At 46.0% G+C, this 57,671-nt stretch carries 60 protein-coding genes and 1 riboswitch (1 of these 61 running past the window's edge); of the genes, 22 read left to right on the forward strand and 38 right to left on the reverse strand.

Going from position 1 to position 57,671, the window contains the following annotated elements; all coding sequences use genetic code 11:
* Window positions 1-189: 189 nt before the first annotated feature.
* On the forward strand, window positions 190-426 hold the full coding sequence (locus MHI21_RS20635; RefSeq protein WP_103049988.1) for a helix-turn-helix domain-containing protein: 237 nt from the start codon (window positions 190-192) through the stop codon (window positions 424-426).
* A 667-nt stretch (window positions 427-1,093) separates the two neighbouring features.
* Here MHI21_RS20635 and MHI21_RS20640 read toward each other — a convergent pair.
* Complete coding sequence (locus tag MHI21_RS20640; RefSeq protein WP_341163176.1) at window positions 1,094-1,864, reverse strand: S-layer homology domain-containing protein; 771 nt, start codon at window positions 1,862-1,864, stop codon at window positions 1,094-1,096.
* A gap of 237 nt (window positions 1,865-2,101) precedes the next feature.
* The gene (locus MHI21_RS20645; RefSeq protein ID WP_013311832.1) at window positions 2,102-2,461 is read right to left on the reverse strand and encodes an iron-sulfur cluster assembly accessory protein; all 360 of its coding nucleotides are present in this window, start codon (window positions 2,459-2,461) and stop codon (window positions 2,102-2,104) included.
* Between the two features lie 372 nt (window positions 2,462-2,833).
* Between MHI21_RS20645 and mqnE the strand changes: the two genes are divergently transcribed.
* Window positions 2,834-3,940, forward strand: coding sequence for an aminofutalosine synthase MqnE (mqnE, locus tag MHI21_RS20650; RefSeq protein ID WP_023990177.1), 1,107 nt, complete (start codon window positions 2,834-2,836; stop codon window positions 3,938-3,940).
* Window positions 3,941-4,144: 204 nt separating this feature from the next.
* Entirely contained in the window at window positions 4,145-5,212 is a 1,068-nt protein-coding gene (locus tag MHI21_RS20655) for an NAD(P)/FAD-dependent oxidoreductase (RefSeq protein WP_342418831.1), read from the forward strand.
* Between the two features lie 116 nt (window positions 5,213-5,328).
* Here MHI21_RS20655 and MHI21_RS20660 read toward each other — a convergent pair whose 3' ends face one another.
* Window positions 5,329-5,586, reverse strand: a complete 258-nt coding sequence (locus tag MHI21_RS20660) for a YuzB family protein (protein WP_342418832.1) — start codon at window positions 5,584-5,586, stop codon at window positions 5,329-5,331.
* Between the two features lie 87 nt (window positions 5,587-5,673).
* On the opposite strand from MHI21_RS20660, the gene MHI21_RS20665 reads away from it, so the two are divergent.
* Window positions 5,674-5,919 carry a NifU family protein gene (locus MHI21_RS20665; RefSeq protein WP_013311836.1) on the forward strand — a complete coding sequence of 82 codons (246 nt, stop codon included), beginning with the start codon at window positions 5,674-5,676 and terminating at the stop codon, window positions 5,917-5,919.
* Between the two features lie 92 nt (window positions 5,920-6,011).
* On the opposite strand, the gene MHI21_RS20670 is transcribed toward MHI21_RS20665, so the two are convergent.
* From MHI21_RS20670 to MHI21_RS20705, 8 genes are all read right to left on the reverse strand, one after another.
* Window positions 6,012-6,776 (reverse strand): SDR family oxidoreductase, encoded by a 765-nt coding sequence (locus tag MHI21_RS20670; protein ID WP_342418833.1) that lies wholly within the window; start codon window positions 6,774-6,776, stop codon window positions 6,012-6,014.
* A 144-nt stretch (window positions 6,777-6,920) separates the two neighbouring features.
* A complete protein-coding gene (locus MHI21_RS20675) occupies window positions 6,921-7,763 on the reverse strand; it encodes a MetQ/NlpA family ABC transporter substrate-binding protein (RefSeq protein WP_342418834.1) in 843 nt (280 codons plus the stop codon).
* A gap of 75 nt (window positions 7,764-7,838) precedes the next feature.
* The gene (locus tag MHI21_RS20680; protein ID WP_023990182.1) at window positions 7,839-8,507 is read right to left on the reverse strand and encodes a methionine ABC transporter permease; all 669 of its coding nucleotides are present in this window, start codon (window positions 8,505-8,507) and stop codon (window positions 7,839-7,841) included.
* The gene (locus tag MHI21_RS20685) at window positions 8,504-9,526 is read right to left on the reverse strand and encodes an ATP-binding cassette domain-containing protein (protein WP_165148501.1); all 1,023 of its coding nucleotides are present in this window, start codon (window positions 9,524-9,526) and stop codon (window positions 8,504-8,506) included. The genes MHI21_RS20680 and MHI21_RS20685 overlap by 4 nt, the downstream gene beginning before the upstream one ends.
* Before the next feature lie 135 nt (window positions 9,527-9,661).
* A riboswitch (SAM riboswitch) is annotated at window positions 9,662-9,801 on the reverse strand.
* A 125-nt stretch (window positions 9,802-9,926) separates the two neighbouring features.
* Window positions 9,927-10,652, reverse strand: coding sequence for a Cthe_2314 family HEPN domain-containing protein (locus tag MHI21_RS20690; RefSeq protein WP_342418835.1), 726 nt, complete (start codon window positions 10,650-10,652; stop codon window positions 9,927-9,929).
* 51 nt (window positions 10,653-10,703) lie between these two features.
* The gene (locus tag MHI21_RS20695) at window positions 10,704-12,470 is read right to left on the reverse strand and encodes a UbiD family decarboxylase (protein ID WP_061829846.1); all 1,767 of its coding nucleotides are present in this window, start codon (window positions 12,468-12,470) and stop codon (window positions 10,704-10,706) included.
* Between the two features lie 129 nt (window positions 12,471-12,599).
* Entirely contained in the window at window positions 12,600-13,532 is a 933-nt protein-coding gene (locus MHI21_RS20700; protein ID WP_342418836.1) for a COX15/CtaA family protein, read from the reverse strand.
* A 219-nt stretch (window positions 13,533-13,751) separates the two neighbouring features.
* The gene (locus MHI21_RS20705) at window positions 13,752-14,096 is read right to left on the reverse strand and encodes a thioredoxin family protein (RefSeq protein ID WP_013311844.1); all 345 of its coding nucleotides are present in this window, start codon (window positions 14,094-14,096) and stop codon (window positions 13,752-13,754) included.
* Between the two features lie 236 nt (window positions 14,097-14,332).
* Here MHI21_RS20705 and MHI21_RS20710 point away from each other — a divergent pair, with 236 nt between their 5' ends.
* On the forward strand, window positions 14,333-15,622 hold the full coding sequence (locus tag MHI21_RS20710; protein ID WP_341163172.1) for a DUF2515 family protein: 1,290 nt from the start codon (window positions 14,333-14,335) through the stop codon (window positions 15,620-15,622).
* 17 nt (window positions 15,623-15,639) lie between these two features.
* Here the strand turns inward: MHI21_RS20710 and MHI21_RS20715 are convergent, their stop codons facing one another.
* From MHI21_RS20715 to MHI21_RS20745, 7 genes are all read right to left on the reverse strand, one after another.
* The gene (locus MHI21_RS20715) at window positions 15,640-17,274 is read right to left on the reverse strand and encodes a polysaccharide biosynthesis protein (protein WP_342418837.1); all 1,635 of its coding nucleotides are present in this window, start codon (window positions 17,272-17,274) and stop codon (window positions 15,640-15,642) included.
* 138 nt (window positions 17,275-17,412) lie between these two features.
* A complete protein-coding gene (locus MHI21_RS20720) occupies window positions 17,413-17,892 on the reverse strand; it encodes a DUF456 family protein (RefSeq protein WP_028541425.1) in 480 nt (159 codons plus the stop codon).
* A 51-nt stretch (window positions 17,893-17,943) separates the two neighbouring features.
* Window positions 17,944-18,693, reverse strand: a complete 750-nt coding sequence (locus tag MHI21_RS20725; RefSeq protein WP_250270231.1) for a Cof-type HAD-IIB family hydrolase — start codon at window positions 18,691-18,693, stop codon at window positions 17,944-17,946.
* Window positions 18,694-18,774: 81 nt separating this feature from the next.
* Window positions 18,775-20,853, reverse strand: a complete 2,079-nt coding sequence (locus MHI21_RS20730; protein WP_341163170.1) for a penicillin-binding transpeptidase domain-containing protein — start codon at window positions 20,851-20,853, stop codon at window positions 18,775-18,777.
* A gap of 178 nt (window positions 20,854-21,031) precedes the next feature.
* Window positions 21,032-23,113, reverse strand: coding sequence for a penicillin-binding transpeptidase domain-containing protein (locus tag MHI21_RS20735; RefSeq protein WP_342418838.1), 2,082 nt, complete (start codon window positions 23,111-23,113; stop codon window positions 21,032-21,034).
* Between the two features lie 20 nt (window positions 23,114-23,133).
* Window positions 23,134-24,285 (reverse strand): transglutaminase domain-containing protein, encoded by a 1,152-nt coding sequence (locus MHI21_RS20740; RefSeq protein ID WP_342418839.1) that lies wholly within the window; start codon window positions 24,283-24,285, stop codon window positions 23,134-23,136.
* Window positions 24,286-24,301: 16 nt separating this feature from the next.
* Window positions 24,302-24,784 carry a hypothetical protein gene (locus MHI21_RS20745; RefSeq protein WP_342418840.1) on the reverse strand — a complete coding sequence of 161 codons (483 nt, stop codon included), beginning with the start codon at window positions 24,782-24,784 and terminating at the stop codon, window positions 24,302-24,304.
* Window positions 24,785-25,007: 223 nt separating this feature from the next.
* Here MHI21_RS20745 and MHI21_RS20750 point away from each other — a divergent pair, with 223 nt between their 5' ends.
* The 3 genes from MHI21_RS20750 (at window position 25,008) to MHI21_RS20760 (ending at window position 26,942) form a co-directional block, all read left to right on the forward strand.
* Complete coding sequence (locus MHI21_RS20750; RefSeq protein WP_342418841.1) at window positions 25,008-26,180, forward strand: MFS transporter; 1,173 nt, start codon at window positions 25,008-25,010, stop codon at window positions 26,178-26,180.
* Window positions 26,181-26,321: 141 nt separating this feature from the next.
* Entirely contained in the window at window positions 26,322-26,432 is a 111-nt protein-coding gene (locus MHI21_RS20755; RefSeq protein ID WP_250240291.1) for a YjcZ family sporulation protein, read from the forward strand.
* A 165-nt stretch (window positions 26,433-26,597) separates the two neighbouring features.
* Entirely contained in the window at window positions 26,598-26,942 is a 345-nt protein-coding gene (locus MHI21_RS20760; RefSeq protein WP_029518206.1) for a toprim domain-containing protein, read from the forward strand.
* An 87-nt stretch (window positions 26,943-27,029) separates the two neighbouring features.
* Here MHI21_RS20760 and cyoE read toward each other — a convergent pair whose 3' ends face one another.
* Window positions 27,030-27,974, reverse strand: a complete 945-nt coding sequence (cyoE, locus tag MHI21_RS20765; protein ID WP_013311855.1) for a heme o synthase — start codon at window positions 27,972-27,974, stop codon at window positions 27,030-27,032.
* A 203-nt stretch (window positions 27,975-28,177) separates the two neighbouring features.
* Between cyoE and MHI21_RS20770 the strand changes: the two genes are divergently transcribed.
* Window positions 28,178-29,161, forward strand: coding sequence for a metal-dependent hydrolase (locus tag MHI21_RS20770; RefSeq protein ID WP_061829858.1), 984 nt, complete (start codon window positions 28,178-28,180; stop codon window positions 29,159-29,161).
* A gap of 255 nt (window positions 29,162-29,416) precedes the next feature.
* Here MHI21_RS20770 and MHI21_RS20775 read toward each other — a convergent pair whose 3' ends face one another.
* Window positions 29,417-29,638 (reverse strand): alpha/beta-type small acid-soluble spore protein, encoded by a 222-nt coding sequence (locus tag MHI21_RS20775; protein ID WP_013311857.1) that lies wholly within the window; start codon window positions 29,636-29,638, stop codon window positions 29,417-29,419.
* A 121-nt stretch (window positions 29,639-29,759) separates the two neighbouring features.
* Here MHI21_RS20775 and MHI21_RS20780 point away from each other — a divergent pair, with 121 nt between their 5' ends.
* Window positions 29,760-29,927 (forward strand): hypothetical protein, encoded by a 168-nt coding sequence (locus MHI21_RS20780; RefSeq protein ID WP_007431986.1) that lies wholly within the window; start codon window positions 29,760-29,762, stop codon window positions 29,925-29,927.
* A gap of 43 nt (window positions 29,928-29,970) precedes the next feature.
* On the opposite strand, the gene trpS is transcribed toward MHI21_RS20780, so the two are convergent.
* Complete coding sequence (trpS, locus tag MHI21_RS20785; RefSeq protein ID WP_061829859.1) at window positions 29,971-30,960, reverse strand: tryptophan--tRNA ligase; 990 nt, start codon at window positions 30,958-30,960, stop codon at window positions 29,971-29,973.
* Window positions 30,961-31,411: 451 nt separating this feature from the next.
* Between trpS and MHI21_RS20790 the strand changes: the two genes are divergently transcribed.
* A complete protein-coding gene (locus tag MHI21_RS20790; protein ID WP_342418842.1) occupies window positions 31,412-32,377 on the forward strand; it encodes an aldose 1-epimerase in 966 nt (321 codons plus the stop codon).
* Window positions 32,378-32,467: 90 nt separating this feature from the next.
* Entirely contained in the window at window positions 32,468-32,704 is a 237-nt protein-coding gene (locus tag MHI21_RS20795) for an alpha/beta-type small acid-soluble spore protein (RefSeq protein ID WP_013311861.1), read from the forward strand.
* A gap of 246 nt (window positions 32,705-32,950) precedes the next feature.
* On the opposite strand, the gene MHI21_RS20800 is transcribed toward MHI21_RS20795, so the two are convergent.
* Both MHI21_RS20800 and MHI21_RS20805 read right to left on the reverse strand, forming a co-directional pair.
* Complete coding sequence (locus MHI21_RS20800) at window positions 32,951-33,352, reverse strand: hypothetical protein (RefSeq protein ID WP_013311862.1); 402 nt, start codon at window positions 33,350-33,352, stop codon at window positions 32,951-32,953.
* A gap of 261 nt (window positions 33,353-33,613) precedes the next feature.
* On the reverse strand, window positions 33,614-35,401 hold the full coding sequence (locus MHI21_RS20805; RefSeq protein ID WP_190299624.1) for a M3 family oligoendopeptidase: 1,788 nt from the start codon (window positions 35,399-35,401) through the stop codon (window positions 33,614-33,616).
* 97 nt (window positions 35,402-35,498) lie between these two features.
* Between MHI21_RS20805 and MHI21_RS20810 the strand changes: the two genes are divergently transcribed.
* Complete coding sequence (locus MHI21_RS20810; protein WP_342418843.1) at window positions 35,499-35,669, forward strand: YycC family protein; 171 nt, start codon at window positions 35,499-35,501, stop codon at window positions 35,667-35,669.
* Window positions 35,666-35,902, forward strand: a complete 237-nt coding sequence (locus MHI21_RS20815; RefSeq protein WP_341163163.1) for a hypothetical protein — start codon at window positions 35,666-35,668, stop codon at window positions 35,900-35,902. The genes MHI21_RS20810 and MHI21_RS20815 overlap by 4 nt, the downstream gene beginning before the upstream one ends.
* A gap of 91 nt (window positions 35,903-35,993) precedes the next feature.
* Here the strand turns inward: MHI21_RS20815 and MHI21_RS20820 are convergent, their stop codons facing one another.
* The gene (locus MHI21_RS20820; protein WP_341163162.1) at window positions 35,994-36,704 is read right to left on the reverse strand and encodes a DUF2225 domain-containing protein; all 711 of its coding nucleotides are present in this window, start codon (window positions 36,702-36,704) and stop codon (window positions 35,994-35,996) included.
* Window positions 36,705-36,746: 42 nt separating this feature from the next.
* A complete protein-coding gene (locus MHI21_RS20825) occupies window positions 36,747-37,124 on the reverse strand; it encodes a globin (protein ID WP_023990208.1) in 378 nt (125 codons plus the stop codon).
* Between the two features lie 410 nt (window positions 37,125-37,534).
* Between MHI21_RS20825 and ylbJ the strand changes: the two genes are divergently transcribed.
* Both ylbJ and MHI21_RS20835 read left to right on the forward strand, forming a co-directional pair.
* Entirely contained in the window at window positions 37,535-38,833 is a 1,299-nt protein-coding gene (ylbJ, locus tag MHI21_RS20830; protein WP_342418844.1) for a sporulation integral membrane protein YlbJ, read from the forward strand.
* A gap of 66 nt (window positions 38,834-38,899) precedes the next feature.
* Complete coding sequence (locus MHI21_RS20835; RefSeq protein WP_013372943.1) at window positions 38,900-39,703, forward strand: NAD kinase; 804 nt, start codon at window positions 38,900-38,902, stop codon at window positions 39,701-39,703.
* 58 nt (window positions 39,704-39,761) lie between these two features.
* Here MHI21_RS20835 and MHI21_RS20840 read toward each other — a convergent pair whose 3' ends face one another.
* Together MHI21_RS20840 and lipA are read right to left on the reverse strand one after the other, a co-directional pair.
* Complete coding sequence (locus MHI21_RS20840; protein ID WP_342418845.1) at window positions 39,762-40,610, reverse strand: YutD-like domain-containing protein; 849 nt, start codon at window positions 40,608-40,610, stop codon at window positions 39,762-39,764.
* A 24-nt stretch (window positions 40,611-40,634) separates the two neighbouring features.
* On the reverse strand, window positions 40,635-41,537 hold the full coding sequence (lipA, locus tag MHI21_RS20845) for a lipoyl synthase (protein ID WP_342418846.1): 903 nt from the start codon (window positions 41,535-41,537) through the stop codon (window positions 40,635-40,637).
* A 247-nt stretch (window positions 41,538-41,784) separates the two neighbouring features.
* Here lipA and MHI21_RS20850 point away from each other — a divergent pair, with 247 nt between their 5' ends.
* From MHI21_RS20850 to MHI21_RS20875, 6 genes are all read left to right on the forward strand, one after another.
* Window positions 41,785-42,891 (forward strand): M23 family metallopeptidase, encoded by a 1,107-nt coding sequence (locus MHI21_RS20850; RefSeq protein WP_341163158.1) that lies wholly within the window; start codon window positions 41,785-41,787, stop codon window positions 42,889-42,891.
* 87 nt (window positions 42,892-42,978) lie between these two features.
* The gene (locus MHI21_RS20855) at window positions 42,979-43,548 is read left to right on the forward strand and encodes an IS3 family transposase (RefSeq protein WP_341163157.1); all 570 of its coding nucleotides are present in this window, start codon (window positions 42,979-42,981) and stop codon (window positions 43,546-43,548) included.
* A gap of 737 nt (window positions 43,549-44,285) precedes the next feature.
* Window positions 44,286-45,038 carry an SDR family oxidoreductase gene (locus tag MHI21_RS20860; protein ID WP_341163156.1) on the forward strand — a complete coding sequence of 251 codons (753 nt, stop codon included), beginning with the start codon at window positions 44,286-44,288 and terminating at the stop codon, window positions 45,036-45,038.
* Between the two features lie 138 nt (window positions 45,039-45,176).
* Window positions 45,177-45,797 carry a TetR/AcrR family transcriptional regulator gene (locus MHI21_RS20865; RefSeq protein WP_341163155.1) on the forward strand — a complete coding sequence of 207 codons (621 nt, stop codon included), beginning with the start codon at window positions 45,177-45,179 and terminating at the stop codon, window positions 45,795-45,797.
* Between the two features lie 141 nt (window positions 45,798-45,938).
* Window positions 45,939-46,262, forward strand: a complete 324-nt coding sequence (locus tag MHI21_RS20870; RefSeq protein WP_342418847.1) for a helix-turn-helix domain-containing protein — start codon at window positions 45,939-45,941, stop codon at window positions 46,260-46,262.
* On the forward strand, window positions 46,219-46,935 hold the full coding sequence (locus MHI21_RS20875; protein WP_342418848.1) for an IS3 family transposase: 717 nt from the start codon (window positions 46,219-46,221) through the stop codon (window positions 46,933-46,935). The genes MHI21_RS20870 and MHI21_RS20875 overlap by 44 nt, the downstream gene beginning before the upstream one ends.
* Window positions 46,936-47,075: 140 nt before the next feature.
* Here the strand turns inward: MHI21_RS20875 and yunB are convergent, their stop codons facing one another.
* The 11 genes from yunB to MHI21_RS20930 all read right to left on the reverse strand — a co-directional run.
* Window positions 47,076-47,825, reverse strand: coding sequence for a sporulation protein YunB (yunB, locus tag MHI21_RS20880; RefSeq protein WP_342420231.1), 750 nt, complete (start codon window positions 47,823-47,825; stop codon window positions 47,076-47,078).
* Between the two features lie 187 nt (window positions 47,826-48,012).
* Window positions 48,013-48,945: an aldo/keto reductase gene (locus MHI21_RS20885; protein WP_068941908.1), complete on the reverse strand. Its 933-nt coding sequence runs from the start codon at window positions 48,943-48,945 to the stop codon at window positions 48,013-48,015.
* An 89-nt stretch (window positions 48,946-49,034) separates the two neighbouring features.
* A complete protein-coding gene (locus MHI21_RS20890) occupies window positions 49,035-49,724 on the reverse strand; it encodes a DNA alkylation repair protein (protein WP_342418849.1) in 690 nt (229 codons plus the stop codon).
* Between the two features lie 19 nt (window positions 49,725-49,743).
* On the reverse strand, window positions 49,744-50,361 hold the full coding sequence (locus tag MHI21_RS20895) for a DNA-3-methyladenine glycosylase 2 family protein (RefSeq protein WP_342418850.1): 618 nt from the start codon (window positions 50,359-50,361) through the stop codon (window positions 49,744-49,746).
* Window positions 50,362-50,423: 62 nt separating this feature from the next.
* Complete coding sequence (locus MHI21_RS20900) at window positions 50,424-51,239, reverse strand: radical SAM protein (RefSeq protein ID WP_342418851.1); 816 nt, start codon at window positions 51,237-51,239, stop codon at window positions 50,424-50,426.
* On the reverse strand, window positions 51,229-51,771 hold the full coding sequence (locus tag MHI21_RS20905; protein WP_342418852.1) for a methylated-DNA--[protein]-cysteine S-methyltransferase: 543 nt from the start codon (window positions 51,769-51,771) through the stop codon (window positions 51,229-51,231). Before MHI21_RS20905 ends, MHI21_RS20900 begins: the two co-directional genes overlap by 11 nt.
* Window positions 51,752-52,357, reverse strand: a complete 606-nt coding sequence (locus MHI21_RS20910; RefSeq protein ID WP_341163149.1) for a bifunctional transcriptional activator/DNA repair enzyme AdaA — start codon at window positions 52,355-52,357, stop codon at window positions 51,752-51,754. Before MHI21_RS20910 ends, MHI21_RS20905 begins: the two co-directional genes overlap by 20 nt.
* A 187-nt stretch (window positions 52,358-52,544) precedes the next feature.
* Complete coding sequence (locus MHI21_RS20915; protein WP_341163148.1) at window positions 52,545-54,035, reverse strand: alanine/glycine:cation symporter family protein; 1,491 nt, start codon at window positions 54,033-54,035, stop codon at window positions 52,545-52,547.
* 220 nt (window positions 54,036-54,255) lie between these two features.
* Window positions 54,256-56,145, reverse strand: a complete 1,890-nt coding sequence (locus MHI21_RS20920; protein ID WP_209949699.1) for a beta-glucoside-specific PTS transporter subunit IIABC — start codon at window positions 56,143-56,145, stop codon at window positions 54,256-54,258.
* Between the two features lie 249 nt (window positions 56,146-56,394).
* On the reverse strand, window positions 56,395-57,225 hold the full coding sequence (locus MHI21_RS20925) for a PRD domain-containing protein (protein ID WP_342418853.1): 831 nt from the start codon (window positions 57,223-57,225) through the stop codon (window positions 56,395-56,397).
* 276 nt (window positions 57,226-57,501) lie between these two features.
* Window positions 57,502-57,671, reverse strand: the final stretch of a protein-coding gene (locus MHI21_RS20930) for a 6-phospho-beta-glucosidase (RefSeq protein ID WP_341163147.1). The gene runs 1,270 nt beyond the window's last position; only the last 170 of its 1,440 coding nucleotides appear in the window; the start codon falls outside the window, past its right edge; it ends in the stop codon at window positions 57,502-57,504.

Genomic DNA, 57,671 nt, shown 5'->3' on the forward strand with positions numbered 1-57,671 from the left:
ATTAATTTTTTTGTCAAATAAATAACAAAAATTATGTATATATGTATTTAATGTACGACTTCTTATACATATAATACACTTTCACATGTACATTTTCAACACTTATCGAATAAAATGTACGCATTATTGTAATTTAGGTTTGACTTCTCTAAGATTTAAGTACATATAATAAGTTGAGGGGGATTGCTCATGGGATTGAAACCAAGTTATAAACCAATGGAAATCACTCTAATTAAACGAGATAAAACACGAACTTACCTTCGCACTCAATTAGGAATATCACCATCCACTTTGGCGAAAATGTCTAATGGGGAATTTGTAGCTATGAGTGTCATTGCACGCATTTGTGAGGAATTAGACTGTAGAATTGAAGAGGTTGTAGAGTTTATAGAGGAGCAACCATTAGATACAGAAAAAGAGCGCTAGCCTTTTTGAAGAGGATAGCGCTCTTCCTTTTTTATTAACTATATTTTCCTATTGTTATCTACCCGCTGCATAAGGAACCGATCAATTAGTTCAATTTTTTGCTATATAGTAAGAAATGTACACGAAAAACGGAGTAGACGGAATGGTGCTGTACAAGCGAAGCGGTCGCTTTTGTCCCCGGATTTCTACCCTAACATAATCTTTATTCAAGAAATCCGGGGGCGGTGGCGATGGGAAGCACCATCCGTCTGCGGAGTGGCACTAAAGTAACTTTTAAGTTCCATTTATATATTCGATCTTTTGATAGGTTGCTCCATTGCTTTATAAGTCATGCCAGAGTAATCACTTATAATAAAATGGAGAGTGATACAATGCACTTTATAAAATCGATGTACACAAAACAAAACATAAATACCTCAGTACTCTTTTTTGCATGTTTAGTTCTATATAGTGTTTTTTCTGAGATTGAAATTAAACCCGTAGCACTCTTACTTTTTACAGTTGTATTTGCCTTTTTTAATGCCCTGAGTAAATTTGTCCAATCCACACGTAGTGATAATGATCATTAAACACATTCAAAAAGGCCTCCTTAGCAATATAGTACGCGACTATACCGCTATAGAGGCCTTCATTTATAGTTGGATCTTTTCTTGCTTTCGTCTGATCATCACTTCGATTGCTTTGTGGCTTCGTACAAACGCTGTAAAATGGTAACCGCTTCAGCCCGTGTGACTAGCGCTTTGGGGTGAAGGTATCCATCATTGGCGGTAAGGACGCCCATATTAGTCAGGGTGTAGAATGCTTCTGCCTTTTGAGTTTGGGAATCTTCATAAAAGGGCTCCTCTTGAGTCGTGTCGATGTATATTACTGGATAGCTGAACGAGTAATTGTCATTGTAATTCGCCTGACGAATTTTTATATCCTTATACTGCGCAGCTGCAGAGATTACTTCCTTGATCTCAGGATGAAGAGTCTGATTCGTATAATCCGTCCGAACGGAAGCAATCATCATCACATCCCAGCGGGTCAGCGGTTTGTCGGGATTGATATAGAATTGATAGTTTGGATATTTGCCTCCTACTCTTTCAGTGAAGCCCCAAACATAATCCCCATTGAATAATGCTGCAAAATCTTTATTCGCCCAGTGCTTACGCGCATCAACAAATTCTGAAGCTTTTCCAGACGAATGATTGATCTCTGGAAAAAGCTTGTGAAACATATTTACAAATTCCGCTTTCGTTATGGTTTTGCCTGGCTTGAAGGTGCCATCCGCATAGCCCTTGACAACACCTTTGTCGACCATCGAACGAATAGATTCAGCAGCCCACTCATATTTTGTCCCGTTCACATCAGTAAACGTATTTGCCGCGAATGCGGATTGACTAAAAAACAGTGCCACCGCAACCAACAGGGTGATAAGCCATTTCTTTCTTAACATCTCTTTCCACTTCCTTTAGGTAAAATTTATGTAGAACATAGTTCTCCAAACTCCATGTTATATCGGTATTTCAAAAGCAAATGATGATATTAGACAGAAGAAACAACACAAAAACGACCTCCGCAACGAGTAAAATCCCGTTACAAAGGCCGTTATCCGCAACCTAAACACATGTTTTAGGGAACCATCCTGACATTTAGGCTTCTATAATTCAGACCACTACTCGAAAAACCTTAATTAACAAGGCTCTTCGTTCGGTTTTCCGGCATCCGTAGCCGTACGGAAGCTTGAACCGCAGCCGCATGTAGCTACAGCATTCGGGTTATGAATCGTAAAGCCGCCTGACATTCCGGACTCTTCAAAGTCGATTTCCAGACCGTCCAGGTAGCGGATGCTTTCCTTTTCCACTACAATCTTCATATCCTGTACGTTCATATATATATCCTGATCCGTCTCGTTGTCGTCAAAGCCCATTGCATACGAGAATCCAGTGCAACCGCCCGGCGTAACACCCAGACGCAAAAACATATTCGGCGTTTCCTGCTGCTCCAGCATATCTTTCAAACGCTCAGCAGCGGAATCGGTGATGTTAATCATAGCTCCATCCTCCTCTTTTACTTCATGTTCTCCTTCAGTATACTCCACTATTTGCAGGTGCTCAAGTCATGGAATGTCCTTCCCTTACAGGCTTAAAGACCTGTTTTTCTATTCGTTTGTATTGAACACCAGTGGTGTGAGGTTTATAATAGGTGAAGAGTGTGTAAAAGAAACTGTCGGAAATTTGTCATTTCAAAGGCGATATTTTGAGATATTCATCATTGTAGCCTGGCATTGTAACATTTTTCACATATCGTATATCCGCGCTGCCGGATTCTTACCGACGGAACGGGACATCCTGTGCGCACTTAGCGCTTGTGCCGCTGATTTGGCGGACAGCCTCGCACAGAGCAACTTGAAGGAGGAATAGGCATGTCCACATTAGTTACACCTTTTACAGACCGCAGAATGGCGGAAATTGTAGAAAAGGTACAGAACGGTATTCGTTTGAACCTTGAAGACGGTATATATTTGTATGAAACTGACGATATCCTCACACTGGGTCAGTTGGCTAACGAAGCTAATTTACGCAAGAACGGAAAAAAGGTTTATTTTATCGAAAACATGAGCCTGTACTTCACCAATGTATGCGAAGCGCGCTGCGCGTTCTGCAATTTCCGCAAGGATCAGGGGGAGGACGGCTCTTATACGTTGTCCGGGCAGGAAATGATTGATTATGTAGAGCAACACATCCATCCGGGGGTAAGAGAATTTCATATCGTCGGTGGTCATAATAATCATGTGCCTTTCCAATACTATGTAGACTCATTGAAGGCACTAAATGAAAAGTATCCCCACGTTACACTGAAAGCTTACACTGCAGCAGAAATTGACTTTTTCACACGCATAAGCGGTTTGAGTATTAAAGAAGTGCTTCAGGAGCTGCAAAAGGCTGGACTTCAATCCCTGACTGGTGGTGGCGCAGAAATCTTGTCCGACGAATATCGGAAGAAGATGCGTGTTACGAAAGCCAACGTCGACCGCTATCTCGAAGTACATCGCACGGCCCACAATCTCGGCATGAAAACTCATACGACCATGCTGTACGGTTCGGTCGAATCGTATCAGGATCGTATTGAACATATGCTGCAAATTCGTGAATTACAGGATGAAACGAATGGATTTATGGTATTTATTCCACTGTCCATGCAGCCGAAAAGCAAAAATGCCAACATCATGCGTCGTAACTCCGCTTACGAAGATCTCAAAACCATTGCGATCAGCCGCCTGATGCTGGACAATATCGACCATGTCAAAGCTTACTTCATTAATATTGGCCCGCAATTGACGCAGGTCGCTCTCACCTTTGGCGCATCAGACGTCCATGGTACGATTGTGCGTGAGCAGATCAGCCATGCCGCAGGTGCGTTGACTCCTGCCGGATTGACCCGTAAAGAGCTGATCTGGCTGGTCAAAGGTGCAGGACGCATACCTGTAGAACGGGACACCTTCTATAACGAAATCGAAGTTTTCGAATAAATGTAATATCGGATTCAGATTTCCCGCGAGCATTTCCTCCCCATTACACACACCATGCAGCATCATGCTGCCTCGGAATACGCTGGTCTGCCTACCAAAGGCAGGCCCGATTCTCGGGTTTTATAACAACAAAAACTTGTGTTAGATCAACGAGACACCAGACCATTTGCCGGGGACACGGTAGCGAAAGGAAGGCGGATTTTGATGAAAAATTTCGTTATTCTGGGGGGCGGCTATGGCGGCCTTACTATTGCCAAAGAATTGCTGGATAAACACATTCCCGACGATGTTCAAGTTATTTTAGTGGATCGGATGCCCTTTCAGGGGTTGAAAACAGAATACTATGCCCTTGCGGCAGGTACGGTATCTGATTTTGATTTGCGGGTGCATTTTCCAGATGAACAACGTCTTATTCGCAAATATGGAGAGGTCACCTCGATGGATCTGGAGAATAAAACGGTCCATTTTCAGGAAGGTGAACCCTTGTCCTATGACCAGCTTGTCATTGCGTTGGGTTGTACGGACCGCTTTCACAATACACCGGGGGCTGAAGAACACAGCTGTACGATCCAGTCGTTTAACCATACCCGCCAAACCTATCTGCGCTTGAACGAAATCAAGCCATATGGACATGTCCATATTGTAGGCGGCGGTCTTAGCGGTGTTGAGATTGCTGCGGAGTTACGTGAAAGCCGCACGGATTTGAATATTACCATTATGGATCGGGGCGAGCGGGTGCTGTCGGCATTCCCGCAACGTTTGTCTGCCTATGTACATGCTTGGTTCAAGGAGCATCAGGTTAATGCCCTGAATCATGTTGCGGTTTCCCGTATTGAGCCGGGGGCTATTTATAACCGTGACGAGCAAATTGTAACGGATGCAGTGGTATGGACAGCGGGGATTCAGCCGGTAAAAATTGTGCAGGATTTAGCCGTCCCTAAAGACCCTCAGGGCCGCATCGTGCTCAACGAATATTATCAAATACCGGATCATCCTGAGGTGTATGTGGTCGGAGACTGTGCGAGTCTTCCCTACTCTCCAAGCGCTCAAGCGGCAGAAGTGCAAGGGGAGCAGATCGCACACATTGTACGCGACCTGTGGAAAGGCCAAACGCCTCACCCGCATCCTTTAAAGCTGCGCGGTACATTAGGCGCACTTGGCAAGAAGGCCGGGTTCGGCTATGGCTTTATGGGTAGTACTTCATTGCGCGGACGAGTACCACGCCTGCTTAAAAGCGGTGTGCTCTGGAAGTCCAAACGCCATTTTGGCTAACCGCATGCTAAACAAACAAAGAAGACCCGCTCTCAGAGCAGGTCTTCTTTGTTTCTTGAGTGCTTGCATGATGTATATTCTCTACAAAAAGAAACTGGCTAACAGAGCATTATATTTCAATCCAAATCTAGGTTACCCCATGCTTCAGCTTCCTTAATTTTGTTCATAATCACTTCGTACAGAAGCTCTGCTGAATCTGCGGATACAATCTCGCCGTTGACCATCGCATAGGGTTCGGCGTTGCACTGACCGCAATTGCTTAGGCAGCCGTATTCAATCACATCATAATCTGGATTCTGTTCCAGCTTGGACATGATTTCATCGGTACCCCAATGCATATTACTGGTGCAAAACTCAATAATAGGTCTTAACATTTTTTCACCTGCTTTGGATGACGGGCATTTTAATTTGGCCCGCTTTGTAATATAATAATAAAGGTATAGGAAAGGAGTTGAATTCTAATGAGCGAAACACAAAGCGTTCAAATGTATGATGAAGTAGCAGATGTACTGGATAAGCTTCGTCCGTTCCTGCAACGCGATGGTGGCGACGTTGAGCTGGTTGACGTTGAAGACGGCATCGTTAAGCTGAAGCTGGTAGGCGCTTGCGGCAGTTGCCCAAGTTCCACGATCACGCTGAAAGCAGGGATTGAACGTGCTCTTCTCGAAGAAGTCGACGGCGTCCAAGAAGTGGTACAAGTATTCTAATGCTTGATGCATAATGATCATGAGAGTCTTGACTTCGGTAACGAAGCTCAAGACTCTTTTTTGTGTTACAGCGTCTGAGGGATCACTCAAGCTTATATGGTTGGCCGAATGGGGTCCAACCCTCCCGATACATCCATAATATTACCTGTTATAAAATCCGAATGCTCCTCACACAAATAGGTGATCACTCGCGCAATGTCCTCTCCGCTCCCCGGACGTCCACGCGGTGTCTCTTTATCCTGCATGCCGATGACATCGGCGATTGACATTTCCTTATTTGCTCCTCGAATATCCCCTGGACAGATCATATTGACCGTAATGCCATAAGGAGCTTCCTCCACAGCCAATGACTTCGTAAAAGACACCAGCCCCACCTTGGCGGCTGCGTAGACGGCGCGATGCGGCCAAGCCCTCGCTTCTCCAGCATGACCAAAGCCAAAATGAATAATACGTCCCCATTGCTGGCTACGCATGTGAGGCAATACCAAATGATCCAGCAACATGGTACCGACCAGATTCCCTTGTATCATGGCATGAATCTCAGCCACACTGTAATCCGCAAACAGACGGCGTTCCCGGATGAACGGTCCGGCATTGTTCACCATAATATCGACTCCGCCTAGCCGATCCTGTACTTCACCAATCAGCCTCGTAATATCTTCCTGAACAGAGATATCCCCTTGTAAAGACAAGCAGCGTACTCCCTTAGACTCAATCACCCGCTTAAGCGCTTCAGCTTCTGCTTGGCTATGCACATAATTCAGTGCAATATTACAGCCTTCATCCGCCAGACGCAGAGCGGTCGTTTTACCTAAACCTTTGGCACTGCCCGTTATGAATGCGACTTTATCTCTCAACAATTTTCCTCCTGTTCACAGAGACCGGTCACCCCCAAGTATAAAATATTTAAGCTTCCCCTACAACTCCATTCAAAAAGAAACCCCCAGTCCTCTTGTTCAAGAGAATCTGGGGGTTGCGTGCAATGCGTTCTTGTTCCCTACTTAAAATGCCGGGATAATTGCGCCTTGGTATTTATCTTCGATGAATTTTTTAGTTTCTGGAGATTGCAAAGCTTTGATCAACTTCTGAATCGCTTCGGAATCTTTATTATCAGGACGTGCTACCAGAACGTTAGCATAAGGAGAATCTTTATCTTCCAGTGCCAGTGCATCCTTCGTTGGATTCAGCTTCGCTTCCAGAGCGTAGTTCGTGTTGATCAACGCAATATCCACTTCAGGCAACTGACGTGGCAGCATAGCCGCCTCAAGCTCCTTGAATTTCAGGTTTTTCTTATTTTCAGTAATATCTTTTACCGTAGCTTCAATGTTGCTTGCGTCTTTCAGCTTGATCAGACCTTGTTTCTCCAACAAGAGCAATGCGCGGCCTCCGTTTGTCGCATCGTTCGGAATGGCTACAGTTGCGCCATCTGGGATTTCATCAAGCTTTTTATATTTTTGGGAGTAGATACCGAATGGCTCCAAATGAACTGCGCCCACAGAAACCAGGTCCATTTTGCGCTCTTTGTTCATCACATCCAAGTAAGGTACATGTTGATAGAAGTTAGCATCCAGCTGCTTGTCAAATAATTGAACGTTCGGTTGTACATAGTCGTTAAACTGAACGACTTGGAGGCGAACCCCTTCTTTTTCCAACTGAGGCTTGATTGCTTCCAAAATTTCCGCATGCGGCACAGGAGAAGCTCCAACTTTCAGCTCCACTTCACGTGGTGATCCGCCTGTATTTTCGTTCGCATTGTTTGTATCCGATGTTGTGCTCTTTGTACCACAAGCAGCCAGCACCGCAATTAATGTCAAGCTTAATACAGCCAATACCCATTTCTTCATGTTATTACCCCTCCAATAAGTTTGTAATATTCAGGAGCAGACGTCCTGATCAATAAGGATATCTATATGTTTTCCCTATTTTCGAGTATAATGCCGCACGAGGCGATCTCCCGCCATTTGCAGCAATTGTACCAATACAACCATCAGCACGACCGCAACGATCATTACAGCCGTTTCATAACGATAATAGCCGTAGTTGATAGCCAGTGTACCTAGTCCACCGCCCCCGATCATCCCGGACATTGCCGTGTAGGATACGAGCGTAACGACGGTAATGGTTAATGCGGCGAGCAGACCCGGAAGTGCCTCACGTAACAGCACACGCCGGATAATTTGTCCTGTCGAGGCACCCATCGCTTGTGCGGCTTCAATGACGCCCTTGTCCACTTCACGCAGAGACGTTTCGACAAGACGTGCGAAGAATGGGGCAGCCCCGATAACCAATGGTGGGATGGTTCCCAGCACCCCGGTCGAGGTACCTACCAGCGATCGTGTAAAAGGAATAAGTGCAACGATCAAAATGATAAAGGGTACGGAACGTAAAATGTTAACGATGAATGATAATACAATGTATATCACCTTCATCAGAGTCAACGAGGAGCGGCTCGCCAGAAACAATAATATGCCGAGCGGCAAACCAATGATGAGGGTGAACAATGCGGATGCCCCAAGCATCTGAAGGGTTTCCAGCGTAGAATTCCCTAGCTCATCCCAACTCACTTGTGAAAAATCAAGTTCGCTCATTGTCCGATCACCTCCACATCAAGTCCTTGCCCAGACACTTCGCGCAGCGTATGCTCTATATCCTCATGGTTTCCTTCAAAACGAACGATTAGCTGTCCATAGGGTACATTTTTAATGGTAGATATGGTTCCCTGCAAGATCGCAAAATCAACACCAGTGCTTCGAGCCGTACGCGACAGAATCGCATCATATGTTTTGCTGCCCAAGAAGGAGATACGCACCACCTGCGCCGACTCGCCGCCACCTGCTGCCGCAATCGCTGCTTGCAACTCCTCGGGATGCTCTGACTCCCGCTGGATAAAGTCCTTGGTTACCTGGTGCTGCGGCTTCAAAAATACTTCCGCCACCGGACCTTGCTCCACGATGTCACCCTGATGAATGACGCCAACTTTATCACAAATGCTTTGGATGACATGCATTTCATGTGTAATGAGCACGATAGTCAAATTAAAGCGCTGATTAATATCCAGCAGCAATTTCAGGATAGACCCCGTCGTCTGCGGATCAAGCGCAGAAGTCGCTTCGTCACACAGTAATACATGAGGATCACTAGCCAGCGCCCGTGCAATTCCTACCCGCTGTTTCTGCCCACCTGAGAGCTGTGACGGATATTTTCCACTGTGTTCTTCCAGACCCACCAGTTCCAGCAGTTCACGGACCTTCTTGTCCAACTTCTGCTTGGGCGTGTTTACCAGCCGCAACGGAAATGCAATATTGTCATATACCGTCGCCGAAGACAACAAATTAAAATGCTGAAAAATCATTCCGATTTTTCGGCGCTGCATTTGTAACTGGGATTGACTCACAGTAGTGAGGTTTACCCCGTCTACCCATACTTCACCTGAAGTAGGGCGTTCCAATAAATTAATACAGCGAATCAATGTACTTTTCCCCGCCCCGGAGTGACCAATCACTCCGAATATTTCTCCACGCTTTATAGAAAGATTCAACCCAGACAGCGCATTAACGCGTCGGTTGCCTTTGCCATAATGCTTGGTTAACTGCTTAAGCTCTATCAACGTGCTGCGACCCCCTTCACTTCTTCCTTACCCTTTTAACAGTTCTTATCTCTCAGGATTGCATAAAATGGCTATTTATTCATACAAAAAAGAGCCCCTTTCACAGAATGAAAAGGGCCCCACCTTGCGATCCTTTTCTCATCTGCCAAAATCGCTATAACTCTAGCGGTTTTGTAGGAATTAGCACCATCATGTTCCCTCCCAGTGTATTACACCGGGAAAGAACGGGTTGCCGGGCTTCATCGGGCCAGTCCCTCCACCTCTCTGGATAAGAAAAATATGTTAAACTCCAGCTTTAGCTGTCCGTTAAGTTTATATAAAAAAACATAATTCAAGCATTTTTCTGAAACTAGGTTTCAGTATAGATAGTTTACATTGCTTTGTCAAAGGATATTTTCTATCATATTCTTGGGCGTACTGCCCGATTCTCCCATTGTTTCGCAGTATAAGTAAAGGCGTTTGACAGCGATCGACATACCATTTCCAAGCCCTGCTGCAAATCTTCCAAATGGTGATCGAGGTCCTCCAGTTGGATTTTTCCATACAAAGCTCGGTGTCGTTGCCAGAGATCATCCTGCATTTCCGTATTCATATAGTGTATCTCCGTATTCCGACGCTTACGCAGCCGATTGATGGCATCGTTGTAAGTGTCCTTGATATCATTTAAATTATCGGTCAATACAGGATGCATTTTTAGATACTTGAGCTGCCGCAACACGGTAAAATACGAATAATGCGCCTTATACTGCCCTGTTTTTAAATCACACAGATCATTTAGCCAGTTACCAAGCTTATCCAAAATAGAGAAAACCCGAACAAACCCATCTTTATAAAAGAAAACATATAATGCATAATCGGATTTTTCATCCTCGCTCATATCTTCAGCGTATCCGGCTTTCACTTTCATTCGGAAAAAGGCGGCAGCATGATGGCTCTGCTCCAGTTCATCCAGAGATGACATTAGACCGCGTGTCAAAATATCCGCCTTTCGAAAATCGTGGGTCGGATCTCCACCAGCCTGAATTTGCCGTTCCAGCAGGTTCAACATATCTGACATGCTATTCATGGCATCTAGCAGGATGCCCTTGTTCACACGTGGCGGCTCACCCAGTAGCTTGCGTATCATGCTTACACCTCCTTATAAATGTAAAATCCGGCTGTAGGTTTAATTAGGGCGTCAAGCGAAATAACTCGTCCATCGTTGATCTACAAGCTTAACAATATCCTCACGCGGTAACACCTCATCCGGATACCCCGGCTTCATACGCGCATCCACTACAATCGGCAGCTTATAGTTCAGATGATGCAAACGCACTTCGCTGTCCGCGTACATATCCGTAGCCGGGTTAAAGCGTGTGAACACTGTCCACAGGAACGAGGCTTGAGAGCGAACAACTTCTTTGGCATCGTCCACAATGAAGACGAGCGGCCACTCTTGCTCACCTGCAGCTAATCGCTCCAAAACACGTGCCGCCAGCTCAGGCTCCTGCTCAAAGGACGCACCCGATACGACGAGGCAACCTCCGCAATAGGGCTTAATTTCACGAATTCCCGGCAGATCGCCTCCCTCATAAGCACGAGGCAATTCACGTACAGGCTCACCTATCCCCATCAGGATCGCCTTACTACCATGATTCAGCTTGCGACCTGTGTAATCGAGCGTATCGTGTGACGTGTGATTGAAAATAAATAAATCCGTTGCTGGATTAAATCGCTCCAGAATGGTTTCCAGCAGCAGGTTAAAGTCAGATAAATCAATGACTCGATCTGTCAGCATCAGGAACTTGGTCAACGACAATTGACCTTGACCCAAAATGGTAAAACCGGATACAAGCGCTTCACGGGAGTAGCTTTCACGTACGACTGCCGCTGCCAGCGCATGTACGCCCGTTTCCGCATACGCCCACAGGGACTTGACGGAAGGCATCACAAGCGGATAGGCAGGCGACAGCAGACGTTGCAAAAACTCACCGAGATAGTAGTCTTCTTGCCGAGGCTTACCTACAATGGTTGCCGGATAAATGGCATCCTTGCGGTGATGCATATGTTTGACATGAAATACAGGGAAATCATGCTGTAATGAATAATATCCAAAATGATCGCCAAACGGGCCTTCCGGACGGCGTTCATGAGGCGGCACATAACCGCTGATTGCAAATTCTGCTTCTGCTGGAATCCGGTGACCCCCAAGCGGGTCTTCTGTCATGGGCAGCTTGCCTCCCATAATAAGCGAAGCCAGCAACAGCTCAGGCAAGTTTTCCGGTGCTGGAGCAATGGCAGACGCAATCAGGGCAGGCGGGCCACCAATGATAATCGTCGTAGGCAATGGCTCATTACGCAGCTCCGCTTCATGATAATGGAAACCGCCGCCTTTATGAATTTGCCAGTGAATGCCCGTCGTCTGATCATCATAAATCTGAATGCGGTACATCCCCAGATTATGATCCTTGGACTGACCTGGCTTCTCGGTATACACAAGTGGAAGCGTAATAAACGGCCCCCCGTCCTCATGCCAACTGGTCACTTTAGGCAGTGGCGCTAACGGAGCCTCTGTACGGCGAACTCCCAACACAGGGGCCTCGCTGTGAGATACTGTTTTTAGCCCTACTTTTAGCATGTCCTTAATCAGGCCACGTTCATTCCACAATGCTTTGGGTGTAGGTGGAAACAATGTTTTGGTGGCTCCGACAATCGCATCCATCAGTTGCTCTGGTCGCGGGCCAAAAGCCATATCCACACGGCGATTCGTGCCAAACAGATTACTGGCTACAGGAAACGGGGTTCCTTTTACATTCGTGAACAGCAGTGCTGGCCCTTCTTCCTCAATGACTCTTCGATGAATCTCAGCCAGCTCCAAGTAAGGATCGACAGGTGCCTCTATGATTTTAAGATGATTTTCTTTACGCAGCGCTTCAATAAATTGGCGCAAATTCTGGTAGATCAACTGGACGACTCCTCCTAAGCAAATCAAGCCCTCGAGAAACTCGTGGGCCTGGTTTGTTTCTTATATGCTATTATACGTGTTTAAACGCCTCTTGGGCAAAAATCCGCTTCACTATGATCTATGAAATGCTTAAGTACGTTGTGCTTGGGTCGGAACAAGCTTGCGGTCCGGTGACAATTGCCATACACGATAGCTCAGATAAGCTAAAATGGAGAACAACGATGCAATCACCAGCATATGTCCCAGCACGATAAACATGTAGATTTCAGGTCTGTTGACGTACAACAAGATAATTCCAATCACCACTTGAAGCAAAATTAACAAGACCGATACGACACCCAATATACGGATATCTCGGTGATTCGGGTGATAACGGTATGAGTAGTGACCCACAGCCAAGATAATGACGAACAGCAGACCGGCTGAAATCTGATGAAGCAGCAGTGGAGATATGAAGCCCCCAATATTTACAACCTTCTGGATGACCGAGTGACTAAGCAACGCCCCTGAATAGACAGCAATATAGGTATAGATCGTCGATAGCCATATAAAGTTGCGATAGCCCCGACTGACACGCCCAGCAATCAGACGCGGAGTGTGGCGTGAGTCCGCGTGCTCCTGCCAGGCCCCCAGCGTCATCATAGTCGCACTGGCAAAGGCGATAAGCGCAAAGCCAAAATGCAGTCCCATGACTGCAGCCGATTGGGAGAAAATTACAGCCAATGCCCCCATTGCACCTTGTATGATGACAAACATGAGCGTGAGCAGCGAGAATAGCTGCAAATCCTTCCGATGCTTCATAAACAGCAAAAAGCCAACAAATGAGGCGATAGAAAGAATCCCGGCCATGGCACTGACGGAGCGATGAGAGAACTCAATAAGGGATGCGATCGTATGTGCCGGAACCAGCTTACCATTGCAAAGCGGGAATTCTCGGCCACAGCCAAGACCTGAATCCGTCCGTGTCACTACACCTCCACCGAAGGTAGCCAAAAACATGACAATACATGTTACGAGTGCCAGCCATTTTAATATTCTGATTTTGTTATTCAAAGAATTCACCCGTATCCTTCCAAATATAATATTTATTCACTTTATATGTTGTGAAATGATCACTTATAGTAATTATAACTGATATATCGTTCCTTGACATACGAGCTTTGTTGACAAAATGTGAACGTGTCCGTGAGAAAGCCGCCTCCTTGAAAGGAAGCGGCTTTCTGAATGTCTTGATGTTTAAAATTCACTTTGGAACCTTTATGCATGCATGTACAGCATTCATTATTTTGCCAAGCTCGCATGGACTTCAACAGCCCGATCCAAAAATTGCTCAATCTCCTCGCGGGATTTGCGCAGTCTGTTTACCAGACGTACCAGTTCTCTCCCTTCACTGTAGGCGATAAAGCTAGGAATACCCAATACATTCTGCTCTTGGCTGACGCTTTCAGCCTGTTCTACATCAATCTCAATTAATGTAAGCTTATCTGCATATTGTTGTTCCACATCAGGCATGAACGGATCAATGAAATGACAATCCCCACACCAGTCCGCCTTAAATACAGCCACCGTTACGCCGGAAGTAGATATTGCCTTATTAAAGTCTTCATGAGAGACGATTTTTTGCATGGATGATTCCTCCTTAAATTCTTTTTATGCTGAAAAGATTGCACTTTCTATTGTAACGCCAAGTGAAGCTTTTGCACACTCCCCCATTCTGCTCACATGCCGATTGGAAGCCCTCTCATTGAGGCATACTAAAGATATACTTAAGAATCCACATAAGCGACGACATCCTAACAGCATACCCAACTTACTTGGCAGGATACGGGGATGCTTGCAGTTGGAAAGGAGGTTATTTAGTCATGTCTCTTACCGAATGGCTCCATACAGCATCTCGACAGCTTCAAGGAGGGCTAAAGTTACTGGGTTCCGTTCCCCGTGTTGCAGAGGAAGCTTGGGAGGGCAAACGGGCGGCTTGGACCGAATCCCGCAAATTACGCTACCCCTTGCGTGAACTAGCGTGGGATTATCATACAGCACAGGCCGCTATGAATGAAGCTGAAGCGTTAATGCTGGTGAACGGACCCGCAACGCGTCCCTCTTCTCTGAATATGCCCTTATGCGAAACAGACTGTGAGCTGCTGGAGCGTATCAAGAACGATACAGCACAGGAGAATCGCAGCAACGTCACTCGGACTGCTGCTTACCTTGAATGCTATCGTGGCTACCCGGAGTTACACTGGGCATTACTGGCCCACCTGGTTTCTCGTAATGGCGGCTATAATATGACCGATCTGAAAGGGGGACTGATTAGCAACCTGTTCGGCGAACAGGAAAAGGAATGGCTGTATCGGCTACTGGAGCGCTGTAACGCCCTTATTTTTCAGGACGCTTATCCGCAGTTGCAACTCTACATGCACAGCCGCCATTTGGGTCGGAGTTGCTTTCATTTGTTGCCTTATTTTCACGTTTCGCCATTTATGAAGCCCTTTTGGGAACGTTTCTGGGCTTGGCGTGATAGCTCTCTGTTGACTGTGGCGCTCATCATTAATGAACAAAACTATATTGAAGGACGTGTGGTAAAAGATCCGTATTTTCAGAAATTTGTGACACACAAGCCGGGCTTTTATTTGCATGACTGGCTCCAGCTTAATCAGGTTATATTTCCACTTGGGCTGAATGGTGGACTTGCTGGACTAGTGATGGAGCGTTTCGGCCATTTGGATGAGCGGATCGGCTTTGGCAAAAGTCTCTATGCTATGCTCTTCGGCCATCAGCAGGTGCTGGACCAGGTATCAGCATTCGCTAACAGTGTGCCGCATACGGGTTCACGCAGCGACTATTGGCCCGGATTGTTCACACCGAATGAACAAAAAGCGTTGCACTCTCCAGATGAAAGTGCAACGCTTTTAGCACATAAATGGCTACCGCCAGGACAACGTCTGTACAGCCCGGAGCTGAACGCCGTCTGGTCCGATACAGCTTATGATCCAATCCCCCGGTATGACTGGTTTCAGGACGGCTCCACACTTGGACATCTCAGCGAACCAAGGCGACCGCTGTTATTTGCCATGCGCCATGAGCATCGCCATGGCATCCAAAAAACAGCAATGGCCCACGTTGCCCATAACAGCTTGCAACCTTTCCACTGAAAGACTGGAGGACTCTTTTAGCCTCGTTGTCCTATGGACTCACGCTGTAGACGCATTAACGGGCGCAGTACCTTTTGCAACATACGTGGGTAGTTGCCCAGCTCGTCCCTGCGCAATACGCGCAGTACAACCAGCAACACCAAGTAGCATACCAGTACAGTCGCTCCGGCAATGCAGCATGCGATGAAGAAGGCCACACGCGCAGGCATCAGATGCACCAGCAGAATACAGGCTTCATTTACACCGTATCCGATAGCTCCCGAGACGACGACTGCGGTTAAGAACCCTGCCCAGCGACGGCCCATGATGGAAAAGGAGACGATCCCTTTAAGCACACGCAAATTCAGCAACGTGATCACGAGAAAACATAATCCGGTTGCGGCAATGATCCCGTAAATCCCAAGCCAACCAGCCAGCAGCCAGCTCGCTGCAAACTTGACGACGATACCGACCATGACATTAACCATTGAAATACGCGGCTTGCCCATACCGATCAGTATTGAATTAGAAGTCATCATCGTAATCTGGAATATCGTTCCGAGTGTCAGAACAGCGATGATACCACTGCCTCCAAGCGAGCTAAACAGTAAACCATTAATAGAATAGGCGGTTACACATAAAGCCAGCACAATTGGCATTCCAGTCAAAATAGAGATACGCAGGGCCAGCGTCATCTGATTTTGTAAATGCTGCTCATCCTTACGGGCAAATGCCGCTGAAATGATCGGAATGAGCGATTGGCTGAGCGCAATGGCCAAAATCGGGGGAATTCCCGCCACACTCTGTGCCCGAGAGCCTAGATAACCCAACTGAGTAGTCGCCTGATCCAATCCGACTTGACCAGATAGCAGTCTCACCACAATCGACGTATCAATAAAGTTGACCGCCGGAACCGTCAGAGACGACAATACAATCGGAATGGAAAGCTTGAAAATATCTTTGTAAATGCGCATCATCGGTAGCGCGGAGCTTTCCTCTTGGAATTGATCTTGACGATCCTGTCGATCCTGGCGACGCAATTTCACCGTGTAGTACAACATGACCGCCAGAGCGCCAAGACTTCCCATGACACCTCCAAAGGAGGCCCCGGCCGCAACCTCGCGATCTCCATAACCTAGCTTCAAAATAATAAAAGCGAGTACAATAGCGGTCGCTACCCGTGCAACCTGCTCCACAATTTGTGAAATACCGCCTGCGGTCATATTACCGCGCCCTTGGAAGTATCCACGCATCATGGCGATGGCAGGGAACAGCAGTAATGCTGGTGCCAAAGCCTGAATGGCCAAAGCGGATTGCGGAACCCCCGCTACATGCTCGGCAAAGTAAGGTGCTCCAAAATACAGTAGCGCTGTAATGATAATGCCTGCCGCGGCCGCGAATATCAAAGCCGCACGATACACACGTCGCGCTTCCGAAGGCCGATCCAGTGCATAACGTTCTGAAACCATTTTGCTCAATGTGCTTGGAATACCGGCCGTAGCCACTGTGAGCAGCATCAAATAAGCGTTGTTCGCAATGGTAAACGAGGCGTTCCCAACGGAACCAAGCAGATGCTCCAATGGAACACGCTGTACCAGACCAAGCACTCTGGCCACCAAGGCAGCAGCGGCTAAAATAAGCGTACCTTTAAGGAATGTTTCTTTATTGGACAAAATGCGTTCCCTTCTTTCTTGCTGTTCACACGCATGCAAAAGCCCCGCACAAACAGTCATGGCCTGAGCCATCACCGGTGCGGAGCCGCATGTCGATTCTGTCTCTGCAAATCATAATAAACGAAAACGAATCTCGAGTCATAACACCCAAATCAAGAATACAATAATCATGGCAAGCTGCAAAATCACTTTCATCACGGTGCTGGTAAAAAGGCCTAATACAGAGCCAAAGCCCACTTTAATAGCTCGGTCCAGCGGGGCTTTGCCAATTAGCTCACCCAGCACAGCGCCGATAAATGGCCCCAAAATCAGACCAAATGCCGGAATAACGAAGGGGCCGATAATAATCCCGATGGTACTCAGTATCGCCGACAGACGCGAGCCGCCAAATCGCTTGACTCCCCACGCATTCACAGCATAATCCGCAACAAAAAGGGCAACGACGATTAGTGTTTGTATAATCCAAAACAATGCATTGTATGGAGCAAACGAGAAAAACCAGCCGTATACAAAAAATGCAAAATAGATGGCGAGCGCCCCTGGCAATACGGGATATACCGCCCCGGCCATGCCCACAATGAATAGCACAATAACAACAATCCAGCCTACAACGTCCATGGGCCTCCTCCTTCTCGTCCATTCATCCTGCTAGCTGCATCATTCGTTTTATTACACAAGCACATAATCACGAATCACTTCTACAATGCCGTCGTCATTGTTCGAAGCCACGACCACATCAGCGGCTTCTTTAACCGTATCCTGAGCATTACCCATTGCTACGCCCAGTCCAACCGCTTGAATCACTGCCATATCATTCAGACTGTCGCCAACGGCAACCACCTGCTCCAGAGTAATGCCAAGCAGGTCGCACACTTCAGCGATTCCACTGGCTTTGGATATACCAGCCGGGTTAATTTCCAGATTTGTCATCGAAGAATTGGAAATTTCAAGTCCACCCATGTCCTGAAGCTTAAGCAAAATTTGGTGGCGAATTTCGTCATTTTCCGTATTATAACCGAATTTGAGCCACTCCTGTGTGTCCAATGTATCCGGCCAGCGATCTCTGTTATATAATTCCTCCGTGGAGTAAGCCCAGAACCAAGAGCCTGTTTCTACGGCAATCTGGTGCATCTTGCGAACGAGCTCCTTATCAAGTAAATACCGGCGCCACAACTCGTGGGGTGATTTCCACACCTCACTACCGTTTACGGTTACCATTGGCGTCTCCAGGCCGAGTTGCTGACCGTAAGGCAGAGCATGCATCGCTGCACGTCCGGTGGATAAGCATACATGAATCCCTTCCTGAATCGCCTTGTTAATCCAGTTAATCGTTTCCAGGGAAATTTCATGATTATCATTCAGTAAAGTTCCATCCATGTCGAGCGCAAGCAGTTTGTATTTATATTGGTTTTCTCCCATAGTCTCTCTTCCTCCTGTTGTCCCTTATGTCCAACGACATTTTACCATGAAAAAGAGAAGCCCACAAAAGTATTCAAGTCCTTACTTGGCTGCAAGAGGCTTTTTAGGAGTACCATCTAGCCCGTAAACTTCGTCATACGCATCAAATATTTTACGCGCAACCGGTCCCGCGCTCGTCGCACCAAAGCCCCCTTCAGGAATGATGACCGCTACCGCCAGCTTCGGATTTTGACGCGGAGCAAAAGCGATGAACACCCCATTATCTTTAACCGTACGTCCTACCACCTGCTGGGAAGTCCCTGTTTTGCGGGCATAATCATAAGGAAATCCGTTAAAGGCTTTAACATCCGTAGCCATACCCCGAATCACTGTATTCCAGTACGTATCTGAAAAGGCGACCTCATTCAGCACCTGCGGCTTAAACTCACGTACGAGATTCCCCTGATCATCTACAATTTTGCTGACCAAATGAGGCTGCATACGCTTGCCCTTTGTTGCCAGTACAGTCGTATACTGGGCCAGCTGCATGGCCGTATACTTTCCCTGCTGACCAAAGGATGCCTGTACCAAACGTGTCAACGCACTTTCCTTTTTGCTCGTATACTCGAGTCTGCCTGCCCACTCGCCCGGCAGATCTACTTCTGTCGGTACGCCTAATCCAAATTCCTTCATATACTTGTCCCATACGTCAATTCCCTGATGCACCCCTGCATTACTTCCGTATTTGCCATACAGCGGCTTGCCGATCATATCTACCATAAACGTATTCGACGAGACCTCAATTGCCCTGCTAGGTGTCAAAGAACCATACACATGTCCGCTAGAATTCCCAACCCGGCTGGAGCGATTTTTGCCGTAGTACGCACTTCCCGTATCCAGATAAGTTTGTCCGGGAGAAAACAGGTTTTCCTTCAACCCGATCAGCACGGTTAGCGGTTTAATGGTTGAACCCAAAAGCACTGAGGATTCTGGATGTGGACCCGCTTTTCCGCTAGGCACGGATTTAATGGTTCCATTTCCCATTTTATGCTGAATTTCGTCATATACCGAAGGCGAGGTACTTCCACTTTTCCATACATTAGAGTCATAATCCGGCATACTGGCCATTGCCACGATATTTCCAGTCTCTACCTCCATCGCTACAGCGAAGCCAGTGGTAGCGTCTTGATGAAGCTTCCCCGATACGGCATGAGTATGAAGCCAGCGAAGCTGATCCATAATGGCCTGTTCGGTTTTCTGCTGAATTTCCTTGTTGATGGTGGAATATAAATGATGTCCTTTTTCAGGAGGAGTAATGGATTCAATGCCCTCTGGCATGCTGCGAGGATTGACCTCTACCGTTTTATATCCATTTTTTCCTCTCAGCTCGTCCTGGTACTGAAGCTCTAAGCCATCATATCCGACCGTTTCACTTTCCGAATACACCTGTGTCGGTCTTAGGACCTCCGAATTAGCTTCATAGAGCTCTTTATATTTGGGTCGGTTCGTTCGAGCTCCTTTGAACTTGTACATATATCCAATCGCTTGGACCGCCACCCGATCCGGGTCATAATGGCGTACACTTTCTTCTACAACCTCTACACCAGGAAACTCTGTCCGATGCTCCAGAAAATAAGCGATTTCCTCCCGACTCAGGTCGGATTTGACCAAACGCGGGGTAAATCCCCTATATTGATTATAGTCCGGGTCCAATCGTTTTTTTATTTCCTCTGCATTGAGCTGCTCTCCTTCGGTACGCCCCAGTTCGTTTAATTTGGCAGCAAGCTTGGTAGCAAAAGCATTGAGCTCAGGGAGCAGCTTTTCCCCTGGTTTGCGGTCTTTCTCCGTATGCTTGCTATAATCCTTAGATAAAGTTACATATAGGGACTGTACTGGAGTCGAATACGCCAGCTTAACCGTACCTGTGGAATCATAAATCGTGCCGCGACTCGGGACTAACGGGACATTTTTCGTATTTACGGATTGCTGCTGACTCTTCAGCTCGTCCGATTGTACAAACTGCAATACAGCTAGTCTGGTAATGATCAGGGCAAACAACACAAAAGCACTAAAAAACAGTAGGTTGGTTCGTAAAACCGTCCGTTTTTTTCGTGACTCTTCATCCTCTTCTTGATTTTTCTTTTTGAATGAAAACTTTTTATCTAAACTTCTTCTGTCCATATTAGCTGCATTACTCCTTCCAATAGGTTTCATATTCCCTGATCCTACCATATCTAAAACAATAAACGATGAATTCTAAGATGACAATTTTGTAAGAAAACGTAGAAAAGACATAAAAAAGCTTCCCTCAGCCCAAAGGCTAAGGGAAGCTTTCATGAAATGACATCGTATAAAAGGATTATGGCTGTTTGATTGCATTAGGATCGGTTGCTGTTTCATCCTTTTTCTTTGGAACACCGTCCAGACCGTACACTTCATCGTAAGCATCAAAGATTTTGCGTGCAACAGGCCCAGCACTCCAAGCCCCGAAGCCCCCTTCAGGAATAACAACCGCTACTGCAAGTTTGGGATTCTGACGTGGTGCAAAGGCGATAAATACTCCATTATCTTTCAATTCTCTTCCTACACTTTGCTGCGATGTCCCCGTTTTGCGAGCAAAGTCGTAAGGGAAACCTTTAAATGCGCTGACATCTGTTGACATCCCGCGTATAACTTCATTCCAATAAGCATCCGGAAATTTCACTTCATTCAGTACCTTCGGCTTAATTGTTTGAACTACATTACCGTTGGTATCTTTAATTTGACTGACCAAATGCGGCTCCATCCGTTTGCCCTTGGTAGCAATCATCGTTGTGTATTGGGCAAGTTGCATAGGTGTATATTTACCTTGTTGACCAAAGGATGCATATGCCAATTTAGAAAGTGCTGACTCTGATTTTTTCGTGTACTCCCGCCAACCCCGGAACTCACCGGGCAAGTCTACTCCAGTAGAAACACCTAATCCAAACTCCTTCATATAACGATCCCATACGTTAACGCCCTGGTCTTCTGCGGCATTGTTGATGTATTTGTTATATAAGCGTTTACCAACCATATCGACCATAAAGGCATTGGAGGAATGGCGAATAGCGGTTGCCGGGTCCATTGAACCGTACACATGACCAGATGAGTTGCGCACCCGTGAGGAGTTGTTACGTCCGAAATAAGCCGCTCCTGTATCTTGATAGTACGTATTTGTTGTAAACAGTCCTTCTTCCAATCCAATAAGAACGGACAGCGGTTTAATAGTGGATCCGAGAAGTACAGTAGAATCAGGGTGCTGTCCAGATTGGCCAGAGCCAACGTTCTTAATTGTGGCGTTTTGATACACATGTTCAATCTCTTTATATTTATCTGTGGAAATTGTACCCGTTTGCCAGTAATTCGCATCATAATCCGGCATGCTCGCCATGGCTACCACATTACCAGTATCCACTTCCATCGCGACAGCAAAGCCTGTTTTCGCATAAGGATGAGTCCTGCCAGATACAGCGTGTGAATGGAGCCATCTCAATTGATCCGTAATGGCTTCTTCTGTTTTGACCTGAATCTCTTTATTAATGGTGGAATAAATGTTATTCCCTTTTTGCGGAGGAGTAACAGAATCTACACCTTCCGGCATATTGCGCGGATCAATCGGAACCGTTTTATAACCATTTTTCCCTCGTAACTGTTCCTGATATTGAAATTCCAGCCCATCAAAACCAACAGATTCGTTATCCATATAAATGAGACCCGGGTCATCTTCAGCTGACATGGATTTTTGAATATTCTTATATTTATCCAACGTTTCACGTGCACTTTTGTAGCTTTTAATATAACCGACCGTTTGAACAGCTACTGTATCAGGATCATAATGGCGTACCGTTTCCTCGACCACATCTATTCCGGGAAACTCGCTCTTATGCTGCATAAAATAGGCGACTTCTTCTTTGCTGAGATTCGTTTTAATCAGACGCGGCGTAAAACCGCTAAATCGCTGATAGTTCCGATCCATAGCGTCCATAATTTGTTCTGCCGTCATTTTCGGCTCATCTTTATTACCATATTGGGCAAATCGATTTGCCAGCTTTTGTGTCATGTTTTCCAGCTCAGGCAACAGCTTTTTATCAGGCTTACGCGATTTCTCCACGTTGTCACTATAGTTCTTGGAGAGCGTGATATACAGCGATTGTACAGGTGTCGAATACGCCAGTCTGTTCTGTCCGGTTGAATCATAAATCGTTCCGCGAATCGGCGTAAGCGGTACATTTTTGGTAACATTACTGGCCTCCTGCTGCTTAAGCTGAGGTCCATCTACAAATTGAAGTATCGCTAGTCTTACAATAATGACCGTAAATATAATGAACGAGCTGAAAAAGAACAGATTGATCCGAAAGCTGAATCTTTTTCGATCAGACATCTCATTGTCTTTTCCCTGCTCGTTGTCTATCTTTCTCATGTGCCCTTTTCCACTCCTTCTTAAATCACTTTATCCTTGATATGTGTTTGGGCAAAACCAGGTGGATTAAACCAGTCCCCACTTTGCGCCCAGGTTGGGTCTAACGGTACCCACTGATCCTGTGCGCTCAAATACACTTCATTCCATGCGTGGGACCCGTATCCTCCCTGTCCGTTATAACCAAGCCCTGTCACCACCTTGACCTGTAATCCCTGCGAACGAGCCATCATCGCATACAGGCGGGCATAATCAATGCAGACTCCTTTACGTGTATCAAACGTATCTCTAGGGGTCTGTTCATGCCAGTCACCACGCTGCTCATAGGCTTCTACCTTACCAAAATCATAGCTAATACGGGTACCTACCCATTCATACAACGCTCTGGCTTTTTGCTCATCACCGCTCATCCCCTGTGTAATCTTGGCTGCAGCTTGATCGATATCGTTCGGAATTTCCCGGTCAATCATTTCGTATTTACGCTGCAGGATACCGTTTAATTCCTTGGTAACGGCCTGCGTAAATACGGGCAATTTATCCTTAATCAGTGTACCGGATAACGGCTCAATGACCGATTGCGCTCCCTGCTTATAAATCGGTGAAGCTTGGACGTAGCTGCTAAACCCGCTGTCTGGATACAGACTTACGCCGATGAATAGCAGGGCTATAACCATGATAGCGCGTGCTCCACCAATAAGAGTACCTATTCCAGCCCCTGCCACCCTGCTGAAAAAGCCTGATTTTTTTTCATGCTCATGGAAAGAAGAATCTGACTTGCCACCTACCATCAATACATAAATTGCACGTAGTACAAATTGGGCGATCGCATAACTGAGCATGAACAATACGGCGAACCGCAGCAGCGGAAAACCTTCTAACCCCGCCACCAACGTATAATAAAATTGCTCAATCCCGCTTAGTTCTCGTTGAGGCAAATGTTCCATATAAGTCGCCAGCCACTGTTGTACTTTTGGTGAAAGCCACATGGCTAACCCGAGCGAGCACAAAATACCCGCCACAGTCAGTATGCCATCTACAATAAGACTGAACAGCGCCCCTACAGATCTCGAAGCTCCTCGTCTCCAGCCCTGAATCAACGACAGCAGTACAATGACAATCAAAAACACCGTCACGCCATTCCAATGAAGAATAGGCTCCAGCCAGGATGGTTTCATTGTGTTCCTCCTGTCTCTACGGCGACTGTGGCGACTGTGTTACAGCCGAGCCTTTCGCACCTTCGATATATTTCTTGACGGTATCGCCCATACTCCACTCGCCCAGCGACATCCCCTGGAACCATACCTTGACCTTGTCACCATCAAATGGACCTTTCACTTCCAGGTTGGAACTGGTTACCGAAAACGTACCATCCGCGTTGGATGTGTATTGGGCATCCCGTCCCTCTTTGATCATCATGTTCAAAGCCTCGCTCTGAACCTTGTTAATCGCATCATCCTTTGCCTGAGTAACGACCTTGCCGACCTGTTCAAAGGAAATGCCACTGTAGATAAGCAAGCCTGCAATTACGACAATGACAATCAGCCATTTTACGAGAGTTCTTACAATCTTTAATATGACTAACAGTAGGACAAGCCCAATTAATATATACAGCCAGTTATCCTGAATGATCTGCCAATTATGTTCCAAAAACTCTGTCCAGACGCCCTTATCCATTTCGCTACACTCCCGTTTTCAACTACATCATTCAAATCACAAAATTGTCTCTGTAATTATACATGATTACGTGATGCCCTGTCAGCTTAGCTCTTTTACATACCTTGTTATTCAATTCTTGTCCATACAAAGTGGTCTATGTTCGTCCACTCCAGCGTACAACTTAGGAAGGGCCAATACGTGGTGCAACATGAAAGTTTACATTAGGGAAGGGGGTCATCCTATGAAAACAGCCCTCTGGCTGTATCTCTTTTTATTCATTGCCTTTTTCGATTTGCATGCACAATATCCTATTTTGACACCATTCGCCATCTCCCTCGGTGCAGCACCTACTTTTATCGGCTGGATGATGGGGATTTACTCTCTAACTCACCTGCCTGGTAATTTGATGGCCGGTCCCAAGGTCGACAAACACGGCAGCCGCCGATATATTATGTTTAGCCTAACAGCCGCAGGCATCATCCTCATCATTCAATCGTACATCCACACACCTTGGGAATTACTTTTTCTTCGTGCGATTAGCGGTTTTGTGTTGGCCTTTTTATCTCCGGCCTGTCTGGCCATGTTGGCACAGCTATCCGATCATCCAGTTACGCAAGGCAAATATATGTCGGGACACGGTGTCGTTCACACGCTCGCCTCTGTCCTGTCTCCAGCCGCCGGCGCATTTATCGTAGCCAGTTTCGGCTTTAGTGAGACATTTAGTTCCCTTGGCATCATTCTCGTAGTCACGGGGCTTATGGCTTATTTCACCTTGCCCAAAACAGCACCCGCTCCACAGGCCCAATTATCAGATGGTCATGCGACATCTGCTCCACTATCCGGGGTACAGAAGACGCGTTTACCATTCAATTGGCGTTACCTGCTCCTGCCTTTTGTTTTGGCGTGTGCACAAGGCATTTTATTTTACGAAATTCCATTACGGAATAACGGTTCTGCGTCTATGATGTCCACCGGATTGCTCTTTTCCATCATTAGTTTGGGAGCACTTTGCACGCTCAGTCTGCTGTTTCTGAACAAATATTCACCAATGGTGCGACTACTTTGTGGCATTATTTTGATGTCTCTAAGTTTTTACGCACTCGCCACCACGCCCGAAGCGGCGATTGGCATTATACTTTTTATTTTAGGAACAGCCAAAGGCATCATTTTTCCAGCGCTGGCCTCCCTTTTCATACGAATTGGAGGTGCGCGACTGGGCAAAACCTTTGCCCTGCAATCCATTGCAACGTCAATCGGCTCCTTTGCCGGGCCTGTACTGGCGGGTCAGCTTCCGGATCACATATCCCCTTTTTTTATCGCATTTCTGATTCTGATGGCTGGCCTGCTATTCGTTCCCGTTAAGCGATTATCTCCGACGCCGCCACTGTCTGCCTCAGGACCTTATCATTCCTAGCTAGTCTGAGACAGCGGTACGCTAATATGCTACCTTTAAAGCCCAAAATGTCGTTTCAGAGGACAAATGCACAGTACGCTATGCCTCTATCCACATAGACTATTTTGACTGAACATTCACTAACAAAGGGAGGTGCAGCCTGTGAGCCACTGTCATCCTGTAAACCCTTGTTCTGTTTTTGGAACTTCAACTGGCATCATTCTTGTTCTTTATATTCTGCTCGTCATCATTCTCCGTACTTGCTGGTTTTAATGTCTGAATTGCCCTAACATGTTGCCCCTTGTACCCATGCCTGCCACTTCTGGCAGGCTGTTTTGTTATTTTTTGCATGAGAACCCTATTTGGAGCTACACTATACACATATTCTTCATTTCCCGGGGAATTTCGAGCATATGTATCAGACAAGGGGTGAGCTAAATGGCGATAACCGTGATCGTCGAAGGGAAAAATGACCGCAGCAAACTTCGCCGATTACTTGACCCGGAGGTTCACATTTTATGCACCTTCGGCACACTAAACTCTATAAAACTGGAATCCCTCCACAAGCGAGCCAAGCACGACGAAATATATTTATTTATGGACAATGACAGCTCAGGGAAAAAAATAAGGGGTGTGCTTGCAGACTCTTTTCCAGATGCCTACCATATGTATACCCGCAAAGGATACGCTGGCGTAGAAGGGACTCCAGACGAATATGTGATCGCTCAATTGGAAAAAGCAGGATTGGAAGAATACATTATATACCCGCCACCTGTTCTTTAGTCTTGAAAATAACAAAAAAGCTGTCCTCAGGCCGCTTTTATGCCTGTTGGACAGCTATATGATGCACTATAAAATGCCTCTAAAATGTTAGAACTTATGAACCGTATCGACGATCATCAGCAAGAAGCTGAGTGTCAGATGGTTAATGGAAAAGAAAAATACTTTTTTGGCCCAGGAATCTGTTTCTTCTTCCTTAATCGTAAAACCTTTAAAGGCATAGAATGCCCACAGCACGGACAGTAACACGGACACGATCATAAAAATCATACCGGCATATCCATAAGCATACATAAGGATGGGTACCGGAATTAGCAATACAATATAAGGAATCATCTGGATCTTGGTCCGATGAATACCTTTTACGACTGGCAACAACGGAAATCCTGCTGCGCGATATTCCTCAACTCTGCGAATAGCAAGTGCCCAAAAGTGAGGAGGCTGCCATAAGAACAGGAGAGCGAATAAGAGCCAAGCGCCCATATCAATACGTCCCGAAGCGGCCACATAACCAATCACAGGAGGCATTGCACCAGAAATACCGCCAATGGATGTACTCCATGTAGACGAACGTTTTAACCAAAGTGTATAAATACCGACGTAGACGAACATACCAAGTAATCCCAGTAATCCTGCCTTTACACCAGAGAAGAAGAATAGAACAGCTAACCCGACAACACCCAAAATAATAGCGTATGACAACACCGTTGTAGGGGTCAGACGCCCTGTTGGCAGTGAGCGATTACGTGTACGTTCCATTTTCAAATCCAGCTCACGGTCAAAATAGTTGTTAAAAACACAAGAAGACGCCATAACCAGCATTGTACCTAAAAGTGTAAGAATTAGCTTTATATAATCAACGTCCCATTGCGATGCTAACCAAAAACCACCAAAGGCTGCAACCAGATTGGTACGAAGGATGCCTGGCTTGGTAACTGTAATAAAATCTTTCCAAGTGCCCGCTTTGCCGGGTGGTTTAGATTTTACAGAATAGGTAGCCGCATCCGAAGAAGTCTTATAACTTATATTATCCATTGTGAGTAACTCCCCCTTAGAGATGTATGAATTCGGGAGTAAGTTGAACTCCGATATAAATTTTATCATATACCTACCCCAAAAAGTTTGACAGAAAACGCACAAAACGTTCACAATTCCGATGGCAAATCGCCCCTGTTGATCGTTTACAGTAAATTTGGGTAGTAATAAGTACAGGAAACAATACAAAAGGAGCGACAGATATGGATACAGCCACACACTTTGTCATGGGAATCGGATTGGCCGGGCTGGCCTACACTGATCCTGTCGTCGCCGGAGATCCAAAGTTGGCCGCAGTCGTACTGCTCGCTACAGTCGTAGGGTCACAAGCTCCGGATTTTGACACTTTGCTTCGGTTGAAAAACAATGCAGCCTACATTCGCAATCACCGTGGACTGTCGCATTCAATTCCCTTCTGGTTGATATGGATCTTGTCCATAACAGGACTGATTTGCCTGATCTTCAGAGATGTGCCCCCAGGTCATGTAGCATTATGGGTAACGATTGCTGTCTGCCTGCATGTATTCACAGATTTATTCAATACGTACGGAACACAGGCATTCCGGCCGTTTACAAACAAGTGGATATCTTGGAATATCATCCATATTTTCGATCCCTTTATCTTTGGCACCCATGTTGCTGCGATTATGCTGTGGGTCACCGGATTGATTCCACCCGCTCCCTTATTTATTACGCTGTACGTTATTATTGGCCTATATTACATTTGGCGAACCTGGAGTCATTTTATAACCAGGAAAGCGGTACGTGATATGGACAATGAGCGTCAGGAGGGCGACATCTATTATATCATTCCCACCGTATCATGGAACCGGTGGCATGTGGTAAAAGCTCATCAGAATGGAAGTTATGACATTGGCGGTTTAAATGGCAAACACTTATTTTGGACGAAACATGCAATTCCATCCACACATCCTGCCGTAGAAGCATCCAAATCCTATCGCGATGTGCAGGCATTTCGCTATTTTTCCTCCTTTGCCGTTGCCGAGGTGGAAGAACTGGAATGGGGCTACATTGTGCGATGGGGAGACGTCAGGTACCGACACCGGAGACAATATCCATTCGTGGCTGTGGTCGCGATGGATAAGCAGTTCGGACTGATCAACAGTTATATCGGATGGCTCAGTGACGAAAAGATGCAAAAACGCCTTTCCCTGCATACGAATTAAAACTGCTTCCAAGCTAACAACCAGCCTTATGAACAAGAGACAGCAAGTTCCCCCTTAATCTGGGAGCTTGCTGTTTTTTTGGGTCTTTCGCGCCAAAAATCACATCTCATGAAAGCGCCCTCTTGACGAAGCGGACTTGCGTGATTCACAATGGTCATAAGCCATGCGTAAAAAAAATCCGGAGCATGATCGCTCCGGATTTTCTTCATCACAGTTGCTCATAATACAGCTTCCAAGATGGAGTGTTTATGTGTATTACTGCAAACGGCTGCTGCCCGACAAGGATTGTTCTGCTTGTTGGACCAGCTTTTTCGTGATATATCCCCCAAGAGAACCTGTTTCGCGGGAAACAACATTACCGAAGTAACCGTCCTGAGGGATGGTGATGCCAAGTTCTTGAGCTGCCTCATATTTTAATTGTTGTAAAGCGGCGTTGGCCTGCGGTACTTGCAGGTTGTTTGAACGACGTCTGCTCATATTTGAATCTCCTTTCAGTTCTTTGTGAGTGAGGTTCATTGCAAGCTTGCAAGATTATTATGGCTCGCTTACAACTACTTATTCCTGAAATTCAACATTCGAACACTGGAGGTTTTTACCAATGAGCAAAGGTTTATCCCTATGGTTCGCCGTTTCATCCATTGTCCTGCTGACCGCGGCCGCAATATCCATCAGTTATTCCGCATGGCTTGCCATTCTACTGGGGCTATTATCTGTCGGCAATATCGGCTGGGGTTTCGTGGTCAAAGCCCGACAACGCCGCTCCTAATCCAATCCTTTAAAAGGCCTAATCCGTTTCGTCTCAATATGCTTTAGCGTACACGTGGCAGAAAGCCCATGCGCTCTTTGACCGCAGACAGCGTGACTTCAGCCGCCTCTTGTGCACGCTCTGCGGATTGGGCTAAAATACGTCCAATCTCACCGGATTCCCGGATGTCGCGATAGCGTTGCTGAATCGGTTCAAGCATAGCTACAACGGTCTCTGCCAGTTCTTTTTTAAATGTTCCGTACATTTGACCTTCATAACGATCCTGCACTTCTTGGAGTGACAAACCGGAACACTGGCTGTAGATGCCCATCAGATTACTAATTTCAGGTTTATTGGCCGGATCATATCTAACCTCACTACCGGAATCGGTAGTAGCGCGGCTGATTTTCTTGCGTATGACTTTCGGTTCGTCTAGTAGCGCAATAAAGCTGCCTGCATTCGGATTGCTCTTACTCATTTTTTTGGATACATCATCCAGGGACATAATTCTCGCCCCTACTTCAGGGATATACGGTTCAGGAACAGTAAAATAATCTCCATAACGGTGATTAAAGCGACCCGCCAAATCGCGTGTCAGCTCCAGATGCTGTTTCTGATCGTCGCCTACCGGGACGAGATCCGCGTTGTAGAGCAAAATGTCAGCTGCCATCAACGATGGATATACGAACAGCCCTGCTCCTACAGAGTCCTTGCCTGCCGCTTTGTCCTTAAACTGAGTCATCCGTTCCAACTCGCCCATATTCGTCAGTGTTGTCATCAACCATCCCAACTCAGCGTGCTGAGGAACATGGGATTGTAAAAAGACATTGGATTTCTCCGGGTTAATACCTGCTGCGATAAATAATGCTGCTACCGCCTCCGACTGCTCACGTAATTGAGCCGGTTCCTGCGGTACGGTAATTGCATGAAGGTCTACGACCATAAAGTAACATTGATGATCCTCTTGCAATTTGACAAAGTTTTTCATGGCACCAATGTAATTGCCCAAAGTAAGTTGTCCGCTAGGCTGAATACCTGAAAGTACAGTTTTCATATTCTTCCTCCTCAGTATTTCAAAATTAGAACGCAAAAAGGCCCCGCATCCTCAAGGGACGCGAGACCGTGGTACCACCCTTATTCATTGCCGTCAACCTATTACTTGTCGGAGCTATGCTCCGTGGCTGCCTGCAATCTTAAAGCTCCGTTAACGGGGAGCAATCGGCCGTCATACTGAGGACAGTAAATTCCTGTTCTGTGCGGCACTCCAAGGTCCATTCAGCAGTGCAGGCTCACCGGTTCCCATCCACCACCGGCTTTCTGAAGAGCTTATGCGAAAGCTTACTTGTCCTCATCATCGCGTTATCCATGTCATTACTTTCTAAACTACATTAATGATAATTCCGCATAATGTTATTGTCAAATGACGATTGTGCCCTACGACCAAAAATCTGTTATCATAATGACACGAAGCTTCAACCGATTATAGTGGACAAAGGAGCATGGATATGAAACAGGTGACCAAAGAACACTGGAACGGTTACGACACGTATGTTTTACATAGTGGTGAACTGGAAGTTACGATGATCCCTCGCCTCGGGAATAATATTATTTCAGTGCGTGATCTGAAGCTCGACCGGGATATCGTACGTCGGCCCGGTGAGGAAGAATTGGCTTTCTATTTACAAAAGCCTTATCATTTTGGCTTGCCCATTTTGATTCCTCCAGGCCGAATTCGCAAGGGACAATTTGAGTTTGACGGTGTTCCTTATCAGTTCGACCGAAATACAGCCAATGACAATCATATACACGGTCTGCATCGTAATCAGTCCTGGCGCTGCAGTGATATTGAAGAGGATGAAGAAGGTTGCAGTGTTACTACCGAGCTTTTAACAGAAAGTGATCCGCACTGGATGGAACAATTCCCCATTCCTTTACGTCTGGAGATGACGTATCGCTTGCAGGGTGCTGTATTAAGTCAAACGCTGCGCGTAACGAATTTGGGCGAAAAAGCAGCCCCATTTGGCTTGGGATATCACACTTGGTTTATGGTGGACGGAGAACCTGAGCGCTGGCGTCTAAAGCTACCTGTGAACGGCGTATATGAGCAGGATGCTGAACAGCTACCTACAGGTATCATTACTTCGTTAGATGACTTGGAACAGCTCTCTTCGGGACTTTCTCTGAAAGGAACAAATCTAGACACTCTGCTGCGGGCAACGGATGGCCCTGCTGAAGCTCTTTTGACTCGTGACGACGGTTATCAAATCCGCTACATAGCAGATGAGCAATACTATAAGTATTGGGTTTTATATACCAAAGGTGAATGCGACCAGTATCTTTGCATTGAGCCTTATACATGTCTGCCTGATGCGCCCAATTCACCTGATCCTGTCGGGGGAGCCGGACTGATCCGTTTGGAGCCTCAGCAATCCATCGATCTCAAAACTCAGATTCATATCATATATCCGTAATTTTCCTCTAGTCACTTTTCTTCCTTCGGCGCATATTTTCATAACTCTGTCGCATACTAACCTCATCACAGCCGAAGGAGGTGACTACACATGAATGAAGCTAATCAAGGCAGAAGCCGTCGCAGTAACAACTTAGTTGTTCCTCAAGCCAACAACGCATTGCAACAATTGAAATATGAAGCTGCACAAGAGCTGGGCATCACCATTCCGGCAGATGGTTACTACGGTGACATGCCATCCCGTGAAGCTGGTTCTCTGGGAGGTTATATCACTAAACGCTTGGTACAGCTGGCCGAACAGCAATTATCAGGTCGTTCAGGTCAATAAGCGTCATTATTCCACATGAGCATTCCGTTCATCGTAATTTACCAAAATGCGTTATAACGGGCATATAACAAAGGCGGTCTTCCCTAGGAAGGCCGCCTTTTCTTTACTCTTTTTTTAAAATCAGGATTTTGCAAAATTCGATTCCAGTCGCTTCGAAGTGCAAGATATAGACGAACTAAACCATTTCGATCTATATCTTGTTCATTGGAAGTCGCTTATGGATTTGCAAAATCCTCATATTGATAATTATTCCGAATTAGCCGCTCGGTATGTAGGCTTGTTGTAGCGGATCATGAGATTCGCCATGTTGTAGTTGGACTCCAGTGTTGCATCTACCAAAATCGTTCCTTGTCTAATGGCAAAATCGAAAGCAATCTCACCATGAGTCCAGCTACGCTTATGATTTAGCGTTTCTAGAGCCATACGCCGAAAATCCTCCCGATGCTTTGCTGATAACCCCGGTTCTACTGCTGCAAATGTGCCCCCTTTACCTGCAAGCGGGTTATGGCGAATCCCAAATTTCCCAACTACATTGTTACGTATTTGTACAAATACGATACCTGACGACAAACCCGCCAGTTCATTATCCAGTTCTTTTAAAACGATATCCATCTGCCTTGCTAACGACAATTGACCTACTTCATCCATCACAAAAACCCTCCTATATACCTTATCAAGAAATAATTAATAGGTCTTACGGCTCAATTATATGCGAAGATTTTTAACCTTACAATCAAAACCAACATAATTGGGTATTTATAACTATTTTCTAAGTATATCCATCATTTTAAATTTCACCAACAGGTAATGTTAATTACACTTCGACATTTTGCGACTTTGTTCATCATCTTCTGCAAAAATAACAAAAAAGGCCTCCCTTATGGGAGACCTTTCAAAAGTGTAAATCTGTTATTTTGTCATTTGTAAAAATTGCTCAATATCCTGAACAGTAACTTGCGCAGCATTACGCCAGAAGTCAGCCTGTGTTAAATCGGTACCTAAGTGCTTGGAAGCCAATTCTTCGACTGTCATGCGACCCGTATCACGCAGCAAGGCATCATATTGGTCGGCGAAGCCGTCAGGATTTTCCTTCGCAAAAGCGTAAATTCCTGCACTGAACATATACCCGAATGTGTACGGGAAGTTGTAGAAAGGAGTGTTCGTAATATAGAAATGTAGCTTGGATGCCCAAAAATGAGGATGAGCCTCATCCAGGACACCACTAAACGCTTCACGCTGCGCTTGTTCCATCAACTCGCTTAATTGTTGTGCTCCCACAACTCCTTTTTTCCGCAGCTCGTAAAAACGGGTTTCAAACAGGAAACGAGCATGAATGTTCATAAAGAAGGCTACACCACGCTGAATTTTATCCTCCAGCAAAGCGACCTTCTCCTGACCCTCGGCAGCTTCCAGTAAAGCATCTGATACAATTAGTTCTGCCAGCGTCGATGCCGTCTCAGCTACGTTCATGGCATAGTTTTGATTCAATGGGTGCAATTCATTCATCACATGCTGATGATAACCGTGTCCGAGCTCATGGGCCAGTGTCGAAACGTTGGATGGTGATCCGGCATAGGTCATAAAAATACGGGTCTCTTTGCTCAGACGCAGAGATGTACAGAACCCACCCGGACGTTTGCCTGGACGATCCTCTGCTTCGATCCAGCTTTTCTCAAAAGCCATTTGGGCAAAGTCAGCCATTCTCGAGCTAAATTTACCAAATTGCTCAACAATCGTTACAGCAGCATCGTCGTAAGGGATTTTAGTAGTTGACGTCCCCAGCGGAGCTTCAACGTCATGCCAGGACAGCTTCTCTAAGCCCAGCAGTTTTGCTTTCCGCTCCAAGTATTTGACTACAATAGGCTTTGTTTCATTAATAACCTGCCACATCGTATCTAGCGTTTGTGCAGACATACGGCTGATTTCCAGCGGTTCCTTAAGCACATCTGTCCAGCCTCGTTTTTCATATAGCTTCAGACGAAAGCCTGCCAAATGGTTCAATGTATCCGCGCAATAGTCCTCTACCTGAGTCCATGCCTCTTCCCAACGTGCAAACACGTCTTTACGTACGCTGCGGTCTGCTTCATCCAGCTTATTAGCAGCCTGACCTACAGACAGGTTTACGATCTCGCCATTTTCTGGCACAGGGATCGTCATATTTTTGACAATGGTATCATAAAAGTCGCCCCAGCCATGGTAGCCATCCACTGCCAGATCCAATGCAAGGCTTTCCAGCTCAGGAGCCATTTTTTCACGTGCTTCGTTCCGATATTCAGTCAGGACAAAAGAAATCGGCTGGATAGCTTCGCGCTCCATCCATTTCTGCCAAATGTCTTCACTGGTTTGTGCCAGCAAGTTCTGGAAAGATACTAAAGCACTTTTCCCTTGGGCATACAGCGTGTTGACACGCGCCCCCAGTTGAACAGCCAGCTTGTCGTGCTGGTTTTGAGCAGTTAGACAAGAGACAAAGGAGCCCGCCTGCGACGCGCCATTAAACAGCTCCTGTATGCTATTCAGTACACTATCCAGACGCTCGGTGTCCAATACCGTTTGTGGTACTTTGGCTGCTTTAAGCTGGGATTGCAGTTGTTGGACCTTGCTCTCCATTTCTTCCAAAAATGCATGAAATGAGGCAGAGGAAGATCCTCCGCTAAAAATAGATTCCAGATCCCATGTTTGCTTTAACGGTGTTTTCATAATAGTTCCACCTTTCTTTTTTGGCGAATTCATGTGGTTTCATATACAATAAAGCTACATCGTGATAGTAAATCACTACAATTGGGAGGAAAACAGGATGAGACCCTTACAAATTTCGCCGGAAACGGCTGTGAAATTATCCGAAAAGCTCGGCATTCCGCTGGAACACCTTATGCATACACCCCAGCACATTTTGATGCAAAAGCTGGCCGAACTGGCTAAAGAAGAAACCGCTGACCCGAACGGCAGAGAATCGGACAAATCATGATCCCTTTTCATAAAACCTGGCCTTATGACATCGTCATGGGAGACGTTTATGTACAGTCTTGTCCGTTTTGCAACCATGATAATGTTTTGCTGCCCCTGAAGCCAAAAGAACTTAAGCTCATACACGAAGGTATGAAAAAGTTGCTTGTGTTTCCATGCTGCCATAACAAGGTTACTTTGGTGGATTGTGATGACGATTATTTGCTGTCAGATACCACATTGCGTCATCATTAATTCATGAGCAGTTGTAAGATAAGATAACCCGTTTTACAAACAAGGTGTGAACCATGAGCCTAAATCGGCCATAGTGCACACCTTTATTTCTTCAAGAGGAGCTTGCGTTTTGCATTTCCTCCGGCAGTTGGAAATTTTTAGCCAACATTTGTTCTCGCAGTACAGACCACTGTTCACGGGAAGCCCGGATCATGGCTGCATCCATAATCTTTTTGTCATTTATGACACGCGAAAACCAGCGTACTGCTTCGTGAAAGTTGCCTGTACGTCGATGCAGTTCACCAATCAGATAAAGCAGTTTGGCATTATTCGCCCCGACACCCTCCAGCTCATAGACCCGAACATACGAATCCAGACTAAATTTGAGAAAGCGAAGCTCCTGCTCCTCATTTCCCTGGTATCTGTACATCCATGCGATATGCTGTAATAGACTGGCTACTACGCGTTCCTTTTCTCCGATGACCTGGGCACAGAGTAAACCCAGTTTATACGTTTCTAATGCCTCTTCCCAGCTACGATGCCCGCCATATTCGCGAGACTGCCAGCGATTACCGATTTTATCCTTAAATATCTTGGTTTGCTGATCGCTTAACTGAACGGTAGAGTGCTCTGTCGAGGTAAATCCACAATGAGGACAGACCCTTACGACATAAAAATCCGGATTTTCATTCTTATAATAAGCACAAAAATCTGAATCCGTACGAATGGCCTTCTTTAGGCTTGGTCTGACACGGGATGTCTGAAATTCTTCTTCACAATGTGGGCAAGCGATTTTGATCTGATATAACGGTTCAAGTTCCAATGTTTTTACAACCCTCTCCAAAATTCGGCAATCCCCGAAAGCTTACGGGGTATTTACAAAATGATGCGCAGGACCAGACAAACGGTTAAGTATGATTGAACGAAGCGGCTCCTCAATGCCCGTATCCGTTAACGCACCTGCCATACAAGACAACCATGCCTCTGCTCGCTCCTCCGTTACGGGAAACTTCATATGTCTGGCACGTAACATCGGATGACCATATGCATCAGAAAAAAGAGACGGTCCTCCAAAAAACTGGCTCAGGAACATATACTGCTTTTCCTTAACCGGTTCCATGTCTTTAGGAAACAGGGGACTTAACAACGGATCTTTATAAACTCTCGGGTAGAAGGCCTCAATAATAGCACGAACACCTTCCGCACCCCCAAGGTTGTCATAAATGCTCAGGCTAGGATTCACTTTTCTCCAACTTTCTGTGCTATGGTAATAAATATACACCCGTATTATAACAAAAAACAAAAAATGACGCTAAAAATAAGCGTCATTTTATCAATTTAACATATGAAGAGGGTGTGCTTCGTTGCACACAGCTTCGTCATTCTATAAACACAACTAATAACTCCGCCAATCCTCTTCACCGGGATGGACGAGAGAGGCACGAATAACATACACAAAAGCACATACGAACAGACCGGCAACGATACTCATCCTGATCACTCCATCCTTAAGGTTATGGATCGTTGTTTTCCTATTTTAACATACTATTTACAAAAATACAGCATTAGATGTAACCGTTTTCTTTGATTTTTTGTACTCTTTGTCCATCCCCCACATAGGTATATTAGTACAACTCCAAAGGAGGGGCCTCTATGTCGCTATACCGTCGTTACTCACTTCCTCTGCTCATCCTTACACTGCTATTCTTATTTATGCTTATGGCTGTATACCCGCAATCTTCTCTGAATGCCGGGCTTCGGGGGCTTGCCATCTGGTGGGACGTGCTGTTTCCGTCTTTATTCCCGTTTTTCGTTATTTCCGAGCTTCTCCTCGGTTTCGGAATTGTTCATTTCATAGGTGCGCTGTTGGATCCGCTGATGCAGCCTCTATTCCGTGTACCTGGCTGTGGAGGTTTTGTCGCTGCGGTCAGCTGTGCATCCGGTTACCCGATTGGAGCTAAACTAACAGCCAAGCTGTGGGAGCAAAAATGGATCACACGCATTGAAGGAGAGCGTTTGGTTGCGTTTACGACTTCCTCTGATCCGATATTTTTGATCGGTGCGGTTTCCGTTGGCTTCTTCCATCAACCAGAAATTGCACTCGTACTGGGCGCGGCCCATTATGGTGGCGTGCTCATCATCGGGCTGCTTATGCGCTTTCACGGTTCCCGTTCAGGGGAAACAGATACTCGCAGCGACCGCCCTCAACCTACTCAAAAAGCTTGGTCGAAGTCCAAGAATACAAAAGCAGCAGATCGCAATAGTCAGCCTGGACCCCTACGCCAAGCATTATATGCCATGCATACAGCTCGTTTGGAAGATGGTCGCCCATTGGGTGAGTTACTTCGTCAGGCGATTACTTCCTCCCTACGCCTTATTATTGTCGTAGGAGGGCTAGTTGTATTCTTCTGCGTCATTTTAGAAGCTTTGACGAACTCCGGTTTAATGAGCGGGCTTCACCTGCTTACGGCAAGCCTATTGACTGCATGTGGTCTTCCTCCTACGTTAACGGAGTCCATCGTGGGTGGTATTTTCGAAGTCACTTTAGGAGCGCAAGCCGCAGGTGAAGCCACGACAGCGGCGTTACCATTCAAGGTAGCCGCAGCCGCTTTTGTTCTCTCCTGGGGCGGGCTGTCGGTTCATGCGCAGGTTGCAAGTATTTTAAATATGACAAATCTCCGCTATATGCCATTTTTGTTGGCCCGGGCTGCGCACGGCATCATCTCAGCACTGCTAGCTCTCGTGTTATGGCGGCCTCTGATGGGACAGGGAAGCTCTCCCGTCTTTTCTCCAATATACGACATCGCGTGGTCTCCTGGCTTCTCGTCCGCCATGCTGTTGCAAAGTCTGCTAGTTCTTGTCTTTATACTGGCTGGAATGCTTAGTCTCTCATGGTTGAGTGTGGGTACAAGTCGCTTATACGTACGTTTGAGAAGAACACACAGGCAATGAACGATTGTGTTCTTGCTCATAATTGATTATGATCGATATATACCCATGACAAAGGAGCTTTTCATCTTGAGATATTATGTTCTGGATCGCGGGGATCAGCACTCCATGGACTTGAGTCAGCAATTTCACCGTCTTGCCCAAGAAAAGAATTTCAAGCTGGATGCCGAATCGCCGGAAATCGTCGTGTCTATTGGAGGCGATGGTACGATGCTTCATGCGTTTCATACCTTCATCGACCGCATTCCGGATATTGCCTTTGTTGGTGTACATACCGGTCATCTGGGCTTTTATGCTGATTGGCGTGCGGACGAGCTGGAGGAGCTAATCCACCTGATGAGCCAAAGCGGATCTGAGGGACCGCTTAACCCGAGAATCGTTAAGTATCCACTGATTGAGTTGGAAATTCACAAGAAGTCAGGCAATGCTTCTTTTATTGCCTTGAATGAGTTTACGTTAAAAGGGGTGGATGGCACTGTCGTTGCCCAAGTGGATATTAACGATATCACCTTTGAAATGTTTCGCGGTGACGGTATATGTGTTTCTACCCCCTCAGGAACGACCGCCTATAATAAAGCACTTGGCGGAGCTATGGTTCACCCCACCATTGAAGCATTGCAATTGACTGAGATCGCTTCCATTAATAACCGCGTGTATCGGACACTGGGATCGCCATTGCTACTGCCCAAACACCATCATTGTGATATTTTTTCACGGAAAGATCAGCGTCTTTTATTGACAGTAGATCACCTGAACTTTCCTGTCGATGACTTAATCTCTGTTCGATGTCAGGTCGCAAGTCAGAAGATCAGCTTCGCTCGTTACCGTCCTTTCCCATTTTGGGATCGAGTACGCAACGCTTTTCTTAATTAGAACCTATAAAAGAGCCGAATTCGGCTCTTTTTTTACAAACAAAACGGTTCCTGAAAATTCAGGAACCGTTTTGTTGTGGAGCTGTAAATGATTTATTCTTTTTACCCTCAGCTCTTTCGGCTTTAGCAGCTGGCTGGGTCTGACGCTGGACCTCAGGTTCACGAGAGACACGAACTTGCCGTCCCTCCCGATTTTCCTTTGATTGACGCTCATAGCGTGGTCCACGCGATTCCTTTTTATCGAAACTTCCCTGCTGATTGCGCTGTCTACGTGGTTCACGGGTTTGCTGCCCTTCACCCGGATTCCGTCCATCCTTTGCTTCACGTCTTTCTCTGGATGGACGACTTTCCCGAGCTTCACGCGGCTGTCGTTCACGTACTTCCTGGGCATCCTTCGGTTCCCGACGTTGCATCTCACGTGGTTCTCGGGATTCTCGAGGCTGCTCCACTCGCGATTCCTCCGTAGCTGTGGAATCCTGCTGTGGTTGCGGCCACTCCTGTTCTCCAGCTGTATGTTGCAATACTTCTTGCTGCTCTTCGGGTTCTAACGTTCCCGCTTGTTCCCTTTGAGCATCTACCAACTGCTGAATATCTGGAGCAATGATTTCATCATTGGCGCCGTTTTTATTAACCAATTCACGGCTTTTTTGCAACACAAAATAGGCGCAGCCAAAATTGCAGTATTCATTAATGTAATCGTCCAGTACCACTATAGATGTATCCTTATTTGCTTTGGGATGGCCGTCTCGATAAAAGCCCTTCAGACGTAGCTGATTGTAACCCCAATCACCAATAATGTAGTCATAGCGATCCAGCACTTCACTATACCGATCACGAAACGCTTCGGGATTCCATCCGTTCTTGTGATCCTGCAACAATTCATAGTTTTTACCACCGATTTGAAACAAGCTATTCTGACCGCCTTTCCCGGATCAAGCCTGCGAAAGGGCGCTTTCTTCCTTATGCTGAGCGGCTGACTTCACCTGCTCATGCGCTTGGTAGGAGCTGCGGACCAACGGTCCAGATTCGACGTGACTGAATCCCCGCTGTAATCCCTCTTCCTTTAACTTCGCAAAATCTTCCGGTGGATAATATTTTTGCACATATAAATGTTTCTCGGACGGCTGCAAATATTGACCAATTGTCAGAATGTCACAATCGACTTTACGCAGATCATCCATGGCTTGTAAGATCTCGTCCCACTCTTCCCCTACACCTAGCATGATGCTTGATTTCGTTGGAATAGCCGGATTTAATTGCTTCGCACGTTGAAGCAGCTCCAGAGAGCGACGGTATTTCGCTTTAGCCCGAACCTTGTCGGACATGCGCTCCACCGTTTCAATATTATGATTCAGAATATCTGGTTTGGCATCCATGACGATTCGCAGCGATTCAATATCGCCCATAAAATCGGGAATCAATACTTCTACACTGCAAAAAGGTAATCGGCCGCGAATCGCACGAACCGTTTCTGCAAATATAGTAGCGCCCCCATCTTTTAAATCGTCGCGAGCCACACTGGTTACGACACAGTGCTTCAAATTCATGTTCCCTGCCGCTTCCGCGACGCGATCAGGCTCCTGCAAGTCCAGTTCCGTAGGCATTCCCGTATTTACTGCGCAAAAACGACACGCACGCGTACAAATATCACCCAAAATCATAAATGTAGCTGTCCTATTGGCCCAGCATTCATATATATTAGGGCATCGTGCCTCCTCACATACGGTATGTAATGTCTTGGAACGCATCATGCTCTTGATTTCCTGATAGTTATCGCCTGTCGTAAGTTTAATACGAATCCAGTCGGGCTTAGCTTCCTTTACTTTTCTAGACAATGGCATAGACCTTCTTTCTGATAAGCTTAAGCTGTCATTGCCATACATTATAACATGAAAGCCATGGAAAAACCTCCATTCATTGTTCCCTTTTTGATATGACATTGATGCCGGAAAAAGTAAACTCTTTACATGGATAAAAGCGGCGGATATGGCTCAATCTAAACAAAAGCGCCCCTTTCACGTTATTGAATACGGGCCTAGAATTTATCGGGCGATTAAGCCCTTCTATAGGAGGTCGGTTCACGTGCCTTACCCTACGCGGACAGCCCGAGCTGTTCGTTTGTTATCGCTGCTGTTATGCGCTACTACACTGACAACGGCCTGTCCGCTTCCTGCTCGTGCCTTTGCCAATCACTTACAGTCCTCGTCCGCCAGAAGTAGCCTGACCGCAAATGTAGATGCTTCACATGCTCAGTCTTCGTCGTATACGTCCAGGCTAGCTTTATATCATTCCATCGAAGCCCTGACTGGAGTTCCTTGGTACAGGCTGGCTGCCATCGACCAGTATGAACGCACACTTACAGTGGCCCATCCCAGGGATCGGAAGCATGCGGAACGGATCATAGGTATTTTCATCACGGGACCAGTCTGGTCCGGCCTGATGAACCCTGATTCGGAGGATCAAAATCCGCGTTCCATTGAACTATTTTCCGGGCTGGGACAAGACGGTTCGGGTGATGGAATCGCTGACCGTAATAATGACAAGGATCTGCTGTTCAGCATCGCATCTTATCTCGGAAAGTATGGAAACAACGAGGATGAATTTGGTATTGCCGTTTGGGAATATTACCATAACAGCCGCGCAGTTCAAAGAGTTCAGCAGTTTGCTAAGCTGTATCGGACGTATGGCAAGCTGGATCTGGGCAGTCAAGCTTTCCCCCTTCCTTTAGGCAGCATTTATAGCTACCGCAGCACATGGGGAAGCCGTCGCAGCTGGGGCGGCTACCGGATACATGAAGGAACTGATCTGTTTGCTGGCTATGGAGTTCCAGTTCGCAGTACCTGCTACGGTGTAGTTGAAATGAAGGGCTGGAATCCCTTCGGCGGATGGCGAATCGGGATTCGAGATCTCAACAACCGCTATCACTACTATGCGCATCTTTCCGGCTTTGACAAAACCGTCCACAACGGAGACATCGTTACACCCGGCCAGACGGTTGGCTGGGTCGGAAGCTCGGGCTATGGAAAACCCGGTACCCAAGGCAAGTTTCCACCGCATCTGCACTATGGTATATATCGGGACAATGGTTGGGCAGATTGGTCCTTTGACCCGTATCCGTTATTAAGACAGTGGGAGCAGTCCGAACGCAAAGCGCTCAAAAAAGGAAAAATAAAAGGGACCTCCTCATGATATGATCCCCTCATAGTGGACAGAAAAAAGCAGGCACATTACTCTGTCTATTATGGGGGGATTTTATATGGGGAAAATTAGAAAAACGTGGAAAGGAAGCAGTTCATTTCCACCAAACAGCGCGAGGACGAACAGATCAAAATGAAGATTGCGGAGTGCTGTAGAGAAGTCAGAGGAATTTACGGATATCGACGGGTCAAAGTATGGATCAAGAAGAAATACGGACAGACCGTAAACCACAAACGAGTCCAGCGCTTGATGAACGAGATGGGAATCCAAGCGGTCATCCGCAAGAAAAAGCCTTATTACGGCAAAAAAGAAGCATATGTCATTTCAAGTAATCTTCTGAATAGGGATTTCCACGCTGCAAGACCCAACGAGAAATGGGTCACCGATATCACCTATCTCATATTTAATGGACAGAAACTGTACCTATCCGCCATTAAAGACCTGTATAACAACGAGATCATCGCCTATCAGATCAGTCGTAGAAATGACTTGAAGCTTGTGATGGAGTGTTTTGATCGCTACACTTTCCGAACAGGTGCCGAAGTGAAACATGCTGTCCAACGTTATATCCATTTCTACAACTACCAACGTTTTCAACAAAAATTAAACAACCTAAGCCCGTATGAGTATCGGACTCAGGTTGCTTAATGTTGCTTTTTAATTACTGTCTACTTGAGCATTTTCGCATATTGCTATGTTTGGGAAACTGTTATCTTTCATTTATTCGATTTCGTTCCATTGAGGCGAACAAGATTAGCAACTCGAATAATTATCTTCTAAAATCTCCAAGGCTACTCTTGATTGCTTTTACTTCACCAGTTCCAAGAGTACGCAATATATCATTTCGTTCCTAATACCTCTTGCATTTGCAGCCTTGAAAACTTGCCTATTATCCAATCAGAATCAATTTCTGAAGAATAGCGTCGTTGGACTCCAGGTAAACGTAAACGTAGTCTTGGACAAAAGCTCTAATATCCTCGGCTACGTAGGCAATAAGATCCGTTATACGATGACAGCTACTTATAGATTTACCCTAATTCGATTGTACGCCCAACTACACTCTCGCAGACAACAGTCTCTTTCGTTGTTTCTTTGCGATGGAAAATCCCCCCCAGCTCCTCCTACTTGATAACGATTCTTCAAACGTTGAACCTGTTTAACTGAGAGCCCCAGCAGGGCTGCTCCTTCTCGTTCGTCAGTTGTCCATCCAACACTTTCTCTACAACCAATACCTTCTTCATCACTGCGTTCGTCAATGTCACTGTCTCCTGTCCCATAGTGACATTATCTCAGACGAACAACAGTAACTAAATTGAGTCACTTGACTTAGGATTATTATCACCTTATACTTATCCTCGTAAGTATCTTGCACTGGAGGTTTTGACATGAACAGACTTAATGGTAAACGGGCACTTATCACGGGCGGCACCAGCGGAATTGGCTTGGAAACGGCCAAGCAATTTCTTGCTGAAGGCGCTCAATTGATTGTCACCGGAGTAACCCCGGCAAATGTAGAAAAAACGCAAAAGGAACTGGGAAATCAAGTCCTTGTGCTTCAGGCAGATTCCCGAGACCTCAACGCCCAACGTCAACTGGCTGAACGTGTTGAACAACATTTCGGCAAGCTGGATATTGCCTTTTTAAACGCAGGTGTATCCCACTGGCGTCCATTCGACCAAATCGATGAGGATAGCTTTGACCGCTTGTTTGACATCAACGTAAAAGCTCCATTTTTCTTGATGCAGGCCCTGGTTCCTGTGATGGCGAACCCGTCCTCTGTCGTCCTAATGGGATCGAGTAGCTCGCATGCCGGATATGCAACTTCTAATGCTTACGCGGCTACTAAAGGTGCCATTTCCACCCTGACCAAAGCCTGGAACTCCGACTTATTGTCGTCTCACGGAATTCGCTTCAATACTGTGAGCCCTGGACCGATTGATACACCGCTTTACGACAAACTTGGCGTGTCTGCCGAAATTCACGAGAAAATTATTGACGGCATACGTGCCGGTATTCCAGCCGGACGCATGGGAACAGCCGAAGAGATTGCCAAAGCCGTTGTCTATTTGGCTTCAGATGAGTCACGGTTCACCATTGGCGTTGATTTGCTTCTGGATGGCGCTCAAACCATTCTCTAATGTGTACTCCCTGCTGCCTAAGCCCATCGGGGCCTTGGGCAGTTTTTTCTTTTAAAACACGGTCCTATGTTTTATAGTAGTACAGAGGGTATTCCCCCTCTGAACAGGACTACAAAAATCCAACTTTGGAGTGGCGCTATGGGAACGAAATCAACTTACCATGAACGTATAAAGGAAGAAAAAAAGGCTTGTACGATTGCCGCAGCAACCGAACTTTTTTTTGAACAAGGGTATGCACGCACCACTTTAGCTCAGATTGCCAAGCGGGCCGGGCTCTCCACCGGAACACTATTCAATCATTTCCCAACCAAGGAATTGATCTTCGAAACCATCGTCAAGCATTTTTGGGAGCTTGATCCCGAATGGGCCGATCCACCGGTTCCCGGTTCTCCCCTGCAAGGATTAACAACGCACGGACGAAACTACGCCTGCGTGCTGACACGTGATGGAATGGCCCCTTTGTTTCGAGTCGTCATTGCAGAGGCCACGCAGTTCCCCCAGCTCAGTCTTCTCCATTATCAATTGGGAGAAGGCGCTGTCCATCAGAAATTGACACAATATTTATTAGATGAAGTTCAATTGGGTAATCTAAACCTGCCAGACGCGGCAAAAACAGCCCACGAATTTATGGCGGTAATTGCCGGGCAGGTGCTATGGCCCAAAATGTTGCTGCTCGATTTCAGTATTTCCCAAGAGCAGGCTTTTCAAATATCCGATGAGGCTGCTCGAATGATATGCTCCCATCAAAGTCGACAGTAGAAAAACAAAACTCTACTTCTACCATGATGGGAGTTTTTGTAATGTCCAAAAGAAGCCCAATTTCATCTGAAATAAAGCTAAGGGCCGTAAGGCGCTGCCTGCAATATGAATCCAACTCGGAAAAGGATAGAAGCCCCTCTTTTGACTAAAGGACGGAAAACGACATACGAAGAACGGATCGAAATTGTACAATTCACTATCGCCAATGATTTAGATTACCAGAAGGCGATCGACAAATACGGTGTCTCTTACCAGCAGGTTTACGCATGGGTTCGTAAATATAAAGCTAGTGGTCAGGAAGCCTTACAAGATCATCGAGGGTGTAAAAAGCCACTAGAGGAGCTAGATGAGCAGGAACGACTAAAGCTTCGGATTAAGGAACTCGAAGCGCGTAATGAGTACCTTGAAATGGAGAAAGCACTTGCAAAAAAGTTGGCAGAGATCCGGCGAAGAAATACACGCTAACCTTAGCTCGGCGACATCTATCAAGCAATTCAAGAGCTACATGCTGAAAAAGAACTACAACCGCAAACGGTATTACCGTATCATGCGCGCACTTGAACTCAAGGCAGTCATTCGAAAAAAGCGGCCAAATTACGTGAAAGCTCCAGCCCTTCATATCGCTGAGAATGTCATGAACCGAGAATTTAAGGCGGATGCTCCAAATCAAAAGTGGTGCACTGATGTGACCGAACTGAAGTACGGGAATGGTCGTAAGGCCTACCTGAGTGCCATTATTGATGGATATGACAACTCGATTATTTCGTGGGTTTTAAGCCATTCCAATAACAATGAGCTTGTTATGGATACCGTAAAGAAAGCGTGCAGAAGAAACCGAGGTACTAAGCCGCTTTTGCACAGTGATCTAGGCTTTCAGTATACTTCGGTTGAATATAAACGACTTCAAAAGAGATACAAATTTAAGAAGAGTATGTCTCGTGTAAGCCGATGCCTGAATAACCAACCCATTGAACGATTCTGGGGTACCTTTAAAGCAGAAAGCTATTATCTGGAGAAGTATGACACGTACGATGATCTTCTGCAGAGTGTAAAAACCTATATGCGCTATTACAATAATGATCGGTACATCGAACGACTAAACGGTTTATCCCCTAACGAATATCGAGGAACAGCTTAACGACAAAAAACAATCCCCTCGGCTTTGATAACCGAGAGGATTGAACACTTTTGTTTTTTGGTCTGTCTACTTGACAGGGTGCACTTCATCATAGGGTGCCTTTTATTTTTCCTGAGCAACTCACGTCACTCCACTCTGCTCTATGGCGTTGGGGGCTGACTAGAAGAGTTTGGGTTTTCCTGTACCTCTGGGACACTTACTATGCTGGAATCTATAGCGCCGTTACTCTCTATGGAATGGGGAGGCAACGCCAACTGCGGAGCAGCTGCACCATTTTTACCCACTGGTTTCCCCTGATTGTCATAGTAGTACATCGGAACGTTGCCCACCACCAGCAAATAAGAAACGGGGATTTCCGTCTCCACAATCTGAGGTTGCATCTCAAACGGTATAACCACGGACACTTCCGTCGTAATCCGAATGTACACTTCCACCAAGATCATGTTTATGCCCGCATCCTGTTGACGCGTATTTAAATCCACCTTGATCGCTCCATGCGGCTCCACCTTTAGGGGGACCGTTGGTCCATAAGCTGCCAACAACGGACTGCCCAATGCCTGACCAATCGGAACGCTCTCATCAAAATGGCTCATGCTGTCCATCGTTGCCTTGACTGCTTTGAGTGTGTCTGACGTAATTCTCATATGCTCCGCATAATTCAGAATAAAGCCGGAGGTTCTTCCTTGTGCATCCGTTCTCCATTCGATCAGATTATCAGCCGTCTTCCCCTGTTCGACCTGTGCTGTAATTGCTGAATTAATAGCCTCCGTCGCCATTTGTTTGACCCGTACTTTTGCCAGGTGCATCATGGGCGGCTTCAAATGCTGCTCCACATAAGCAGCCACCTGTATGATTCCTACCAGCAGCGCCAGTACCACAATGAGCGACATCCTGCGTCTGCCGCGTCGCCTTTTGTTGGGTCTGCTGTGCCATTGCGGTTTTCTATTCATTCTGATCCCCCCGCAGCGTTGAACTTACCCTACAAGGATATGCGAGGGGTGCACGAAAAAGAAGCCGCCCGTCCGGCAGCTTCTCTAGATGGAATACATATATAATTGCAAATATAAGGTGTACTCATTATTTGAAAATGTGGTCAATCTTCTCGATATCAGCCTGACTCAGTTGGACATTCAACGTTTTCAGATTCGCCAGCACCTGCTCCGGCCCCTTCGCCCCTGGAATGAGGGCATCAATTGAATCGCGGGTCAAATACCATGCGAGCACAACATGAGCAACCTCTGCATTCAACGCATTGGCAATCTCCCGTACCTGCTCCACTTTGTCCAAGTTACGAGCAAATGCATCTCCCTGAAACAATGGATTTTTCGCTCTGATGTCCGTGAAGGTCATGTCTTTTGTATACTTACCACCCAGCAGTCCCGAAGCTAGCGGGAAATAAGGTACAAACGAAATCCCATTTTCCTTGGTATAAGGCAGCAGATCCTTCTCAGCTTCCCGTTGAAACAAATTATATTGGGATTGAAGCACATCTACATAACCGTCGCTATTCGCATCCTTAAGTTGTTCAATGGAAAAGTTAGATACGCCAATAGCCTTGATTTTGCCTTCGTCCTTGAGCTTCTTCAGTTCTCCGACTGCTTCTGCCTTCGGCGTAGCTTCATCGGGGAAATGGATATAGAACAGATCGATATAATCGGTCTGTAATCTTTTCAGACTGGATTCGACGGATTCACGTAAAAAAGCAGGCGAGTTGTCAAAAACAACCTCTCCGTTCACAAATTTGTGTGCCCCCTTGGTCGCAATGACCGCTTCCTCACGTTGGCCCCGCTCCTTCAGCACCTCACCGATCAACCGCTCTGAGTGCTCAGGTCCATAAATAAAAGCGGTATCCAGAAAATTGATGCCGTTGTCCAAAGCTGTGCGAACAACTTCTTTACCCGTTTCATCATTCAAACCGGAAAAGAGATTATGTCCTCCCACCTTATTTGCACCCAAACCGATTGGTTTTACATATAGATCTGTTTTTCCAATACGCACTTGCTCTGCCAATTCACGTCATCTCCTTTTCGAAAGTTACTTCCATTTTATTATTAGATTCCAAAAAAAGCAAAGTGCGTACCTGGCTGCTGAGCCCTATCCTATTTTCTTTTTCGCTTCATACCGCGAATGGTCGTTTTCGTTGCCTGATCCACCCGATATGATTCCGTGATTTTTTGCAGTGCTTTGTTGAAGGTGAAATCATCCAATGTATTATGACTTAAATACGCCATGGTTACCTCAGGTAGCTTGATATAACAGATCGATATCGCCCATGCTACCGCCATTTGTACATAATAATCCTCACGATGGGTCTGATCCAGTAAAATAAACACCTGGTTCATATACTGTTCCTCAATATAAAAATTCAGAAGCATAACTACACCAAACCGAATTTCATATTCTTTCTTGGAGAATAGATAGGGCTGAATAAACTCCCACACCCGTTCTTTATGATGTTTTGTGATTTTCAATCCGGCACAGAAACTATCACATACGGACCAATTATCAATTTTAGGAACAAACTTGGCGGTATAACTCAAAACTTCCTCTATATCCGTTTTTACAGAACCAATCACCATGCCTTGCAGCATGACTTCTTCGAAGTGCTCACTTTCAGCAGTCTCCAGATAGAGACGCCAATCCCCTTTGGCAATATCTTGAGCTAGCTTACGCAACACTGGCAGGCGTACACCCAGCACATTATTAATCGTCGGAAGCAATGCAGCCGTGAATTTCTGAAAATCCGCATCCACATATGACAGTATCTGTTCTCTGATTGTTTTCTCCATCGTTTCCACTCCCTGATTCTTAACGAAATGAAATACTCCACAAATAAATAGAGGCCACCGAGCCATAAGGCGAATAGACTCGGCGGTACTCCTCAAATTGCTGCTTGGTCAATGTATCCAGATGGTACAGCTTCATCATTCCCCGTCGAATAGCCATATCGCCCCAACTGACGACGTCCGGACGCTCCATGCAATTAATCAGCATCATTTCAGCCGTCCAAGGACCTATCCCTTGCAGTGAGGACAATTTCTGGATTACCTGTGTATCGGAAAGCTCATATAATTCCTGTAAGTCCAATAAGCCCTGCTCGATCGTTTGGGCTATATTAAGGATACATGTGGCCTTTTTCATGGTGATGCCACAGCTTTGAATATCTAAAGCCGTCTGAACGGCTATATTTTGTGGAGTGATCACGCCTAACTTCTCCTGCATCCTTGCCCATATGGTCTGAACCGCCTTGGCCGATATAAGCTGTCCCACAATCGCATGAACGAGCGCCGCAAACAGGTCGGGAATGATTACCCGTTCTACCTTGCCCATTTGCGCCATCGCTGCACCAAGTACGGTGTCTACGTTTTTTAGATAATTGATTTCCTTTTCCCCATAATCAAAGTTTTTGGTCATTACGGTTTGCATTCGTTCTCCCGCTGCCCCCTTATATGGTCACTCATGATTCAATGGCATAGACTGCTGTTGCATCAAGGTTCGAATCCTTCTTTGCTCACGTAGAGTTGTTCTTTCGGGAAAACATGGAGAAAACGTTCATAAACCGTCTTATAGGCAGCAGGATGATACCATTCTTCCAGCCCCAATGACTCGTACAGCGCGCCTATTTTTAAGCTACGCGTTCGTCTCCCCCCACTGCCATCTCCCATAAAATAATCATCAATACAGACACGGTTGACCAGAGGCAAAAGCTTGTCTGCAAAATGTTCACTGCTTGGAAGCATCGGAGCAATCGTAGCTTGCGTCGATACACCTGCCTCCTTTAAAAGATGCAGCGTTTGGAGACGAGCCTGGATGGGAGGAGCTTCCGGGGTAAAATGTTTGCGTATATCTTCACGATCTGTTTCTACAGTCATACTCACACGAACACGATCCCCCAATCGGAGCAGTAAATCAGTATCCCGCCGTACCAGTGGACTGCGCGTCTGTAAAAAGAGAAAATCCGGTGGATCCTCCACCATCACCTCCAGCAGAGACCGGGTCACCTCTTCCTTATACTCGGCAGGCTGATAAGGATCTGTGCTTGACGACATGAAAATCGTGACTTTACCTTTGGATTTGGCTCTACGAAGCTCCTTGCGAAGAATATCTGCCGCCTGATTTTTAATATCAACCCATGTCCCCCACGCTTCCTTCCGAAATGTGGAGACTGGCAATTGGCGTACATAGCAATACGAGCAACCAAAGGTACAACCTGTATACGGGTTCAACGAATGTGTATACCCTGACAAGAAGCCGGTCCCTTTATTCAGAAGAGTCTTGGGGGATTTGTAATACTCATTTTTCATACTGAACCGATGCCACACTTTCCTTTTCGAGCTGCAAAAGCTTCACCTTCATGTCCAAACCACCACGATATCCGGTCAGAGCTCCATTTTTACCGATGACCCGATGACAAGGGACCGTGACCAAAATCGGATTAGCACCGATGGCAGCCCCCACCGCACGAACAGAGGCTGGCTTTTGAATAGCGTTGGCAATGTCTGAATAGGATAGTGTTTCCCCATACGGAATATCACACAACGCATTCCAAACCGCCATCTGGAACGCAGTCCCATGAAAATCAAAGGGCAATGTAAATTGGGCGCGCTTCCCTTGGAAATATTCAATCAACTCCTTGGCATAGGACTGTAAAGCAGCATCCTCTTCAACTAAAGGACTGCCGGGAAATCGTCTTCCCGCCCATGAAAACAATTCCTCTACAGGTTGATTGGGCGAACCTACATAACATAGTCCTTCCGATGTAGCTGCAATATATAAATTCCAATCCTCATGTGTCAACAATGACCAATAGATCGTTTTATTTATTTGCTGTGCCATGCTGTGTACCTCCATTTTGTGTTGCTTTCAATTTGAATTGGCGATATTGCAATGGGGAGTAGCCTGTATTCTTTTTAAATAACGTAATAAAGTAAGGTGTATTGGACAGACCTACGTTCTCCCCCACTTCCGCAACAGATATATCTGAGCAAATGAGCAGCTTCTTCGCTTGTTCCAACCTGGTCTGCTGTATATATTCCATCGGAGTTAGATGCATGATCCGCTTGAAGGTACGATGTAAATGATACGGACTTCCATGGCTTATTTCAGCCAGGATGTGCAATGTTAAGTCCTTCATATAGTTAGAATTCACGTATTCTGTAACCAGTGCGATCCATTCATGATCAGGCAATCGTTGTCCTGTCGGTTTGCATCTTTTGCATGGACGGAAATGCTCGGCCAATGCCTGCTCTGCTGTTTTAAATATACGGATGTTTTCTCTTTTGGGAGGACGGGATTTGCAGGAGGGGCGACAAAATATTCCCGTTGTCTTCACAGCGTACAAAAATACCCCATCATAAGACTTGTCGTTTTCTACAATAGCGCTCCACTTGTCGTCAGTTATGGATAAATCGGATGTTCTCATTCAAATCACCTCTCTGATGCAAATGTGGCCTCCCCACATATCCATGGCAGGACTATTCAAAATCCTTCTGTCTAAATTATAGACTAAATAGTGAACATATGTACCCTTCTTGGAATGTAAAGGCAAGATAACGAAAAAAAGATGACTCCCCGCGGAGTCACCTTTGATCTTACTTAGCTATCATTACTTAGGCTTGAAGTTTGCTCGGTTCAGCGGTGATCGTCAACTCATCTGCAGGAGGCTGATATTCCTTTGACCAATACTCCGCATTTGAAATACCTGCTTTCTCCGGGTTGAACACCGGATCTAGCCCTTGCTTTCGCTGCCGTTCGTAATCCTTAAGCACGCGGAAAGCAGGTTTGGCCAGCAGAATCATGGCGATTAGATTCACCCAGAGCATAATACCGACGCCCATATCCCCCAGTGTCCACGCCAGAGCCGATTCCTTGACCGCCGTTCCGTAGAACGTCGAACCCAGAATAACCAGCTTTAGGACGAACATGGGCCATTTTGCTTTATAATCTGCAACCAGATAGGCCATATTTGTTTCTGCGATGTAATAATAAGAGATAATGGTTGTAAACGCGAAAAAGAACAATGTAATTGCCAGCAGACTGGAGCCGAAGCCCGGAAATACTGACTCAATAGCAGCCTGTGTATACTGGGTCCCCTCTTCAACACCGGGAAGATTGTGCACAATAAAGTCGCCACCGGGTCCCTTCACGTTATACATACCTGTGAACAGAACCATAAAAGCCGTAGACGTACAGACCAAAAAGGTATCTACGTACACGGAAAATGCCTGGACCAGCCCCTGCTTCGCCGGATGAGATACTTCCGCAGCGGCTGCCGGATGCGCACCAGAGCCTTGTCCGGCTTCGTTGGAATAAATCCCCCGCTTTACACCCCAAGCAATCGCCGTCCCTGCCATACCGCCGAACACAGAATCCACGCCAAAGGCACTACGAAAGATTAGCGAAAATACATCGGGAAGTGCAGTAATGTTCGTCATCATAATGTAGAAAGAGACGAGGATGTAACCGAGTGCCATAAACGGAATGACAACCTGAGCCACATTGGCAATCCTTTTTACACCACCAAAAATGATAAGCGCCAGCAACACGACTACTAGAATCCCTGAAACCTTCATATCCATGCCAAACGAACTGTGAAAAGCTACAGCAATGGAGTTCGATTGAGTTCCCGGCATCAGTAAACACATCGCGACCAACGCAGCAACCGCAAAAATGACGGCAAACCATTTTAAGCCTGTCCCTTTTTCAATATAAAAGGCTGGACCGCCCCGGTACTGACCATCTCGCTTTACCTTATACACCTGAGCCAGTGTGGATTCTACAAAAGCTGTAGCCGATCCGATAAAGGCCATGACCCACATCCAAAATATCGCCCCAGGTCCACCCATACCAACCGCCAAAGCAATCCCAGCAATATTCCCCGTCCCTACACGCCCCGATAGTGCCATCGTAAAGGCCTGAAAGGAGGATACACCTGCCTCGGAACTTTTCCCTTTAAATACTAGGCGGATCATCTCTTTGAAATGCCTGATTTGTAGGAAGCGAGTCATGATCGAAAATAATAGCCCCACACCCAAACAGACATATACCACAGGATTGCTCCAAATGACGCCGTTTACTGCCTCTGCCCACTGCTCTAACATTCCTTGTATTTCCCCCTGATCAATCAATTGATTTTCCAGTCTATGTTTTCAGAAAATTTGCATAATTACAAAAAATTATAGATTAGTTTTTACCCCCGTACAAGTTAATTTAATTGACATATTGTCAATTACAAGTGGGCTTACCAGCTACATAAAATGACGACAAAAAAGCTCTGATGATCCGAGAATATGGATCATCAGAGCCTTGTCCTTAAGACATTTAGGCAATGCTTTCTTTCTCATTCAAAGCACTAGACAGTTTCAACAGTGGGGCCTGCTCCGTTACCTCTCCTTGAGCGATTGGAAGGACTTCAGTATATTCGGAAGAATTCGTAATGATAACTGGCGTAATCGTAGGATAACCCTCTGCCCTGATCTGCTCAACATCAAACTCGAGCAGTAGGTCCCCAGCTTTCACCTGATCGCCTTCTTTGATATGGGACGTAAAATGTTTACCGTCCAGCTTGACCGTATCTACTCCGACGTGAATCAGAACTTCTGCGCCATGATGCGAAACAACTGCAAGCGCATGTTTTTTCTTGAACGCCACGGTGATGGTTCCATCGAACGGGGCCACGACTCTGCCCGTTGTCGGTTGGATGGCGATCCCTTTGCCCATAGCTTCCGAAGCAAATGCAGGATCGGGAACCTCCGACAAAGCGACCACAGTTCCTTCAATTGGGCTGAGTACCTCTTCATTAGAAACAACAACTGTAGAGGTCGATTCTTTAGCCGAATTGTTAGTAGTTTCCTCTTCTTCAACTGGATCTTCAAATCCTAAAATATAGGTCAAAATAGCCGACACCAGGAATGAAACCGTAATCCCTAAGATCAATCCCGGGAATCCTTGTCCTCCAGGTCCGTAAAAGATTGGTAAGGTCAGCAACCCAGGTGCGCCAGAGGCAAATGCTTGCGTTCCCGCTTGACCGATAATGGCACCACCGGCGGCGCCGCCGATAATACCTGCAATAAACGGACGTTTCAGTGGCAACGTAACCCCATAAACTGCTGGCTCCGTGATGCCGAATAAAGCGGTAAGTGTAGCGGAACCCGCCAGCGTTTTCAGCTTTTTATTTTTCGTTTTCAGCATAACACCGAACGCTGCGCCGGTTTGAGCAAAGACGGAAGCCGAAGCAGCGGGCTTAATGCCATCCCGGCCGTTGACAGCAATGTTATTAATAAATACAGGTATAAGCCCCCAGTGAACACCAAAAATAACGAGCAGCTGCCAGCAAGCACCAAGGATTGCTCCAGCCAGCAACGGACTAAAGCTGAACGCAGCAACGAGTGCGGTAGCGATTGCGTTGCCCACATACACCCCGACTGGACCAAAGACCATCAGGGTCAGAGGAAGCATAATTACAAGTAGAATCAAAGGTGTAATAAAGTTTTTAACGCTCTCGTGGATCACTCGATTGCACCATTTTTCCAGCTTACTCATGACGATGACGGCTAAAATGATCGGAATAACGGTAGATGAATAACTCATCATAACAATAGGAATACCGAAAAAGTCCGTAGGTGTACCTTCCGTTTTTAGCGTGACAATGGTCGGGTAAAGCAACCCTCCGGCAATGGTCAGGGCAACGAAGATATTACCTCCAAATTTCCGTGCCGTTGTAACCGCTAACAAGAGAGGGAGGAAATAAAACAAGCTGTCGGCCGCAGCATACAAAATCATATAGGTAGTGTCTTTCGGTAGCAACCAACCAAGGTTACTCGCAATCAGCAGCAGACCTTTCAAAATACCGGACCCCGCCATAACTCCGAGCAAAGGTGCAAAAATGCTGGAAATTACGTCGATTACGGCACCAAATCCTTTGTTGCCTTTAGCTGAATGATCTTCTTTTCCAGTTTCATTCAAGATATTGGATACATTGCCGATTGCATTATATACCTCTGGTACTTTGTTGCCGACTACAACCTGGAACTGACCACCGCTCTGCTTCACAGTGATAATTCCGTCGGTTTTTTCCAACTTTCCCTTGTCCGCTTTTGCCTCATCTTTTAGCACAAAACGCAGGCGTGTGGCGCAGTGAACGAGCGATACTACATTTTTTTCGCCACCTACCAGGTGTACAATTTCTTTGGCCAGTTTTTCATAACTCATGATGGACACCTCCATGTTCTAAGGGGCTTTTTACATATTTAGGCACACAAAAAACCTAAGCCTTGAAAAATGGTGGCACTTTAGTCCCGCAATTTTTCATGACTTAGGTTTTGCCTGCATAACCAGTAACAATCCCAGTTAAAACTTATTAAATTCCTGTTACTCTCATAATATAACCAATCTACCATATTTGTCAACAAAAACTTTTAATCGTCTATTCTTGGTCTTTTTTCGTTGAAAACGTTCGATTTATCTGTTCACCACCCGTTCAATATGCACGGTCAGATACAATTTTTCTTCGTTCGTCAATTCGTGGTTGTATTCTTTTTGCACAAAAGCTCCGATTTTCTCTGTACAAGCAGCCGCTTCCTTATGCTTTTCCTTAATCATGTCATACAAATGATCATAGTTATTTTCGTAGTGATTTCCCTTAAATACGCGCTGGGCGAAAAATTTCAGATGCGTAATAAAACGGAAATAGCTCAGAGAGTCCTCGTCGAACTCCACCTTAAAATGATATTTTGCGATATTGATAATTTGCTGGATAAACTTCGTGATACTCATGGTCGTAATGACTTCCTCGTTCATTTCAGCATTCACGATGTGAATCGCAATATAAGCCGCTTCGTCCACAGGCAGTTCAATACCGAGCCTTTTTTTAATTTGTTCCAACGTTTTCAGACCCATCGCGAATTCTTCTTTGTACAGCTGCTTGACTTCCCACAATAACGCGTTTTTGATTTCCAATCCTTCCCGGTATCTTTCAACAGCGAAATTGATATGATCAGTCAGCGAAACATAAATATTTTCGTTCAGCTTCCTATTCAGATTATGCTTGGCGTCATTAATGACTTCCTCCACAATCACAATCAAATCAAGAGGTACCTCACGCAACAGCATTTTAAAGTTATCGGACGTCTGCTTGTTTTTCAGAGCAAATACCTTCTGAATTCTGGTTTCGTCTACTTTGTCACCAGGCTTTTTCTTAAAAGCAATCCCCCGACCCATCACCACGAGTTCGGTGCCGTCCGTCTGGTAGACGCTGATTACATTGTTGTTAATGACCTTTGCTATGTTCATCTCGATCCCCCGTTCCATATGCCAGCAAGAGCCACACATGCTCCATCCTCTTTATTGTAAACAGAAAAAAACCGAAGCACGCCAAATAAACAAGACTGTAACATCCGCTTATTCGTGGCTTAGGTTTTGCCTGCTACGCAGTAACAATCCTAAAAATGATGGAATTGCGTCAAGTATAGCCCGAAGAGGAACGATTGTCAACGCTTTCAATGAAGAAACGAAGATCGGAAATCCCCGTGGGCCCGGGACGTCCGATCCTATTTTCTTATGGTACGATTATTCGCCCAGATTTTCGCCGTCGGAATGAATTACATTTTTGTACCAGTGGAAGCTTTTCTTTTTAATCCGTTTCAACGAACCGTTGCCTTCGTTATCACGGTCCACATAAATATAACCGTAGCGTTTTTTCATCTCTCCTGAGGAAGCGCTGACAATGTCAATAGGTC

Origin of the sequence: Paenibacillus sp. FSL H8-0168 (genome assembly GCF_038592955.1) — a bacterium.
Lineage (GTDB): Bacteria > Bacillota > Bacilli > Paenibacillales > Paenibacillaceae > Paenibacillus > Paenibacillus polymyxa_B.

Coding starts and splice junctions, on each gene's coding strand:
- MHI21_RS20635 (WP_103049988.1), top strand. CDS start 190: ATGGGATTGAAACCAAGTTATAAACCAATGGAAATCACTCTAATTAAA.
- MHI21_RS20640 (WP_341163176.1), bottom strand. CDS start 1,864: ATGTTAAGAAAGAAATGGCTTATCACCCTGTTGGTTGCGGTGGCACTG.
- MHI21_RS20645 (WP_013311832.1), bottom strand. CDS start 2,461: ATGATTAACATCACCGATTCCGCTGCTGAGCGTTTGAAAGATATGCTG.
- mqnE (WP_023990177.1), top strand. CDS start 2,834: ATGTCCACATTAGTTACACCTTTTACAGACCGCAGAATGGCGGAAATT.
- MHI21_RS20655 (WP_342418831.1), top strand. CDS start 4,145: ATGAAAAATTTCGTTATTCTGGGGGGCGGCTATGGCGGCCTTACTATT.
- MHI21_RS20660 (WP_342418832.1), bottom strand. CDS start 5,586: ATGTTAAGACCTATTATTGAGTTTTGCACCAGTAATATGCATTGGGGT.
- MHI21_RS20665 (WP_013311836.1), top strand. CDS start 5,674: ATGAGCGAAACACAAAGCGTTCAAATGTATGATGAAGTAGCAGATGTA.
- MHI21_RS20675 (WP_342418834.1), bottom strand. CDS start 7,763: ATGAAGAAATGGGTATTGGCTGTATTAAGCTTGACATTAATTGCGGTG.
- MHI21_RS20680 (WP_023990182.1), bottom strand. CDS start 8,507: ATGAGCGAACTTGATTTTTCACAAGTGAGTTGGGATGAGCTAGGGAAT.
- MHI21_RS20690 (WP_342418835.1), bottom strand. CDS start 10,652: ATGATACGCAAGCTACTGGGTGAGCCGCCACGTGTGAACAAGGGCATC.
- MHI21_RS20705 (WP_013311844.1), bottom strand. CDS start 14,096: ATGCAAAAAATCGTCTCTCATGAAGACTTTAATAAGGCAATATCTACT.
- MHI21_RS20710 (WP_341163172.1), top strand. CDS start 14,333: ATGTCTCTTACCGAATGGCTCCATACAGCATCTCGACAGCTTCAAGGA.
- MHI21_RS20720 (WP_028541425.1), bottom strand. CDS start 17,892: ATGGACGTTGTAGGCTGGATTGTTGTTATTGTGCTATTCATTGTGGGC.
- MHI21_RS20725 (WP_250270231.1), bottom strand. CDS start 18,693: ATGGGAGAAAACCAATATAAATACAAACTGCTTGCGCTCGACATGGAT.
- MHI21_RS20730 (WP_341163170.1), bottom strand. CDS start 20,853: ATGGACAGAAGAAGTTTAGATAAAAAGTTTTCATTCAAAAAGAAAAAT.
- MHI21_RS20735 (WP_342418838.1), bottom strand. CDS start 23,113: ATGAGAAAGATAGACAACGAGCAGGGAAAAGACAATGAGATGTCTGAT.
- MHI21_RS20740 (WP_342418839.1), bottom strand. CDS start 24,285: ATGAAACCATCCTGGCTGGAGCCTATTCTTCATTGGAATGGCGTGACG.
- MHI21_RS20745 (WP_342418840.1), bottom strand. CDS start 24,784: ATGGATAAGGGCGTCTGGACAGAGTTTTTGGAACATAATTGGCAGATC.
- MHI21_RS20750 (WP_342418841.1), top strand. CDS start 25,008: ATGAAAACAGCCCTCTGGCTGTATCTCTTTTTATTCATTGCCTTTTTC.
- MHI21_RS20760 (WP_029518206.1), top strand. CDS start 26,598: ATGGCGATAACCGTGATCGTCGAAGGGAAAAATGACCGCAGCAAACTT.
- cyoE (WP_013311855.1), bottom strand. CDS start 27,974: ATGGATAATATAAGTTATAAGACTTCTTCGGATGCGGCTACCTATTCT.
- MHI21_RS20770 (WP_061829858.1), top strand. CDS start 28,178: ATGGATACAGCCACACACTTTGTCATGGGAATCGGATTGGCCGGGCTG.
- MHI21_RS20775 (WP_013311857.1), bottom strand. CDS start 29,638: ATGAGCAGACGTCGTTCAAACAACCTGCAAGTACCGCAGGCCAACGCC.
- MHI21_RS20780 (WP_007431986.1), top strand. CDS start 29,760: ATGAGCAAAGGTTTATCCCTATGGTTCGCCGTTTCATCCATTGTCCTG.
- trpS (WP_061829859.1), bottom strand. CDS start 30,960: ATGAAAACTGTACTTTCAGGTATTCAGCCTAGCGGACAACTTACTTTG.
- MHI21_RS20790 (WP_342418842.1), top strand. CDS start 31,412: ATGAAACAGGTGACCAAAGAACACTGGAACGGTTACGACACGTATGTT.
- MHI21_RS20795 (WP_013311861.1), top strand. CDS start 32,468: ATGAATGAAGCTAATCAAGGCAGAAGCCGTCGCAGTAACAACTTAGTT.
- MHI21_RS20800 (WP_013311862.1), bottom strand. CDS start 33,352: ATGGATGAAGTAGGTCAATTGTCGTTAGCAAGGCAGATGGATATCGTT.
- MHI21_RS20805 (WP_190299624.1), bottom strand. CDS start 35,401: ATGAAAACACCGTTAAAGCAAACATGGGATCTGGAATCTATTTTTAGC.
- MHI21_RS20810 (WP_342418843.1), top strand. CDS start 35,499: ATGAGACCCTTACAAATTTCGCCGGAAACGGCTGTGAAATTATCCGAA.
- MHI21_RS20815 (WP_341163163.1), top strand. CDS start 35,666: ATGATCCCTTTTCATAAAACCTGGCCTTATGACATCGTCATGGGAGAC.
- ylbJ (WP_342418844.1), top strand. CDS start 37,535: ATGTCGCTATACCGTCGTTACTCACTTCCTCTGCTCATCCTTACACTG.
- MHI21_RS20860 (WP_341163156.1), top strand. CDS start 44,286: ATGAACAGACTTAATGGTAAACGGGCACTTATCACGGGCGGCACCAGC.
- MHI21_RS20865 (WP_341163155.1), top strand. CDS start 45,177: ATGGGAACGAAATCAACTTACCATGAACGTATAAAGGAAGAAAAAAAG.
- yunB (WP_342420231.1), bottom strand. CDS start 47,825: ATGTCGCTCATTGTGGTACTGGCGCTGCTGGTAGGAATCATACAGGTG.
- MHI21_RS20890 (WP_342418849.1), bottom strand. CDS start 49,724: ATGGAGAAAACAATCAGAGAACAGATACTGTCATATGTGGATGCGGAT.
- MHI21_RS20895 (WP_342418850.1), bottom strand. CDS start 50,361: ATGCAAACCGTAATGACCAAAAACTTTGATTATGGGGAAAAGGAAATC.
- MHI21_RS20900 (WP_342418851.1), bottom strand. CDS start 51,239: ATGAAAAATGAGTATTACAAATCCCCCAAGACTCTTCTGAATAAAGGG.
- MHI21_RS20905 (WP_342418852.1), bottom strand. CDS start 51,771: ATGGCACAGCAAATAAATAAAACGATCTATTGGTCATTGTTGACACAT.
- MHI21_RS20910 (WP_341163149.1), bottom strand. CDS start 52,357: ATGAGAACATCCGATTTATCCATAACTGACGACAAGTGGAGCGCTATT.
- MHI21_RS20915 (WP_341163148.1), bottom strand. CDS start 54,035: ATGTTAGAGCAGTGGGCAGAGGCAGTAAACGGCGTCATTTGGAGCAAT.
- MHI21_RS20920 (WP_209949699.1), bottom strand. CDS start 56,145: ATGAGTTATGAAAAACTGGCCAAAGAAATTGTACACCTGGTAGGTGGC.
- MHI21_RS20925 (WP_342418853.1), bottom strand. CDS start 57,225: ATGAACATAGCAAAGGTCATTAACAACAATGTAATCAGCGTCTACCAG.